The organism is Pseudemcibacter aquimaris (genome assembly GCF_028869115.1).
In the GTDB taxonomy this organism is placed as follows: Bacteria; Pseudomonadota; Alphaproteobacteria; order Sphingomonadales; family Emcibacteraceae; genus Pseudemcibacter; species Pseudemcibacter aquimaris.
In genome coordinates this window covers 518,751-576,421 of the sequence record NZ_CP079800.1, presented here as the reverse complement: position 1 = coordinate 576,421, position 57,671 = coordinate 518,751, and the positions used below count along the sequence as shown (strand labels likewise).

The 57,671-nt window shown below is 42.4% G+C and carries 51 protein-coding genes and 1 tRNA gene (2 of these 52 cut by a window edge); 23 read left to right on the top strand and 29 right to left on the bottom strand.

The features are described from left to right. Positions 1-617 carry the 5' portion of an amidohydrolase family protein gene (locus tag KW060_RS02700; protein ID WP_249036914.1) on the bottom strand. It extends 634 nt beyond the left edge of the window, so 617 of the gene's 1,251 nt are visible here — the first part of the coding sequence; its start codon is at positions 615-617; the stop codon falls past the left edge of the window. A gap of 90 nt (positions 618-707) precedes the next feature. On the opposite strand from KW060_RS02700, the gene ygfZ reads away from it, so the two are divergent. Beyond that, positions 708-1,502 carry a CAF17-like 4Fe-4S cluster assembly/insertion protein YgfZ gene (gene ygfZ, locus KW060_RS02695; protein ID WP_249036915.1) on the top strand — a complete coding sequence of 265 codons (795 nt, stop codon included), beginning with the start codon at positions 708-710 and terminating at the stop codon, positions 1,500-1,502. Next, the gene (locus tag KW060_RS02690; RefSeq protein WP_249036916.1) at positions 1,495-2,061 is read left to right on the top strand and encodes a DNA-3-methyladenine glycosylase I; all 567 of its coding nucleotides are present in this window, start codon (positions 1,495-1,497) and stop codon (positions 2,059-2,061) included. The genes ygfZ and KW060_RS02690 overlap by 8 nt, the downstream gene beginning before the upstream one ends. Positions 2,062-2,209: 148 nt before the next feature. Here KW060_RS02690 and rodA read toward each other — a convergent pair whose 3' ends face one another. From rodA to argE, 7 genes are all read right to left on the bottom strand, one after another. Further along, a complete protein-coding gene (rodA, locus tag KW060_RS02685) occupies positions 2,210-3,352 on the bottom strand; it encodes a rod shape-determining protein RodA (protein WP_420833169.1) in 1,143 nt (380 codons plus the stop codon). A gap of 5 nt (positions 3,353-3,357) precedes the next feature. Then, a complete protein-coding gene (gene mrdA, locus KW060_RS02680; protein WP_249036918.1) occupies positions 3,358-5,217 on the bottom strand; it encodes a penicillin-binding protein 2 in 1,860 nt (619 codons plus the stop codon). Beyond that, complete coding sequence (mreD, locus tag KW060_RS02675) at positions 5,218-5,724, bottom strand: rod shape-determining protein MreD (protein WP_249036919.1); 507 nt, start codon at positions 5,722-5,724, stop codon at positions 5,218-5,220. Next, the gene (gene mreC / locus KW060_RS02670) at positions 5,724-6,590 is read right to left on the bottom strand and encodes a rod shape-determining protein MreC (RefSeq protein ID WP_249036920.1); all 867 of its coding nucleotides are present in this window, start codon (positions 6,588-6,590) and stop codon (positions 5,724-5,726) included. The genes mreD and mreC overlap by 1 nt, the downstream gene beginning before the upstream one ends. Before the next feature lie 38 nt (positions 6,591-6,628). After that, positions 6,629-7,666 (bottom strand): rod shape-determining protein, encoded by a 1,038-nt coding sequence (locus KW060_RS02665; RefSeq protein WP_249036921.1) that lies wholly within the window; start codon positions 7,664-7,666, stop codon positions 6,629-6,631. Between the two features lie 215 nt (positions 7,667-7,881). Beyond that, positions 7,882-9,426 carry a 2-isopropylmalate synthase gene (locus tag KW060_RS02660; RefSeq protein ID WP_249036922.1) on the bottom strand — a complete coding sequence of 515 codons (1,545 nt, stop codon included), beginning with the start codon at positions 9,424-9,426 and terminating at the stop codon, positions 7,882-7,884. 327 nt (positions 9,427-9,753) lie between these two features. Continuing rightward, on the bottom strand, positions 9,754-10,914 hold the full coding sequence (gene argE / locus KW060_RS02655) for an acetylornithine deacetylase (protein ID WP_249036923.1): 1,161 nt from the start codon (positions 10,912-10,914) through the stop codon (positions 9,754-9,756). A gap of 131 nt (positions 10,915-11,045) precedes the next feature. Between argE and KW060_RS02650 the strand changes: the two genes are divergently transcribed. Continuing rightward, positions 11,046-12,812, top strand: a complete 1,767-nt coding sequence (locus KW060_RS02650; RefSeq protein WP_249036924.1) for an LVIVD repeat-containing protein — start codon at positions 11,046-11,048, stop codon at positions 12,810-12,812. 21 nt (positions 12,813-12,833) lie between these two features. Here KW060_RS02650 and KW060_RS02645 read toward each other — a convergent pair whose 3' ends face one another. The 7 genes from KW060_RS02645 to KW060_RS02615 form a co-directional block, all read right to left on the bottom strand. After that, on the bottom strand, positions 12,834-13,913 hold the full coding sequence (locus tag KW060_RS02645; RefSeq protein ID WP_249036925.1) for a M48 family metallopeptidase: 1,080 nt from the start codon (positions 13,911-13,913) through the stop codon (positions 12,834-12,836). Positions 13,914-13,916: 3 nt separating this feature from the next. Continuing rightward, the gene (locus tag KW060_RS02640; RefSeq protein ID WP_249036926.1) at positions 13,917-14,966 is read right to left on the bottom strand and encodes a YjgN family protein; all 1,050 of its coding nucleotides are present in this window, start codon (positions 14,964-14,966) and stop codon (positions 13,917-13,919) included. 77 nt (positions 14,967-15,043) lie between these two features. Continuing rightward, positions 15,044-16,492 carry a TrkH family potassium uptake protein gene (locus KW060_RS02635; protein WP_249036927.1) on the bottom strand — a complete coding sequence of 483 codons (1,449 nt, stop codon included), beginning with the start codon at positions 16,490-16,492 and terminating at the stop codon, positions 15,044-15,046. A gap of 21 nt (positions 16,493-16,513) precedes the next feature. After that, positions 16,514-17,104 (bottom strand): GTP cyclohydrolase I FolE, encoded by a 591-nt coding sequence (gene folE / locus KW060_RS02630; protein WP_249036928.1) that lies wholly within the window; start codon positions 17,102-17,104, stop codon positions 16,514-16,516. Positions 17,105-17,131: 27 nt separating this feature from the next. Further along, on the bottom strand, positions 17,132-17,539 hold the full coding sequence (apaG, locus tag KW060_RS02625) for a Co2+/Mg2+ efflux protein ApaG (protein WP_249036929.1): 408 nt from the start codon (positions 17,537-17,539) through the stop codon (positions 17,132-17,134). Positions 17,540-17,548: 9 nt separating this feature from the next. Further along, positions 17,549-18,769 carry an O-succinylhomoserine sulfhydrylase gene (gene metZ, locus KW060_RS02620; protein ID WP_249036930.1) on the bottom strand — a complete coding sequence of 407 codons (1,221 nt, stop codon included), beginning with the start codon at positions 18,767-18,769 and terminating at the stop codon, positions 17,549-17,551. Positions 18,770-18,822: 53 nt separating this feature from the next. Further along, positions 18,823-19,761 carry a radical SAM protein gene (locus KW060_RS02615; RefSeq protein ID WP_249036931.1) on the bottom strand — a complete coding sequence of 313 codons (939 nt, stop codon included), beginning with the start codon at positions 19,759-19,761 and terminating at the stop codon, positions 18,823-18,825. 109 nt (positions 19,762-19,870) lie between these two features. Here KW060_RS02615 and KW060_RS02610 point away from each other — a divergent pair, with 109 nt between their 5' ends. The 5 genes from KW060_RS02610 to KW060_RS02590 all read left to right on the top strand — a co-directional run bounded on the left by KW060_RS02610 (position 19,871) and on the right by KW060_RS02590 (position 25,500). Beyond that, positions 19,871-21,238, top strand: coding sequence for a DUF3179 domain-containing protein (locus KW060_RS02610; RefSeq protein WP_249036932.1), 1,368 nt, complete (start codon positions 19,871-19,873; stop codon positions 21,236-21,238). A gap of 74 nt (positions 21,239-21,312) precedes the next feature. After that, on the top strand, positions 21,313-22,674 hold the full coding sequence (gene nhaD / locus KW060_RS02605) for a sodium:proton antiporter NhaD (protein ID WP_249036933.1): 1,362 nt from the start codon (positions 21,313-21,315) through the stop codon (positions 22,672-22,674). 127 nt (positions 22,675-22,801) lie between these two features. Then, entirely contained in the window at positions 22,802-23,800 is a 999-nt protein-coding gene (locus tag KW060_RS02600) for a cysteine synthase A (protein WP_249036934.1), read from the top strand. A gap of 13 nt (positions 23,801-23,813) precedes the next feature. Next, positions 23,814-24,470 carry a serine O-acetyltransferase gene (gene cysE / locus KW060_RS02595; protein ID WP_249036935.1) on the top strand — a complete coding sequence of 219 codons (657 nt, stop codon included), beginning with the start codon at positions 23,814-23,816 and terminating at the stop codon, positions 24,468-24,470. Positions 24,471-24,549: 79 nt separating this feature from the next. Continuing rightward, complete coding sequence (locus KW060_RS02590; protein WP_249036936.1) at positions 24,550-25,500, top strand: aminotransferase class I/II-fold pyridoxal phosphate-dependent enzyme; 951 nt, start codon at positions 24,550-24,552, stop codon at positions 25,498-25,500. On the opposite strand, the gene KW060_RS02585 is transcribed toward KW060_RS02590, so the two are convergent. Then, positions 25,497-26,588, bottom strand: coding sequence for a tetratricopeptide repeat protein (locus tag KW060_RS02585; protein ID WP_249036937.1), 1,092 nt, complete (start codon positions 26,586-26,588; stop codon positions 25,497-25,499). The two genes, KW060_RS02590 and KW060_RS02585, sit on opposite strands and share 4 nt — an antisense overlap. A 135-nt stretch (positions 26,589-26,723) precedes the next feature. Here KW060_RS02585 and KW060_RS02580 point away from each other — a divergent pair, with 135 nt between their 5' ends. Next, a complete protein-coding gene (locus tag KW060_RS02580) occupies positions 26,724-28,013 on the top strand; it encodes a M24 family metallopeptidase (RefSeq protein WP_249036938.1) in 1,290 nt (429 codons plus the stop codon). Positions 28,014-28,128: 115 nt separating this feature from the next. On the opposite strand, the gene KW060_RS02575 is transcribed toward KW060_RS02580, so the two are convergent. The 3 genes from KW060_RS02575 to KW060_RS02565 are packed head-to-tail and all read right to left on the bottom strand — an operon-like array spanning position 28,129 to position 31,300. Continuing rightward, positions 28,129-28,785: a GntR family transcriptional regulator gene (locus KW060_RS02575; protein ID WP_249036939.1), complete on the bottom strand. Its 657-nt coding sequence runs from the start codon at positions 28,783-28,785 to the stop codon at positions 28,129-28,131. 50 nt (positions 28,786-28,835) lie between these two features. Then, positions 28,836-30,275, bottom strand: coding sequence for an aldehyde dehydrogenase family protein (locus tag KW060_RS02570; RefSeq protein WP_249036940.1), 1,440 nt, complete (start codon positions 30,273-30,275; stop codon positions 28,836-28,838). A 23-nt stretch (positions 30,276-30,298) separates the two neighbouring features. After that, the gene (locus tag KW060_RS02565; RefSeq protein ID WP_249036941.1) at positions 30,299-31,300 is read right to left on the bottom strand and encodes a 4-hydroxyproline epimerase; all 1,002 of its coding nucleotides are present in this window, start codon (positions 31,298-31,300) and stop codon (positions 30,299-30,301) included. Positions 31,301-31,523: 223 nt separating this feature from the next. Here KW060_RS02565 and KW060_RS02560 point away from each other — a divergent pair, with 223 nt between their 5' ends. From KW060_RS02560 to KW060_RS02550, 3 genes are read left to right on the top strand one after another with little or no spacing between them, the layout of a single operon-like run. Then, complete coding sequence (locus KW060_RS02560; RefSeq protein WP_338050560.1) at positions 31,524-32,795, top strand: NAD(P)/FAD-dependent oxidoreductase; 1,272 nt, start codon at positions 31,524-31,526, stop codon at positions 32,793-32,795. Between the two features lie 15 nt (positions 32,796-32,810). Further along, positions 32,811-34,199, top strand: coding sequence for a sodium-dependent transporter (locus KW060_RS02555; RefSeq protein WP_249036943.1), 1,389 nt, complete (start codon positions 32,811-32,813; stop codon positions 34,197-34,199). Positions 34,200-34,209: 10 nt separating this feature from the next. Next, a complete protein-coding gene (locus KW060_RS02550; RefSeq protein WP_249036944.1) occupies positions 34,210-35,904 on the top strand; it encodes an amidohydrolase in 1,695 nt (564 codons plus the stop codon). A 68-nt stretch (positions 35,905-35,972) separates the two neighbouring features. On the opposite strand, the gene KW060_RS02545 is transcribed toward KW060_RS02550, so the two are convergent. Next, positions 35,973-36,734 (bottom strand): IclR family transcriptional regulator, encoded by a 762-nt coding sequence (locus tag KW060_RS02545; RefSeq protein WP_249036945.1) that lies wholly within the window; start codon positions 36,732-36,734, stop codon positions 35,973-35,975. A gap of 110 nt (positions 36,735-36,844) precedes the next feature. Here KW060_RS02545 and KW060_RS02540 point away from each other — a divergent pair, with 110 nt between their 5' ends. The 9 genes from KW060_RS02540 (at position 36,845) to KW060_RS02500 (ending at position 45,785) form a co-directional block, all read left to right on the top strand. Further along, positions 36,845-37,372, top strand: a complete 528-nt coding sequence (locus KW060_RS02540) for a 2,4'-dihydroxyacetophenone dioxygenase family protein (protein ID WP_249036946.1) — start codon at positions 36,845-36,847, stop codon at positions 37,370-37,372. A 2-nt stretch (positions 37,373-37,374) separates the two neighbouring features. Then, on the top strand, positions 37,375-38,106 hold the full coding sequence (locus tag KW060_RS02535; protein ID WP_420833145.1) for an SDR family NAD(P)-dependent oxidoreductase: 732 nt from the start codon (positions 37,375-37,377) through the stop codon (positions 38,104-38,106). Further along, positions 38,106-39,290 carry a pyridoxal phosphate-dependent aminotransferase gene (locus KW060_RS02530; protein ID WP_249036948.1) on the top strand — a complete coding sequence of 395 codons (1,185 nt, stop codon included), beginning with the start codon at positions 38,106-38,108 and terminating at the stop codon, positions 39,288-39,290. The genes KW060_RS02535 and KW060_RS02530 overlap by 1 nt, the downstream gene beginning before the upstream one ends. Before the next feature lie 52 nt (positions 39,291-39,342). Beyond that, positions 39,343-39,987 carry a TetR family transcriptional regulator C-terminal domain-containing protein gene (locus tag KW060_RS02525; protein ID WP_249036949.1) on the top strand — a complete coding sequence of 215 codons (645 nt, stop codon included), beginning with the start codon at positions 39,343-39,345 and terminating at the stop codon, positions 39,985-39,987. Positions 39,988-40,147: 160 nt separating this feature from the next. Then, the gene (locus KW060_RS02520; protein WP_249036950.1) at positions 40,148-41,299 is read left to right on the top strand and encodes a trans-sulfuration enzyme family protein; all 1,152 of its coding nucleotides are present in this window, start codon (positions 40,148-40,150) and stop codon (positions 41,297-41,299) included. 8 nt (positions 41,300-41,307) lie between these two features. Beyond that, on the top strand, positions 41,308-42,675 hold the full coding sequence (locus KW060_RS02515) for a sodium-dependent transporter (RefSeq protein ID WP_249036951.1): 1,368 nt from the start codon (positions 41,308-41,310) through the stop codon (positions 42,673-42,675). A gap of 30 nt (positions 42,676-42,705) precedes the next feature. Then, positions 42,706-43,332, top strand: a complete 627-nt coding sequence (gene upp, locus KW060_RS02510; protein ID WP_338050548.1) for a uracil phosphoribosyltransferase — start codon at positions 42,706-42,708, stop codon at positions 43,330-43,332. Positions 43,333-43,335: 3 nt separating this feature from the next. After that, positions 43,336-44,364, top strand: coding sequence for a helix-turn-helix domain-containing protein (locus KW060_RS02505; protein ID WP_249036952.1), 1,029 nt, complete (start codon positions 43,336-43,338; stop codon positions 44,362-44,364). Between the two features lie 62 nt (positions 44,365-44,426). Continuing rightward, positions 44,427-45,785 (top strand): amidohydrolase family protein, encoded by a 1,359-nt coding sequence (locus KW060_RS02500; protein ID WP_249036953.1) that lies wholly within the window; start codon positions 44,427-44,429, stop codon positions 45,783-45,785. Positions 45,786-45,832: 47 nt separating this feature from the next. On the opposite strand, the gene KW060_RS02495 is transcribed toward KW060_RS02500, so the two are convergent. Beyond that, positions 45,833-45,907, bottom strand: a tRNA-Val gene (locus KW060_RS02495). Between the two features lie 131 nt (positions 45,908-46,038). Here KW060_RS02495 and KW060_RS02490 point away from each other — a divergent pair. Together KW060_RS02490 and KW060_RS02485 are read left to right on the top strand one after the other, a co-directional pair. Continuing rightward, a complete protein-coding gene (locus KW060_RS02490; RefSeq protein WP_249036954.1) occupies positions 46,039-46,629 on the top strand; it encodes a DUF4136 domain-containing protein in 591 nt (196 codons plus the stop codon). A 23-nt stretch (positions 46,630-46,652) separates the two neighbouring features. Then, positions 46,653-47,285, top strand: a complete 633-nt coding sequence (locus tag KW060_RS02485; RefSeq protein WP_249036955.1) for a nitroreductase family protein — start codon at positions 46,653-46,655, stop codon at positions 47,283-47,285. Between the two features lie 9 nt (positions 47,286-47,294). On the opposite strand, the gene KW060_RS02480 is transcribed toward KW060_RS02485, so the two are convergent. The 8 genes from KW060_RS02480 to KW060_RS02445 all read right to left on the bottom strand — a co-directional run. Next, on the bottom strand, positions 47,295-47,744 hold the full coding sequence (locus tag KW060_RS02480) for a PAS domain-containing protein (protein WP_249036956.1): 450 nt from the start codon (positions 47,742-47,744) through the stop codon (positions 47,295-47,297). 92 nt (positions 47,745-47,836) lie between these two features. Next, on the bottom strand, positions 47,837-49,426 hold the full coding sequence (locus KW060_RS02475) for a peptide chain release factor 3 (protein ID WP_249036957.1): 1,590 nt from the start codon (positions 49,424-49,426) through the stop codon (positions 47,837-47,839). 86 nt (positions 49,427-49,512) lie between these two features. Continuing rightward, positions 49,513-49,890 (bottom strand): hypothetical protein, encoded by a 378-nt coding sequence (locus KW060_RS02470; RefSeq protein ID WP_249036958.1) that lies wholly within the window; start codon positions 49,888-49,890, stop codon positions 49,513-49,515. Between the two features lie 489 nt (positions 49,891-50,379). Continuing rightward, positions 50,380-53,040, bottom strand: coding sequence for a pyruvate, phosphate dikinase (gene ppdK / locus KW060_RS02465; RefSeq protein ID WP_249036959.1), 2,661 nt, complete (start codon positions 53,038-53,040; stop codon positions 50,380-50,382). Between the two features lie 7 nt (positions 53,041-53,047). Then, positions 53,048-55,120, bottom strand: a complete 2,073-nt coding sequence (glyS, locus tag KW060_RS02460) for a glycine--tRNA ligase subunit beta (RefSeq protein WP_249036960.1) — start codon at positions 55,118-55,120, stop codon at positions 53,048-53,050. Beyond that, a complete protein-coding gene (locus KW060_RS02455; RefSeq protein WP_249036961.1) occupies positions 55,120-56,001 on the bottom strand; it encodes a glycine--tRNA ligase subunit alpha in 882 nt (293 codons plus the stop codon). Before KW060_RS02455 ends, glyS begins: the two co-directional genes overlap by 1 nt. Positions 56,002-56,170: 169 nt before the next feature. Beyond that, positions 56,171-57,025, bottom strand: coding sequence for a S49 family peptidase (locus tag KW060_RS02450; RefSeq protein ID WP_249036962.1), 855 nt, complete (start codon positions 57,023-57,025; stop codon positions 56,171-56,173). 12 nt (positions 57,026-57,037) lie between these two features. Further along, positions 57,038-57,671: the 3' portion of a tRNA1(Val) (adenine(37)-N6)-methyltransferase gene (locus tag KW060_RS02445; protein WP_249036963.1), read on the bottom strand. Its footprint extends 104 nt past the window's final position; the window shows 634 of its 738 coding nt (coding positions 105-738); its start codon lies off the right edge, out of view; its stop codon occupies positions 57,038-57,040.

Sequence of the window (57,671 nt, the reverse complement as noted above, 5' to 3'; positions counted from 1 at the left end):
TCAGAACCAACATGCGTCAAATGAACCGGCTGCCCTGCCCCACGCGCTATTGCTAAAATACGGCGCGTTGCTTCTGTTTGAACCTTTTCGTTATGCCAGTCATTATGACTGGCAATTTCACCCGGCTTAATTTTTGATTTTGATTTTTCCAGTTCATCGTGATCTTCCGCATGAATAGTAACTCGGCGTTTTGCATTGGAAAGTAATTCATGCAGCGATTTATCATCACTAAGACCGTCTACCATCGAAACAGATAATCCCGCTATCCCATCATCCAATTCCATATCAATAGCAGCATCAACATTATCTGTAGTCACATTAATGTATTTGGCATGATCAATGGATAATCCATCAGTGCCCCCATGGATAAGAGCTGACGTCACGCCACCACGGATGGCTGCACGGCATTCATTTTCCGGTGTTTCACCCATTGAAAGATCGGTGTCAATTACACCTGGCAGAATATGCAATCCTCCCGCATCATGTACGGCTTTACTGTTAATGCCGGATAAATCCCCCATAGCCACGATGATACCATCACGGATTGCGATGTCTTTACGCTCTATCCCCATATGGGAAACGACGGTCCCGCCTTTTATAATTACATCAATAGTCACTTTTTCTTACCAGTTCGAACTTTAAAAAATTGTTCTCTAACATATATTAATGTTAGTGTATCGCAATAATAATTAAACAATACGGGTATTATGAAAGAAACTCTAAAAGACCGCGGCATCATCACGCTCGCCGGACCAGATCGCCACGCATTACTACGTGGCATCATCACAAATTCAGTAAAACCACTTATCGCTGGCGAGGCTATTTATGCCGCGCTTTTAACACCACAGGGAAAATTTCTTCATGATTTTTTCCTGATTGAAAAAGAGGGCGTTATTTATCTGGATTGTGAACTGGAAGGATTGCCGAAACTATTTCAAAAATTACTGATGTACCGATTAAGATCAAACGTTGAAATCATCGACCGAAGCGCGGATTTGAATGTATTAGCAACATCAGAAAAATCAGTTAACGATATTTGCTTTCAAGACCCAAGAAACCCTGAAATGGGGTATCGATCCATTGGTGAAGAAGCAGCAAATGAAACGAATGAATATCATTCCCGCCGCATTGCCCTTGGTATTCCAGAAGGCACAAATGATTTCATCACCGACAAAAGTACGATCTTAGAAGGACATTTCGAAGCACTAAATGGCGTCGATTTTGATAAAGGGTGTTATGTCGGGCAAGAGGTTATCGCGCGCATGAAATATCGCGGTAAAATTAAAAAATTAATGTATCCAGTTAAATTATCTGGCCCAGCACCAGAGTTCGGCACAGAAATCACAGATGAAAATGGCAATAAAATTGGTGATATAAGATCAAATTCAGGTGACACCGCCATTGCGCTGTTTCGGATAGACAAGATGGAAATGGATAAGCCATATCAATGCGGTGACATAACCGTCACACCATATAAACCAGATTGGATGGATAATGAATGAAATAGTCAGATGTGACTGGTGCGGAGATGATCCGATATATACGGCCTATCACGATGAAGAATGGGGTGTGCCCGTCTATGACAGCCGTGATTTATGGGAAAAACTGATACTGGACGGCTTTCAAGCGGGTCTTTCATGGATCACCATTTTAAAAAGACGTGATGGTTTCATCCGTGCGTTTGATGGTTTTGATCCTGAAAAAATCGCAAAATACGACGACGATGATATTGAACGATTAATGAATGATACGGGCATCATCCGGAATCGTATGAAGATTGTCGCGACCATCAAAAACGCGAAAAGTTATCTTGAGATTGAAAAAGAACGTGAAGGTGCATTTTCTGAATTTATCTGGAGCTTTACGGGCGGTGAAGTCAAGAAAAACAACTTTAAATCCATGAGCGACGTGCCCACCGAAAGTGAAGAATCACGCGCCATGAGCAAAGAACTTAAAAAACGGGGATTCGGATTTTGCGGCCCGACCATTTGTTATGCATTTATGCAAGCGGTTGGTATCATTAATGATCACCTTGTCACTTGCCACAGGTATGATAAATAAATACCCCCAATAAGGAAACAGGCCGAGCCCTTGGGGGGGAAGCTCAGCCTGTTTATCTAGAAGAGCATGTTGCTCAGTAGATATATATTATATACACCTTTAAAAAATATTACGCAACCCTTTTTTTCATTTTTCGTAAAAAAAATTTTTAAGCGAACGCCCCACCCCGTGGGATGGTGGTTTCTTTATGGATGGCTGCGCTTAAAATTAATCCAAAACCAACAAGCAATGTCAGCATGGCAGAACCACCATATGACACGAGCGGAAGCGGTACACCAACCACCGGAAGCAAGCCCATCACCATGGCGATATTAATAAACATATAAAGGAAGAATGTAATCACCATACCAAGGACCAAAAGTCGCCCAAATTGGCTTTTCACACTCATACTGATGATCATCGCGTAACCAATCAACACGATATAAAGCCCAAGCAGACTTAACCCACCAATTAGTCCCAACTCTTCTGCAATCACAGTAAAGATAAAATCGGTTTGTTTTTCTGGTAAAAAATTAAGCTGGCTTTGGGTGCCTTGCATAAACCCTTTACCGTCAACACCACCAGAACCAAGGGCAATTTTTGACTGAATAATATGATACCCTGCCCCGAGTGGATCCTGTTCCGGATTTAAGAATGTTCTGACCCGTTGTTTTTGATATTCCTTAAGAAACTGCCATGCACCATATGCTGCGGGGAACATCGCCAGAAAACTAACGACAAACAGCCACATACGAACACCCGCAGCAAATAGAATTGCAACACCACCCATGATAATCAAAAGCGTGGTGCCAAGGTCAGGTTGTCTTAAAACAAGCACCGCAGGCAAAACAATTAATATAATCGGTTTAATCAGGCTTTTTAACTGCACGGTTTCATCATCGGTTAAACAATGGAAATACCGCGCCAAGGCCATAACAAGAGCAATTTTCATAAATTCCGATGGTTGCAGGTTCATAAACCCAAGACTGATCCAACGCTGCGCCCCCATGCCCATTTCACCCATGACATCCACCACCACAAGCATGGCAAGCGCCGCCGCATATAACGGGTAAGCAAGAAACATCCAGAACCGTATATCAATCACAGCAACACCAAGCATTAACACAAGGCCGCCACCAAACCTGATCGCTTGATTTTTTGCCCACGGTTCCATACTGCCACCTGCGACAGAATAAAGCATGGCACAACCAAGGCCCGCAATCGCACAAATAATTAAAACAATAAACCAATTAAGCTCAGCAAATTTTTGCCTAAGGCCTATACGTTTATTACTTCCTATGCGTGCTGACATTGCCATTATACGGGTTGTCCTGACATACTTGGTTGCTGATTAGTTTGTTGATTGCGTTCAATGTCGCGGTCAATAACATACTCCAGAATATCGCGCGCCACGGGCGCGGCAAAACCACCACCACCACCATGTTCCAATAGCACGGAAACTGCATATTTTGGATTTTCTGTTGGGCCATACGCGACAAATAAGCCATGATCCCGTTTAGCCCATTCAAGGTCTTCGTTATCAATTACGCCTGCAGCGCGTTCTGCGGCGGAAATACCCCTTACCTGCGTCGTGCCCGATTTACCACCCAGTTTATAATCTTTATTTCTTAACCTATAGCGGAAACCTGTACCCCGCTGGTGGTAATAAACATCTTCCATACCCTTTAAGACAACATCAAGATGGTCTGGATTAATCCCCATATCTTCTGGAACGGTGTTGTTATTCTCATCAAAATAAATTTTCGGATAAACCATCTTGCCACCATTGGCGAGACGTGACGTCATGACGGCAAGCTGAAGAGCGGTGGTTGAAACATACCCTTGCCCGATGCCCACATTGATGGTATCGCCACCTTGCCAACGTTCACCGACCATACCGAATTTCCAACTGCCGTTGGGGTTGATCCCTCTTGCTTCTGACATAATGCCGATGTTAAAACGTTCTCCAATACCGAAACGCGCGGCCATTGCATGAATTTTATCGATGCCAAGTTCACGCGCTAATCGATAAAAATAAACGTCACAACTTTGCGCAAGTGCTTGCACCAAATTGATATCTCCATGGCCATTTTTATTCCAGCAATGGAATACCCGATCCCCAAATGGATAACGGTAACCGCAATATTTCGTATCTTCTGCTGTGATAATACCGTCCTCAAGTCCGGCAAGTGCCACAATCATTTTAAATGTGGAACCCGGTGAATATTGGCCACTGACCGGTTTATTCACGAGCGGTTTACGAATATCATTTCTAAGCGCATCCCATTTAACCTGACTGATACCACCATTAAAATCATTTGGATCAAACGAAGGGTTAGACACAATCGCATGAATTTCACCAGTATGAATATCCATCACCACAGCGCCGGCAGTATCATCTTTTAACCGTTCCGCAATAAAGCTTTGCATTTCCAGATCAAGTGTTAGACGCGCCTGATTGCCGGGCTCAGGATCTTGTCTTTCCAGTTCACGGATCACACGGCCAAGTACATTAACCTCTACCTGGCTGTTTCCTGCGCCACCACGCAACCTGTCATCAAGAACCCTTTCAATACCGTTTTTGCCGATTTTAAAATCCGGTAACTCCAATAACGGGTCACTATCATTTTGTAATTCTTGTTCATTGACGGCGCCGACATATCCGATGATATGTGCACCAAGTTCCCGTTGAGGATAAAATCTTGTCGTTCCCATATCCGGTTGAATACCCGGCAAGTCCGGCATATTCACATTCATTTTGGAAAATGTTTCCCAATCCAGATTATTAGCCACATTAATCGGAAGGAAGGATCGCTGTTTTTTCGATGCCCTGATTATGCGTTCATTATCACGTTCAGAAATTGGAATATAGGCACCAATAGCATCCAGTGTTTCCTGTAACCCTTCTGTTTCTTCAGGGATCACATTGATGCGGTAATCGGTCGTGCTGGTCGCAAAAGGGTTTCCGTAACGATCAACAATGTCCCCTCGTGTTGGCGCAAGCAAGCGAACGCTAATTCGGTTTTCTTCCGCGAGCAGTTCATATTTACTGCGGCTTGTAACTTGCAAATAATACATCCGTCCGACAAGCGCAGACGAAAGCAACATCATGCCCGCACTAACCAATGTCGCGCGGCGTGTGTACATTTTCATCTTATTTTTGTCAGACGATTTCATTTATTTTAGTAGTTTCCTTACCTGTCCAAGTAACCATGTGATGATCGGGTAAAAAGCAACCGTCATTAATGCCTGTCCAATTAATCCCCAATATTCCATCATGGATCTGAAATAAATTGATGCAATTCCCCAGGACGCAGCTGCAAATCCAGCAACCAGCATCACAAACACCAACCAGTTGAAAATAAAATCCCGTTCAAGAAACCTCGGCCCCTGTATAAAGATCACTTGCTGAACAATAACGAGCAGCAATGGCATCATACCAAACGGACTGCCCATCAAGATGTCTTGAATAAGTCCAAGCAAAAACACACACCATGTGGGCATTAGCTCCGCTCTAAAAACGCTCCAGTAATAGACACCAATCAATGTTAAAAACGGCATTATATCACTAAAAAGTGCCAATTTATAGGGCAGCACCATAAAAAGAATCAGAATAAAAATCGAAAGGAAAGGTATGATACCTTTAAGACCAATTGATTTTTCAGAGGGGGACGCAATATTCATTATTGTTGTTCCTCATTTTCTGATGGTGGAGAATCTTCAACCTCTTGTGATGGTGTATTAAGGGTTGGGAATGACGCAATTTCATATTCAATAACGCTGACATAATTAAGTCTGTCGAGATTAATGGAAGGCTTAATGATAATTTCACCAAGTTCTGTAATTTCGCTAACCAAACCCACCGGAATATCTGGCGGGAATACCCCACCCATTCCAGATGTTAAAATGACATCACCGACACGGGCCGTTTCTTCTGGCGGCATAAATTCAATACGTTGCAGGGCAGTATTATTTCCAGCGAGAATAACATTAACGCCCGTTTCAGCAAATTTCACGGGAATACGGCTGTTGATATCATTAAGCAGCAAAACCCGCGCGGAATTGGATGCCACATTAATAATCCGGCCGATCACACCTTCTTCATTAACGACAGCATGCCCTTTTGCAACACCATCGTTTGTACCGCTATTGATCAGCATACTTTTAAAAAACGGGCTATTGCTATCTGATACAATACGGGACGCGGTGATGGTTGTTACGGTACCGTCCTTGATATTCAACAAATTCTTAAGTCGCAGATTATCAATTTCAAGTTCGGTTGATGCTGCAAGTTGACGTTTTAATTCTGCGTTTTCTTCACGCAAAAATTCATTATCCGAATAAACCGTCGCCACATCCCGAACCCATTCGGAAAAACCAAATGTGGTTTCACGGGGAAAATCCACCACCTGAATTGCGGGAATAATCGCGTTAAAAATCTGCGCGCGTGTCTGTTCAATAAGCGCGTTTTGACCACGCCCGATTATCAGCAAGGCAAGCGAAGCAACGATAAAGAAGAAGGCGATATATTTCTGACCTAACTTCTTCATTTATTTGCCGGCTCCCTCCCTTAACAAATGAATTGAAATTAATATGAATCGCTAAGTACGTGCTTGAGAATCTCATCTTCAAGCGAACGACCAGTACCAAGTGCCACACATGTTAGCGGCTCTTCCGCGATAATCACTGAAAGACCAGTTGCTTTTCTTAGAACCTTATCAAGATCACGAAGAAGCGCACCACCACCCGTCAGCACAATACCTTTATCAACGATATCTGCTGCCAGTTCCGGTGGTGTTTGCTCAAGTGCGAATTTTACGCCCTCGATAATGGCGCTGATTGGTTCTGCGAGCGCTTCTGAAATTTGCAGTTGATCAATCACGATTTCTTTTGGAACACCGTTCATCAAATCGCGGCCTTTAATCTGCATGGTTTGACCAACCCCGTCTTCTGGTGCGGCAGCTGTACCGATATCTTTTTTGATGCGTTCTGAACTGCTCTCACCGATAAGCAGATTATGATTACGGCGGATATAAGCGATAATCGCTTCGTCCATTTTATCGCCACCAACACGAACCGATGATGAATAGACGATACCACCAAGTGACAGAACCGCAACTTCGGATGTACCACCACCAATGTCAACAATCATTGATCCTGTTGGTTCCGTTACCGGAAGCCCAGCACCAATCGCGGCGGCCATTGGTTCCTCGATCAAAAATACGCGTCTTGCACCCGCTTCTAGGGCACTGTCGCGGATCGCTTTTCTTTCTACAGGTGTTGAACCGGATGGCACACAAATCACGATTTGCGGGCTGGCCATCATGCTTCTGTTATGAACCTTGCGGATGAAGTCTTTAATCATTGCTTCGGCAACTTCGAAATCGGCGATCACACCATCACGAAGCGGACGAATGGCTTCGATATCACCCGGCGTACGGCCAAGCATCATTTTCGCAGCTTCACCAACCGCGAGCACCTCTTTAACGCCACCTAATGTCTTAAGTGCGACAACAGATGGTTCATTCAGTACGATACCGCGACCTTTTACATATACGAGTGTATTCGCTGTTCCCAAATCGATTGCCATATCCGATGAAAACATGCCGAGAATTTTTTCAAACATTCAATTTTTGCCCTTATCCGCTCATGCGCGGTTCATAATATTTTTATGGTTTCTGCAACCCTATAATATGTTTGTATTAACATACGAATCTGATTGCAAATTATTTATCAGAATTTGATCAATAAAGATAATATATATGGGCTTTTGAGGGGGATTATTGGCGATTTTAGGGCAATTCACAAAAAAACATGAATTGCCCTATAAAAATGTCTATTTTAAACGGCCATTTCTTCTGGCTTACCCTTCTCGCGTTTCACAAGAAGTTTATTGATTGCGTTTAAATATGCCTTGGCCGATGCAACCAATGTGTCGGTATGTGCTGCGTGACCGTTCACCGTTCTTCCATCATCGGAAAGACGCACCGTAACTTCTGCCTGTGCATCGGTTCCTTTGGTCACAGCATGCACTTGATAAAGTTCCAAATCTGGCTCACCTTCAATCAATGAACTTAAGGCAAGAAATGCCGCGTCCACTGGTCCGTTTCCTTCGCTATGAACTTCTTTCACGGAACCATCGGCAACGATTTCAAAAGTAGCACTATTAGGAACACCATGATCGCAGACAAATTTCCATGATGTGATCTGCATTCCATCATTATCACGCATGCCGTCATCAACGATTGCAATGATATCTTCGTCATAGACAACCTTTTTCGCGTCGGCCAAATCCTTAAACTGCTGGAACGCACTTAAAAATTCGTTGTTGCCTAATTCGTACCCTAGTTCTTTCAATTTTTCACTGAAGGCATGACGACCGGAATGCTTACCCATCACCAATGTTGATTTACCAAGCCCAACAGATTCAGGGGTCATAATTTCATAGGTTTCTGCATTCTTAAGCATACCGTCCTGATGGATGCCACTTTCATGGGCAAATGCGTTGGCCCCAACGATTGCTTTATTATGTTGGACATTCAAGCCGGTCACAGATGACACCAAATGCGATGTTTTGGTGATATTTTCTGTAACGATCCCTGTCGTATAAGGAAGCATGTCATGACGAGTTCTAAAGGCCATGGCGATTTCTTCTAATGCTGCATTACCTGCACGTTCACCAATTCCGTTAACGGTACATTCGATCTGACGCGCGCCACCCTCAACCGCGGCGATTGAGTTCGCAACCGCAAGACCCAAATCATTATGGCAATGTGTTGAGAAAATCGCCTTATCTGAATTTGGCACATTTTCAATGATCTTGCGCATCATTTCCGTATATTCTACGGGTGTTGTGTATCCGACTGTGTCCGGCACATTAATCGTCGTTGCGCCAGCTTTAATCGCCGTTTCAATAGATTTATATAAATAATCTTCTTCGGTACGTGTTCCGTCTTCGCATGACCATTCAACATCATCACAAAGATTTCTTGCGTATGAAACGCTTTCCGCGATTTTTTCCAATACCTTTTCTGGTGACATATTCAATTTATGTTCCATATGAAGCGGGCTTGTAGAAATGAATGTATGAATACGTGGGCGCTTTGCCCCCCTCAACGCTTCCCATGCACGGTCGATATCTTTCGTCGATGCACGTGCAAGCGAACATACGGTTGTTTCTTTTAAAAGTGCGGAAATTTGTGAAACTGCTTGGAAATCACCATTGGATGCGATGGCAAAACCAGCCTCGATTACATCAACGCCAAGTTCTTCCAATGCTTCAGCGACACGTAATTTTTCATTTAACGTCATAGAACAACCTGGTGATTGTTCCCCGTCTCTTAAGGTCGTATCAAAAATGATAACCCTGTTCTTATCTCTGCTCATTGACTTTAAGTCCTTCTAATTCAATTAAAATATTTTATCATATTTCCGGACAATACAAATATAAAAATATAAGGAATTCCGGCGTTTTGGATTTTCTCCCCTAAACGCTCGCTAATAATCTAGCTTTTAATGGTTAAGCGCTCAGGGGCGAGTAAGTCGACCCAAACCGAGGAGTAGAAGTGAACCAAGCAGAAGTGACGCAGAAGAAGGTAGCTTCTTCGCGCTTAAGAATGCATTTATGTTTAAAATACGTTCGATCATTTTTTCTGCCTTGTTCAATGATTTGCCCGTTTTACAATTAAAATTTTGATTTGTGAACCGGAAATTTTATTTTTTTATAATTTCAAAAAGACGGTCCAAAAATTTATCGCATGCTTCCAATTCTGAAATAGCGACAAATTCATTGGCTTTATGAGCTTGTAAAATACTGCCCGGCCCGCACACAACTGCTGGCACACCACCCTTTTGATGGAAAATACCGGCTTCTGTACCATATGAGACAACATGGGTCGAATTTTGTTCCGCTAAATGCTTAACGAGCGTTTCTGCATCCGATCCTGTTTCCGGGAAAAGACACGGTACCTTCGCCAGATAATCGGTTTTTACATCCCCATATTCATCTGATTTTTCACAGATTTTAGGCAAAATCACCGTATCAATGTATTCCTGATAACGGTTAAAAATTTCATCCTCATCCGTTCCGGGTATGGGGCGATAATCCCATTCAATTTCACAATAGTTCGGTGTGATGTTCTGTACATGGCCGCCAGTCATGCGTCCCACGTGGATAGTGGCATATGGTGGATCAAACCCTTCTATTTCGGGTTCTCTTCCCCGCATTTCTTCTTGTAATTTATCTAGAAACACAACAATTTCCGCTGCATAACTGACGGCGTTGACACCACGGTCTGTGCTGGAATGATTTTCAAGGCCGTAAACTTTGGTTAGTAAATGTCTAATGCCTTTGTGGCTATTGACCACTTTCATTTCTGTTGGTTCACCCACGATACAGGCACGCGGTTTCACCGCCATTTCATTTACAACGTCCACCAAACTATGAACACCAGTGCATCCTGTTTCCTCATCATATGAAAAGGCAAGATGGATGGGTTCTTTTAATTCAGCAGCCGCGAAATCCGGCACTTTCGCAAGAACACAGGCAATGAACCCCTTCATATCACAGGTGCCACGACCATAATATTTATCATCCATCCCGATCATTTCAAATGGATCTGTTTGCCAGTCCTGCCCTATAACCGGCACCACGTCCGTATGTCCGGAAAGCATTATGCCTGCCACATCTTTTGGCCCAATGACCGCAAGCAAATTTGCTTTCTTTTCAACCTTGTCATGGATAATCTGGGCCTCAATTCCATATTCCGCAAGATAGTCCCTGACATATTCAATCAGTTCCATATTTGATTCTGAACTGACCGTATTAAACGAAATAAGCTTGGATAAAATTTCCCCGGAAGTAAGACGAGACATCAATAGACCTATAATTTTTTTATTATATCAACACCTTAAAACAATATATATTTGAGTATAGTTTGCAGTTGCAGCCATTATTAACCTTGGCTAACCTGTTCGTAGATTAATACGATCTTCAGGAGATAACAATGCAATTAAACTCTTTTAAGTTTTTATCCGGTGTCGCAATGGGCTGCTTGCTTATGTCATGCGCGAGTGAAAACACCGCTATGACAGAAGAAAATACTGAAGATCACTCACCAGCAGTCGCCATGGATATTCCCGATCCTTATGTACGTGGTTCAGATGCACTTTCCCCTGACAGAACACCGCCCCATCCATCCAAGGATAGCTACGGTATGGACCCAGAAACGGGAATTTTCAAGCATCCCGCTGCAACACCGGAACAACACGACAGTCAGGATTTCGAAGGAAAACTGGATTATTGGGATGCCAATGATTACGCCCATAATATGAAGGTGGAGGCATATTACCCCATCACCGTTGAACCATTCCACACATGGCAGAATATTGTCGACTTTGACGGTCGCAGATATATGTATCAATATGTAAGACGTGATTTAAAAATATTCGATATCACTAACCCTAAAGATATCAAAGTGCTGCTGACACGTGGTGCAGAGTGGGGACCACATGGCCCGGCAAACGAAGAAACCAACCCATATCCGGAAGATGAAATGTTTGGCGCCGCCACCATACAATGGAGCGAGGCCCAAAATGCTTATGTCATGGTACAAGCATATGAAATTCGCAGGTTCGGATTACTTTCTGATAAAAGAACCCAACCAAAAAATGTTGAAGCCATTCGTAAATCACCCCATTTAAAAGGATTTAAAGTTTATCGTATGGATGGCCCGATGCCGGATGACTGGACACTACTTGCGGAACGAACAACCGATCTTACCAATCCTGATGCACCAATTGGTAATCAACAAGGTTCAGGTGTGCGCGATATCCCGCAATGGACGGGTGGTAAATACATGTTCGTTGCTGCAGCACCAGATGATAATCATGCGTTGACGGAATATCCAAATGATCTTTATTCCGCAGGATATCAGGCATGGGATATGTCCAATCCCGCTGACCCTAAATTCGTTGGTTCGATTTCCATGCCAGGACAAATTCTCGGTAATCCGGAAGATGAAGCAATCTTTGCCGCAAATCCACGTGCCGGTAACCGCACTAGCTGGTTTGGTGCACGTATGTCACTGTTTATTCCGACACCTGTTGATGAAGGAGGAAAGTACGGCTTTGCCGCGATGGGTGGACTTGGGTTTTATGTGGTTGATATTTCTGATCCAGCCAATATGAATATCATCAGCCACCTTGATTTCCCGCCGAGCGTTGCCGGAACAGAGGGTGATTATATCGATATTAGTCAATATCATTCAAGCGGCCTGATTTATTATTCCGGGTACCCGTTAAATGAAGATTGCTGGGAACCATACAAGGATGTTTATATTCTTGATGTAAACGATCCTGAAAACCCAAAGAATATTGGTGTCCTTCCGCGTCCTACTGCACCAGAAGATGCACCATACACTGATTATTGCCAACGCGGTGGAAGCTTTGGTCCTAAACGAACTGGGTATTACCATCAACCGGGCGTATCACGCGAAGGGATCTTGCCGTTTAATTTTTATAACGCCGGCCTTCAGGTATTTGATGCGACCGATCCCAAAAACCCAGAAATCGCCGCCTATTTTGTCCCACGTTTTGATGAAGAAAAAGTACCGGGTTTCGCCATGGGCAACTTAAGCCACAGCGTTTATGTGGAATATGATAGAAATCTATTCTGGTTATTTGTTAATCACGGAATTTATTTGCTTTCAAGCCCACTGCTTGGTGAACCAAGTTTCGACATGCCTGAAAAAGCATGGCCACCTAGATCTTGATCTAAAAACAAATGGCGGTCTTTATTCCTCAACTGCTGAACAGATATTGACTAAAGACTGCCATTCAGTTTCCGAAAGAAGCGTTTTAGATATTAAAGATTTCTCGTATGTTTCTATGTGATTATTGAAAAGATCAATTCTTTCCTCAGTTAAGGGATGAGTAGAAAAAATATCTGCGATTTCTGCAACAATGTTATCTTCTTTTTTTTCCTCATTTCTCTTAAAGAAATCCAAAATTCCGCTTGCTGTTATTTCATTGTTTCTGAGTATGTCCAATGCCATTTCATCCGCATCCCTTTCAAGGTCACGACTATAGGTCAAGCTCAGTCCTATGATCGCGATGCTCGCCGCATCACCCCCTAAAAATGATCCAATAATGCTAAAGCCCATTACGTTTACTAGGCCCTGCATAGGGTGTTGATAATATACATGGCCAATTTCATGACTTAAGACACCGGCCACTTCTTCCGGACTTTCTGCTTGTTGCAATAAACCATTGAAAATAATAATGCGACCACCTGGCGCGGTCATTGCGTTTACCAGCGGATTATCAACCACTTCAACCCTAAGCGGGTAAGGTAGATCATCAACTTCCAAGGAATTAATTACTTTACCAAGGGCTACATCACCTGCAGGATTATGGCAAGTATCTGATGTATATTGCTGGTATAATGCATCAACAACCAAATCACCCGCTTTTTCCGCCCATGTATCCGGTACTGTCGCAACAATAGCTCTGTTCAGGTACGGATAACCCAAATAAAAAACAAATGCCAAACAGCAAATGGCCGCCGCTGAGACAATCTGCCAGCGAACAAAATGCCAATTATTATCGCCCGTTAAATGCTTGGAAACTCTGTTTAAGTAATCTCTTTTATTAAGATCTTTTTCACCCTCAAACAGGATGGTTAAAGACGGATCTTTTTGATTTTTATGGCGGTAAGTCAGTTGATTTTGATCTTTTTTCTGGGAAATTAGCTTGAGCAAGCCATATTCCCAAACTTCCCCTGTAGGCAGCTCAAATCCATTGGGTAGCAAAACCACCTCAATGGATTGAGCTAACGCTGTATTACCGTCATAAAATAAAGCTTTTAATTTCACGATTTACCCAATATCGAACGCTTCAACGAGCCCTTCACCAAATTCTGGCCCTTGTTCAGGTGATTGTGAAATATTGCTAAAATCGATCTGACCGTGAATTGATAATTCTTCACAGAACAATCTTACCCATCTTTGCATGACAAAAGGCGCGCCTAACCCCAATGTGAAGATTAAAATCAAAGTATTTTTAAGTGAAAACAGGATGTATTTCATAACATCCATTTCAAAGTTTAACTTTGCACCTTCAAATGTAACGCTGCTAATCAGCGTATTATACATGGCCGTTTGAAACCATGCCAAAACAACGCTCATAGCAACAAAAATGATTAAATATCCGGTTATAATCATAGGAATATTTTGACTAACAAATGCATCCACCAACATTGATCCAATGCCGCCAACGATTACGATCATAGCAACATATGTCATGAGCCACACTTTAAACAAAGGCTTTGATTTAGCGTCAGATTTGAATGATCCGCTGCCAAATCGTTTATTATCAAACATAAAGTTCCACATTTTACAGATTGCATATGGTGCAATTAATCCCAATGTAAGGAAATACAAAATAGCGTATTTGATAGACAGCCAGCCATAAGCCATGCTTCCTGGTGTTTGCGCCCCTCTAATGCCGCGCCAATATGTACGTGACATGCGATAAACTTGTGCACGGTATATGGCGACACCAATCATGAATATGAAAAATGGATAAAGCACAATAGGAAGAAAAGGCGCTATAGTCGGATACGCTGCTGATACGTAACCAAACAATATTGTAAATGGAATAACAAATAAAAAGAATACAATCACTGCGCCTAAAAACAATTCGCCACCAGTGCCCGTATAAATGAATATTTCATCATCCAATTTTGTTTTGTTCCAATAATATTTCCTTAAATTTGTTTTGGCCCAAAACCTGTAAATTCCAAAAGTGATGATTGTGAAAAATAAGTTTTTCAAAACAATCGGCATTAATTCGGACGTAGATCCTGAATAATTAATTTTGTGAATGTTTTCCGCAGTTTGATTGTTGTCTATAGGATTGTCTGACATAAGTCCCCCCTCTCATTAAATAAACCGTCGTCAGCTTAACCACTATTTTTTTAGTTGTCAGTAAAAAAATATTCTACTTAACGTTGCCAAAACTTAGGTGAGAATAATACCAGTACTGCAAATAATTCCAGCCTGCCAAGCAGCATGCCGAAAGTCAGCAGCCATTTTGATATATCCGGTAATTCCTGAAATGTGCCGGATGGGCCGATGATAGGGCCAAGTGCCGGGCCGACATTCGCCATTGCCGTGCCAGCGCCGGATACGGCCGTGACAAAATCAAGTCCCGTTAATGAAAGCGCAAAGGCCAAGAACATAAAACAAATCACAAATAAAAACAGATATGACATCACGGAACCAGTAACGCTTTCATCAATGGCGCCGCCATTATAACGAGGAATAAAAATACCGTTTGGGCGCAGCAATTTTTTAAAATGAGCCGCTGTCATGGATACAAGCACTTGAAAACGGAAAATTTTAATACCGCATGATGTTGATCCCGCACACCCTCCGATAAACATAATGAAAAAGAAAACCATAACCGGAAGCGCACCCCACATCGTGTAATCCGTGGTCGCATACCCAGTTCCAGTCAAAATCGAAACGATGTTAAATGTTGTGTATCTCAAGGCTTCTTCAAAATCATATACGCCCTGTGACCAATTCCATAATACAACAAGGCTAATTAACAAAAAAGTTAAAGCAAGAAACCACCGCACCTGAGAATCATGGAAAAAGCCGTCCTTTTGCCCACGGAGCAATCGCAAATACAAAAGAAACGGAAGGCTTCCGACGATCATGAAAATGGTCACTGTATAATCTATAACCGCACTGTCGAAATGACCAATTGATCCGTCAGATGTGGAAAAGCCACCCGTGGCGATGGTTGTAAATGAATGATTGATCGCCTCAAACGGGGTCATACCGACGATCCAGAATGTCACGGCGCAAATCACAGTAAGACCGATATAAAGCAGCGATAACGCTGATGCCAGCTGTGTTGCCCGCGGCAATAATTTATCAGATACATCAAAGCTTTCTATTTTAAAGAGCTGCATACCGCCGATTTGCAGGATCGGCAAAATCGCAACCGCCATCACGATAATTCCAACACCACCAAACCATTGCAGCATACTACGCCATAAAAGAATGCCCGGCGGCGCCGTATCAAGTCCTGTGATCACCGTTGATCCGGTTGTTGAAATGCCTGACATGGCCTCGAAATAAGCATCGGTATAACTTAATGATAATTCTGAAAATACGAACGGTAGTGCGCCGGCCGCCGGCATCAATATCCATGACACAAACGTAAGAATGAATGCCTGCTGCACTGAAAATTCGTCATATTCCCCACGGTTCCCTAGATAAAGACTGCTACCGGAAAAAAGAACCACACCGGAAATAAGGGCGAATACCTCCCAATCGGGGTTGGATACAAAAAGGTCGACGGCAACAGGAAACAACATCCCGATACCAATAATGATAAGGAATATTCCCGAAACCATCCATATGGGTCGAAAATCAACCAATTCCCTCGCCCCTTGTTTTGTTTATCCCCTTAAGGATTCAATTGGCCCAACCACGGCCAAAAATTCGCGTCTTGTTTTTTCATCCTTGCGAAATGCACCAGCCATACGGCTTGTGACCATGGATACACCATGTTTGTGGACACCACGTGTGCTCATGCATTCATGTGTCGCCTGAATAACGACACCAACACCATATGGTTCAAGTATGTCTTGAATACAATCTGCGATTTCCGCCGTCATTTTTTCCTGAACCTGAAGTCTTTTTGCATATGTTTCCACAACGCGCGCAAGCTTACTGATGCCAACTACTTTATCTTTCGGAAGATAACCAACATGAGCCTTACCAATAATCGGTGCCATATGATGTTCACAGTGTGATTCAAACGGAATATCACGTAAAACCACCATTTCATCATATCCGCTTACTTCTTCAAAAGTACGTGATAGATATTCATGCGGGTCTTCTGTATAGCCCTTATAAAATTCATCATATGATTTAACCACGCGCTTTGGTGTTTCAAGTAACCCTTCACGCATCGGGTCTTCGCCTGCGTATCTAAGTAATGTTCTTACTGCTTCTTCAGCTTCTTCGCGGCTTGGTTTATCAGTCATTCTTCTTCCTTTATGCAACGCTTTGGCTTAATGCAAACGTCTTGATGATGTTGGCATATCCAATGAAAACGCTGGAATTTCAACATCAAAATATGTGCCGTCACCTGCCTGCATTTTATAGCTTCCCACCATAAAACCTGATGGTGTTCTCAGCGGCGCGCCACTTGTATATTCATATGCCTCACCGGGTTCAAGCACGGGCTGCTCACCAACAACGCCTTCGCCCTCGACTTCTTGTGTCATACCATTTCCATCGGTAATGATCCAGTGGCGACGTCTTAATTGCACGGTATCAGGTCCGTGATTTTCAATCTGAACCTGATATCCCCATACATAACGCCCCTCATCCGGTTCAGATTCCTGATCCAGATAAAATGGTTCTACTGACACACCAATATCATTGGTAATGGATTTATATGTTTTTTTATCGTCCATATGACTTTCTTATACCTTTAGACCTGCTGCATGTGCTGCTTTTGCGAAATCTTCGAGCAAGTCATCTGGATGTTCAAGCCCAACAGAAAGCCTTAACATGCCTTCAGTAATACCCATGCCAAGTCGTGCTTCTTCCTCGACCGATTTGTGGGTCGTGCTCGCCGGATGGGTCATTAAACTTTTTGCATCACCAATATTATTGGAAATATCCGTTACTTCTAACGCGTTTAAAAACTTAAAAGCTTGCTCGCGTCCTTCCGGCATAAATACAGTTACGACCGTACCACCAGCGCTCATTTGTTTCTCAACCAGATCACGTTGTTTGAAATCCGCAAACCCCGGATAATTAACCGTTTCAAAACAACCCAGATCACGCAAACCATGCGCAACCTTGCTTGCATTTTCGCACATACGATCAATACGCAGATCCATTGTTTCCATACCCTTAAGCATGACCCATGCATTAAAGGGGCTAAGGTTTGGACCAGTATGGCGGATAAGCGGCAAAATATTTTCTTCCAAAATTTCTTCTGATGTCAAAATACAACCACCAAGGCAGCGCCCTTGACCATCAATATGTTTTGTTGATGAATATATTACGATGTCCGCACCCATTTGGATCGGTTTTTGTAGTAGCGGCGTTGCAAAAACATTATCCACCACCACAAGCGCGCCATTTTCATGGGCAACGTTACAAACAAATTCAATATCCACAACATCAAGTGTCGGGTTCGCTGGCGATTCTAAAAATACCGCTGTGGTGTTTGGCTTAAACGCATTTTTCCATGCTTCGTTATCATCACCATCCACAAGCGTGCAACTAACCCCAAAGTTCGCGAGGATATTTTCGATGAACACGCGGCATGATCCAAATAGCGTCTTACTTGAAACCACATGATCGCCCGCTTTCACGATCGAAAGCATCGCTTGCGTCATTGCGGCCATACCGGTCGCGGTTGAACGGGCCGCTTCTGCCCCTTCGATCAGGGCCATTTTATCTTCAAACATCGCACATGTCGGGTTACGTAGGCGCGAATATGTGTATCCGTCTTGCTCACCTTCGAAACGGGCGGCCGCATCCTCGGCACAGTCATAAGCATATCCGGATGTCATGAACATGCTTTCACTTGTTTCGCCGATTTCACTTCTGTATGTACCGCCGCGAACAAGCTTCGTTTGAAGCCGCCATTTATCCGTAATTTCCTTATTTTTTCCTGTGTCTTTTTTCATCTTCTTTAGCCTTAAATTGTCAAAATGCGGCATTCATAAATCCGCAAGACACGTTAATTACTACAAGATGCCCCACCAAGTACACAAAAAGTTGAGCAATGCGGGTGATTTAACGACACTTTATCCCTCATATCGCCAAGTTTTTCACCCATATTGAACTCACTATCGTATGGAAGCAACGTACAAGCCATAATCGCAGGCGTCTTGGCCCCTTTATGTTTTACAACCATTCTGGACGTTGCACACATCATCGAAGATGGGGATATACCAAGAATATCCCAACAAGCGCTGGTGATTTCGGTGACATCTTCCTTTTCATTCATTTCCGGGAATAAAATTAACGAATGCGGGTTGGATGCATCGATTTTTATATCATTTTCATCAAAAAACGTCTGATAACCACTCCGTAAATCATTTTCATCTTCATGGGTGAATGTACGGCCCGCCACATGAATATCAAACCCATTATCACTTAACCACTTCAATCCCAGCAACATCGGATCCCAGCTGCGCTCGCCGCGCTCGTCCTGATGTTTTTCTTTCGTGTAATGATCAGTTGAAACACGGATTGATAGTTTGTCACCATATTGCTCATTCAATCTAAGGAGAGCATCCGTGTGCCGCATCATCGGCTTCATGGCATTGGTCAGTACCAGCAGATTAAAACCATATTCAAGCGCGCTTTCCATAATCGGAATAATATCCGGGTTCATGAAAGGCTCACCACCGGTAAGACCAATTTCAGCGGTCGGGATATTTTGATCCTTTATTTCATCAAGATAGGAAAGAACCTCATCATGGCTGATGTAAACGAGCGCGTCATTTGTAGGGGACGATTCAATATAACAGTTCACGCAAGTCAGATTACAAAGCGTACCTGTGTTAAACCACAATGTTTCCAGCTTTTTTAAACCAACGTGTGCACGCGGACTACCGTCTTTGGTGAATTCCGGATCACAAAATTTACCCTGTATACTATTTAATTTATCCATGAATTCAGCATACTGACTTCTACATTAAACGTCACGACTTTAATCGTCACGATAATGTGATGCTTTTTTGATTTGCTTTTTTTATGTAAAAACCAAACTATTACAATCAATGATTAGGTTATTAAAACATATCGTATTTTGGCTTGCTCTATCGGCGATGACCGTTTCCCATGCGCAGCGCACGTCACTGACCATTGATGATCTTGATGATGAACAATTGGTATCGGTAATTATTTTCATCGAAGATGAAAAATTAATGGATACAGCGATCAAACGCATTGATCAAAACTGGAAACAGGAATTCATTCCCATGATGCTTGAAAATTTCATGTTTTCACAGTCCAGATACATGCGCACCAAAATCATGAATTTATTACAGGAAAAAACAGAACAGAAGTTTCGTAATAATGTAAACGATTGGTATCACTGGCTTTGGAACGAGCCGACATATGCCAATGAAACATATGATGATTTCAAAGCATTTCTTTATAAAAACATTGATCCCAGATTTGAAAAATATTTCAGTGGACGCGGGGAAACATCCACCATCAGACTTGATGAAATTCGTTGGGGCGGCGTTCAGCAGGATGGCATCCCACCATTAAGAAATCCTGACATGGTTGGCGCGGATGAAGCCACATACATGCAAGACGACAATATCGTGTTTGGCATTGAAAATAATGGTGATGCACGCGCCTATCCCAAAAGAATTCTCGCATGGCACGAAATGTTCGTGGACGAAATCGGCGGTGAAAAAATATCCGGCGTTTATTGCACTCTTTGCGGCACGGTCATCCCTTATAAATCCGGTGATTATAATCTAGGTACCAGCGGATTTTTATATAGATCCAATAAATTGATGTATGACCGCCGCACCCAATCGCTTTGGAATACTTTTATGGGTGAACCCGTACTTGGCCCATTGGTTGGACAGGGTATTCGCCTTGAATATGTTGGTGTTGTCACCACCACTTGGGGCGAATGGAAAAAACGTCACCCAGATACAAAGGTCCTATCACTGGATACAGGATACACACGTGATTATGATGAGGGTGAAGCCTATAAAGATTACTTCGACACAGATGAATTGATGTTCAGCACACCGTTTAGTGATGACCGGCTTAAGAACAAACAGGAAATTCTGGCATTACGTTTTCCCGCGAGCCCTGATGAACAATTGGCCATTGATACAGAATTTCTAAATACCCATCCTGTATTTATGGGGAAAATTGGCCTTCAGAATTTTGTTGTACTAACCGACAGTTCCGGCGCCAACCGTGTTTATGATAGTGCGGGCTTAATCTTTACTGACTATGATCAGGATATTACCGTCACAGACAGAAATGGTGAAACATGGTCCATCACGGAAGACATGATGACATCAAGTTCTGGAAAAACACTTGAACGTCTTCCGGCACACCGTGCATTTTGGTTTGGATGGCAGGCTGCCTTCCCAGAAACGAAATTGATTAAATAGCACCCGAACCACAACCTATACAATTACTTGTCAACATGTGATACAATCATAATAACATTCGAAAGGATATTATTATGGATTCAACCATCATGGATCTTACATCACATTGGGTTGGTATTACCGCCATTGTAATTTTTGTTCTGTCTTATTCTCTGGTGATTGCAGAGGAATATTTACATCTTAAAAAATCAATTCCAGTCATTTTTGGCGCTGGTCTTATTTGGTTGATTGTGGCTGTCCAATATGTTGGTGATCCTAATCATCAAACGGAAGAGGCAATAAAGCATTTACTTATTGAATTTGGTGAACTTTTCTTATTCTTACTTGCGGCAATGACATATGTAAATGCCATGAACGAACGCGGAGTTTTCGATAGCTTACGCGTTTGGCTCGTACACCATAAATTCAGTTATCGTCAACTTTTCTGGGTAACGGGTGTGATGAGCTTCTTTCTATCCCCAATCATTGATAATTTGACCACGGCTCTTGTGATGTGTGCGGTGATTATGGCAGTTGGCCGTGATAATAATAATTTTATTGCCATTGGATTTGTGAATATCGTAATTGCAGCCAATGCTGGGGGCGCTTTTAGTCCATTTGGTGACATTACCACCCTGATGGTATGGCAAACAGGTGTGGTGGACTTCTGGACATTCTTTAATTTATTCCTACCGAGTGTCGTGAACTATATCATTCCAGCTTTCTTTATGTCACTTGCCGTCAGTAAAGAGGTCCCCGCCGTCGAAGAAGAGGAAGAAGTCGTTATGCTTAGAGGCGCACGCCGTATCATGCTTCTTTTCGGTCTTACTATCGTCACAGCGGTCAGCTTCCATAGTTTCCTTCATATTCCACCATTCCTCGGTATGATGGTGGGTCTCGCGTATCTAAAGGCATTTGGCCATTATTTACGTATCACCCATCAAGATTTTATCGCAAACAGCCCCGGCGAAGATATGGGTGTCGGCGAAATCGGTGACACCCGTAAATTTGATAGTTTTCGCGAAATTGCGCGTGCAGAGTGGGATACGCTTCTCTTTTTCTTTGGTGTGATTATGTGTGTTGGCGGCCTTGGATTTATCGGTTACCTGGCGCTTGCATCCAACCTGATGTATGTGGAAATGGGACCTACTTTTGCCAATATTATGGTCGGCATTTTATCAGCGATTGTAGATAACATCCCTGTAATGGTAGCCGTATTACAGATGGACCTAACCATGGATATCCAACAATGGTTGCTTGTAACCTTAACGGCCGGCGTTGGCGGCAGCATGCTTTCCATTGGCTCCGCTGCCGGAATTGCCCTTATGGGACAGTCACAAGGAAAATACACTTTCTTTGGTCATCTGAAATGGACACCTGTTATTGCCATTGGATACGCCGCAAGTATTTGGGTTCATATGATGATCAGCGACCGTTTTATTGGGGTGATGCCGTAAAACTGCCTATCCCTTACTCACTGTGGCTTTACGGGTAATATTTCCTTGTCTTTAAAACAAGATAATGTTGCTTGAAAACTGTTCATTCTGCATCATATTAATACATATTTTTATAAGGCAAATTAATATGTACATTCGTGATGGATTTATCGGTGCAATTGGCAACACCCCTCTTATTAAACTGAAAAAAGCATCAGAGGAAACAGGCTGCACCATTTTAGGAAAAGCAGAATTCCTAAACCCCGGTGGGTCCGTAAAAGATAGAGCCGCGCTCAATATTATCCTGCAAGCAGAAGAAGATGGCTTAATTAGACCAGGCGGCACCATCGTTGAAGGCACGGCTGGCAATACCGGCATTGGCCTTGCGCTTGTCGGTAATGCACTTGGCTATAAAACGGTTATCGTGATGCCGGAAACCCAATCGCAGGAAAAGAAAGACGCGATCAAACTTGCGGGTGCTGAATTAAAACTTGTGCCGGCAAAACCATATAAGGACCCGGCCAATTACATTCATTTTTCCGGTAGATTAGCCGTTGAAATTGGCAACAAAGAACCAAATGGTGCATTTTGGGCAAATCAATTTGATAATGTTGCCAATAGAGAGGCTCACATCACATCAACTGGCCCGGAAATTTGGCAACAAACCGATGGCAAGATTGACGCTTTTACCTGCGCGGTGGGAAGCGGTGGATCAATTGGCGGTATATCGCTTGCCTTAAAGGAATTTAATCCGGATGTTAAAATCGCTCTCGCCGATCCGATGGGTGCCGCGCTTTATCATTATTATAAACGTGGCTCATTAAAAGCTGAGGGAACATCAATTACGGAAGGGATCGGACAAGGGCGCATAACAGCAAACCTTGAAAATATTGAAATTGATGAAGCGTATCAAATCCCTGATGAAGAAGCATTACATGTCTTATTTGACCTGATTAAATATGAAGGATTATGCCTTGGTGGCTCTTCCGGCATTAATGTGGCTGCGGCGATCAGATTGGCCAAAGAAATGGGCCCCGGCCATACAATCGTAACGTTGCTTTGTGATGGTGGTGCGCGCTATCAAAGCAAACTTTATAACCCTGCGTTTTTAAAGGAAAAAGGCCTGCCTTCTCCCGACTGGTTATAAGAAAGGAAATAGAATGATTGGAAAAATAAATCGTTATATATCCATGGTTTTGGACCGTGATCCTGCGGCAAAATCAGCATTGGATGTGGTTCTTTCTTATCCGGGTGTTCATGCGCTTATGTTTTACCGCACTGCACATTTCATTTGGAACCTACGCCTTTATACACTGGCGCGTTTCATTTCCCATCTTGGCCGTTTTTTTAGCGGGATTGAAATACATCCTGCCGCCAAGATAGGAAAATTTCTTTTCATTGATCACGGCATGGGTGTGGTCATTGGTGAAACTGCCGTTATCGGCGACAATGTCACCCTTTATCAAGGGGTGACGCTAGGCGGTATGTCGCTTAAGGATGAAAAAAGACACCCGACGATTAAAGATAATGTGATCGTTGGCGCGGGCGCAAAAATTCTGGGCCCAATTACAATTGGCGAAAATGTTCGCGTGGGATCAAATGCTGTCGTTATTAATTCAGTTGATGCTGGAAATACTGTGGTCGGTATTCCGGCAAAAGCGATTAAGAAAAATAAAGCATCAGATGCATTTTGTGCTTATGGGTTATCGCTCGATGACATTCCGCCGGAACTTGCAAAATCGCTTGAAAATATTTCCGATGAAGTTTGCGATATTTCATCCAGGCTTAAAAAGCTGGAAAAAGATAACGCAGCTTAAGGATTTTCAATCCTTGCAATAATCATCCCTCATTGATAAATTGTATAAAATATACAAAATTTAATCATAGGGGTACATTATGAGAAATTCATCAAGACGTGGTTTCATGAAAACAGCGGGCATGACAGCATTGCTGTCATCAATGGGAACACATAAAGCATTTTCCCAAGGAACCTCTAACAAACAAAGTACATCAAGACATAACTTTGATGAACACTTTAACCGCATTGGTCATAACAGTGACAAGTGGGACCTGATTATCCAGCAATATGGTAGGGAAAAAATTAAAGCATCCATGGGCGTTGCCGATATGGATTTTCGCCAATTTTCAGAAGTTAACAGCGCCTTACGAGAGCGCACAAAATATGAAAACTATGGCTATGAAATGGTGCCAGATAGTTATTACCAGTCTATCATCAACTGGAACGAACAACGTTATGGCCAAAGTATAAAAAAAGAATGGATTAAAAACTCAGCAACATTGCTGCCAAGCATTACGGCATCACTGGTCGGTTTAAATCCGCATAAAGGAAAAGTCATTATCCAAACCCCAACCTATAGCGGATTTTGGGGTGCGATCAAACGCGCGGGAATGACAAGGGTTGAAGTTCCGCTTAAACAAAATAACGGTAAATTTTCAATGGACCTTGCGGCGGTTGAACGCGCGTTTGATGACGATACAAAATGTCTAATCATTTGTAATCCGAACAACCCAACCGGCACCGCCTGGAGCGCGGATGAACTAAAAGCGTTGGGCGATCTTTGTATAAAACATGGCGTTACGGTACTTTCTGACGAAATTCATTGTGATTTCATAAGAAAGGATAAGAAATTTACGCCCTATTCATCCCTTGGTGAAAAATATGCAAACACAAGCATCACATACCGTTCATCCAGTAAGACATTCAGCCAATCAAGCCTTTGTGTCGCGCATTTCTTCACACAAAACGAAGACCTTATGCGCGCAACTATGAAAACCCACAGAACAGCTTGTAACACATATGGGTTGCTCGCTTGTGAAGTCGCCTAACCATGCAGGTAGAAAAGAGACGGATCAAGTTCGATGCCTTTTTCTTTGGCCTTTATCGCTTTTTCAGTAAAGCCTGCCGTCGAATAACCATCCGCAAGGCTGTCATACGCATTAGCAGACGGGTTTAAATCAACGGATTTCTGATAATGGGAAATAGCCTTGTCATGCATTCCCATATGGCTATAAGCATAGCCAATATTGTTATGGGCGCGGGCATTATTTTCATCAACATTAAGCACGATATTATAATATTTTACGGCATTTTCCATTTCGCTCATGCCATAAAACATGCCAGCCGTGGTCATATATGTTGAAAGTTCATATGGTCTAAAGCGTTCAATTTGAAGCATTAAATCACGATATACCGGATAATTACCGGCCGCCGATGCATCTGCTGCTTTTGCTTCAAGCATTTGTAGTTCATTTAACTGATCGCCACTCGCCAACAGTTCATCAATTAGCGCTCTTCTTTCTTCGTAAATACCAAAACCGCTATAGATACCGGCCGCTTCATATTTTGCTCTATTGAAATTAGGATCAATTTCAATGGCTTTTAATAGTTCATCCAGTCTGCGCTGGTCATCATCATCATCGTTATGCTTCATTGATGCATTATAATGAAGAAAAGCATCCCAGTTTTTAGTGAAATAATATTTTCCGCGTGCAGGTGACGATGGAAGCTGATTAAGAACAGCAGTCGTCAATTTTTTTATGCCACCATTTAATAAATCATGGCCATTTGTGATGATCACATTTTTTGTGACTGTCTTACCGCCCGAATCGATATTGAGAATCAGTTCATTATTATCACCACCACGAAATTCACCGGACACAATAACATCTGGTTTTTTGTCACCATCTTTAAAGAATGCATTGAAATCCTGTTCACTGATAAACGGTACTTTTGACGCATAACGCAAATCATTCAACAGTAAAAATGAAATCATATCAGACGTAATTTCATTCTGATTTTTCGCAGTTTCCCCTGATTTAAGCGGGATAAACACCCCTAATGGCTGATCAATGTTTTGTGCGGATGCCTGAAAAACAAAAAGCAAACTCACGATTAAAAATATAATTTTTTTCACTTTAATTATCCCGTTTCTTTATAATGACTTTTCCCGTTTGAAATTCTTTAAAATGGGTGATTGCCACATATAATGTTATATAATATATTGTATACAAAATTTATAAATAATCAATTCAGCAAATAAGGAAGAAGTATGAAAAACGACAGAAGAAGCTTTTTAAAAATGTCGACAGCAGCGGGTGCAGGATTAGCACTTTCTGCGACATCTGGTTTGGTTGCACCTGCCTCTGCAAAGGTAAAGGTAAATGCCACTCCAATAGACAAGCTTCAAAATATGATGGGTGGGGTTGAGCCTATTACATTACAAGAACGCATGAACCGTATTGAAAAGGCAAAGCGCCTGATGCGTGAAAACAATATCGACGCGATTTACCTTGAAGGTTCAAGCAACCTTGAATATTTCACAGGTGTGACTTGGGGACGCAGCGAGCGTATGATGGCTGCCATCATCCCGCAAAAAGGTGAAGTAAAATATATCTGTCCAATGTTTGAAGCCGACCGTCTTCGTGAAAAAATCATTTTCGGTGATGATGTTCGTGGCTGGGAAGAACACGAAAGCCCATATAAACATGTTGCACAAATGTTTAAAGACATGGGCATCAACAATGGCACAATCGGTATTGGCGAAAGAACAAGATTCTTCTTATTTGACGGTATCCGTAAAGAAGCACCTCACCTAACATTCGTAAGTGCTGATCCTGTTACAATTCCATGTCGTCTTTATAAATCAAAGCATGAACTAGCGCTTTTACAAAAAGCGAACGACATCACAATCGAAGCTTATAAAACAAGTGTTTCAATGATTGAAGCAGGCATGACTGCACCAGACATTCGTGATATCACACGTGCTGCCCACGCCAAAATGGGGGTTTATGGTACAATTTATGCTCAAGTTGGCATCGTATCATCATCACCGCATGGTCTTCTTGTTGAGCCAGAAGTAGAAGACGGCATTATCGTTCTTATGGATGGTGGCTGTACTGTTCATGGTTATGAATCAGACATCAGTCGTACATTCGTTCACGGTACCCATACAGATGAACAAAAACGAGTTTGGGATCTGGAAAGAAAAGCACAACAAGCCGGTTTCGAAGCAGCACAACTGGGTGCCCCGCTTGAAAATGTTGATATTGCAGCAAGAAAAGTAATCACGGATGCTGGTTATGGCCCTGAATATAAAACACCAGGTCTTCCGCACCGTACCGGTCACGGTATTGGTCTTGACGGTCACGAATGGGGTAATGCTGTGCTTGGCAACAAAACACCACTTGCACCAGGCATGTGTTTCAGTATTGAACCAATGATTGCAATTCCGGGTAAGTTCGGCGTTCGTCTGGAAGATGTATGTTACATGACCGAAGACGGCCCACGTTGGTTCACGCAACCAAGTGTCGCCATCGACGACCCATTTGGTAATAACTAAGAATTTTTAGAGATAACAATAAAAAAATTTAAAAAATTCTACCTCCATAGAAATAACTAAGCCAAAGTTACTTAAAAATAACTTTGGCTTTTTTCGTGATTAAAAAAATAAAAAATTAAGAAAGATGCGGCTTAATCTGCTCGAACGTCGCATTGATATGTTGCTTAAGTAATAAACACGCTCCGTCTACATCACCTTTACGGCATAGCTCGATCAATTCATTATGTTCTTCATGGGCACGTTCAGGTGCGCCCTCTTCGAGCAACTGCTGTCTGATGTAACGGTCCGTATTACTATGAAGCATTTGTAGAATTTTAATGGTATTTGGCTGATCAGCAGGCTTATAAAATTGATAATGGAAATCCCAATTAAGCTTGGTCCAATTATCAATATTTTCACCTGAGATAACCATTTTGTCGAATTTCTTCAGCGCAACTTCTGCCTGATCCAAATCATCATCACTCATTTTTGGAACCGCTTGCTTCATCAAATCGCACTCAATCAGAATACGTAGATTAAAAAGCTCGGCCGCTTCTTTTTGAGAAAGCGACCTAACGACGCCCCCCTTATGAGCAACGATCTCAATCAGCCCTTCCGCTTCAAGACGAAGCAAAGCTTCCCTAAGCGGGATACGGCTAACCCCAAGTTCATTGGCAAGTGAATCTTGACGAAGCTGGAAACCAGCTTCGTATTCATTAGATATTATTCGTTTTTTAAGTTCCTGAAAAACATTATCAACAACAGTATTTCGTCGAAAAGGTGAAAAAGACAAATATCGACCCTTTAGTAGTTTAAAAATATAAAAAAGAATATATTAAACTATTATTGCGCCCAAATATAGCTTGTTTTTACAATTGTATAAAATTCTTTAGCATAACTACCTTGTTCACGGTTCCCGTAGCTTGATCCTTTGCGTCCACCAAATGGTACGTGATAATCAACACCAGCTGTTGGCAGGTTCACCATAACCATACCCGCTTTTGCTCTTCGTTTAAAATCACGGCTATATTTCAATGACTTAGTACAAATACCAGATGAAAGGCCAAATTCAGTATCATTTGCAACTTTCAGTGCTTCTTCGTAATCTTTTACCTTAATCACACTGGCAACTGGCCCGAATACCTCTTCCTTATTAATTGTCATTTCAGGTGTCGTATCGATGAATAAAGCAGGTTTCATATAATAACCTTCTTTACCACAGTCAGCTTTAGTACCGCCACAAACAAGCTTCGCACCTTCTTTAAGAGCGATCTCAACATAGTTCATATCAATATTAAATTGTGCTTCATCAACAACTGGGCCGATTTGTGTATTTGCATCACGGGCATCGCCCACTCTAAGCGCTTCTGTTTCAGCGGAAATTTTCTCGATAAAGCGATCATAAATACCTTCTGTAACAATAATACGGCTTGATGCAGTACAGCGCTGACCTGTTGAATAAAATGCACCCTGAACCGCACAATTAACCGCCGTATCAAGATCAGCGTCATCCAGAACAACAAGTGGATTTTTACCACCCATCTCAAGTTGGATTTTACCGCCACGAGCAACAACCTTGTTACGGATCATTTCACCAGTGCCAACGGAACCTGTGAAGCTTACCGCGCCAACTTTTTCAGAAGCCACGATTTCTTCACCAACAACACGGCCGGAACCCATTACAAGGTTTACAGTACCGTCTGGAAGGCCAGCTCTTGAAATAATTTCTGTAAGCGCCCATGCAGAACCAGAAACCAGTTCCGCTGGTTTAATCACGACACTATTACCATAGGCAATTGCAGGTGCGATTTTCCATGCTGGAATTGCAATCGGGAAATTCCAAGGTGTGATCAAGCCAATAACACCAACAGGTTCACGTGTAATTTCAACGTCAACTTCCGGTCTTACAGAATCAACAAGCTCTCCGGTAAGGCGTAGTGCTTCACCGGCGAAAAATTTGAAAATTTGTCCCGCGCGCATTACTTCACCCGTTGCTTCCGGTTGCGTCTTGCCTTCTTCACGGGCAAGTAACTCACCGAGCTCCGCTGCTCTTTCAAAAATTTCAGTTGCGATTTTATCTAATGCATTAAAACGGTCTTGCGGTGTTGAAGCGCCCCAAACTTCAGATGCTTTTTCCGCCGCATCGATTGCTTCATGCGCTTGTTCTTTTGATGCGGATGCATATAGACCAATGACATCAGAAAGATCTGATGGGTTGATGTTTTCCACATATTTATCAGCTGCTACCCATTGACCGCCAATATAGTTATCAAATTTATCCACTGTATTATCCTATTATTCTATAATTATTTAACTGTAAAACCTTCTGCGTATGGATCGCGGTCATCAACAAAAATTGTGTTGATGCCTGTTACACGCGCCCAGCCACGAATGCTTGGTTTGATGGCATCAAAATCGCCAACTTTCGTTTTGCTTTCAACACGACCAACAAATTGACTGCCAATAATGCTTTCATGAATAAATTCATCACCCACATCAAGTTTACCTTTAGCAGCAAGTTGCGCCATACGTGCACTTGTTCCCGTACCGCAAGGCGATCTATCAATAGCGTTTTCACCGTAAAACACGGCGTTTCTAGCATGCGATTCTTCCTTAAGTTTTGGCCCTGACCATAAGATATGTGATACGCCATTCACTGTTTCATCATCTGGATGAACAGGGTTAATGATCTCGTTCAAACGGTCACGTAACACTGGTGAATAACGCAAAATATTTTCAACGTTATAATCATTTACACCGTCATAATTCTTTTGTGGGTCAACAATTGCGTAATAATTGCCACCATATGAAATATCGACAACTAATTCACCAAGTTCAGGACATTCAACAACGATGTCGGTTGCCGCCAAGTAGCTTGCAACATTATGAATACGCACCCATTCAATAAATTCGCCGTTTCTTTGGTATTCGACTTTGACAAGACCAGCTGGCACTTCAAGAACCAATTCACCTTCGTTTTTCGGCGTTACAATTCCGCGTTCAAGGATCGCTGTCACAGTACCGATGGTGCCGTGTCCACACATTGGAAGACACCCTGTTGTTTCAATAAATAGAACGCCTGTATCACTATTTTCATCCACTGGATCATATAGAATTGTACCTGACATCATGTCATGGCCGCGTGGCTCAAACATCAGGCTTTTTCTGATCCAATCGTGGTTATTAAGAAAATCCTGTCTTTTATCGCTCATTGTATGGCCGTTTAATTCCGGCCCCCCTTCGATAACTACACGAACAGGGTTTCCACAGGTGTGTCCATCAACACATTTAAATGTATGTGATTTCATTTATTATCAATTATCCTTTATACTTTGCATAATTATTATTAATATTCGTCCCAGAAATAATAATTATTCACCATGGTCACAAACGCTGATTGTGTCTTAATTTCGTTATTCAATCACAACAATTGTACACAGCCAGAATGTCTGTTGAATCATAAATTGTTTTATCGTATATTTTATACAATAAGTCAAAAAACAATTTTAAAATTAAAATTATTTCTTATTTATCAACACATTAAGAGTAAATAGTAAATTGGTTAATAAAAATACTAAAGACTGTGTCGTAATAGGTGCTGGCGTCATTGGCGTTGTTACTGCATTCCAACTTTTAAAAAGCGGAAAAAAAGTAACGCTGATCGACAAAGGCGAGCCAGCCATGGAATGTTCATATGGCAATTGCGCACTTTTCGCAACAGATGAAATTTTCCCGACACCAAGTCTTTCTATCATACCCAAAATTCCGGGTATGCTTTTTAATTCGGAAAGCCCTTTGGTCATTAAGCCAGATTATATGCTTTCCTTTATCCCATGGGGACTAAGGTTTCTATGGGCGTGTCGGCCATCAAAAAATAAATCAGGTGTCGAAGCCCTTAAAAACTTAAATAAAAATGCGCTTGCCGATTGGCAAGATGTGATGAAATCCGCGAACGCTGATCGGTTCTTAAGGCAAAATGGCAATCTTCACGTCTTTAAAACGGCGCGCGGTCATGAAGAAGGTAAAGAATTACTTGAAAGCCTGAATACACATGATATTCGTGCCCGTATGGTAAACGCACAAGAATTAAAGGAAATGGTTCCTGATATTTCCGATGATCAACACGGCGCGGTTCAGTTTCTGGATACCGGTCACAGCATTGAGCCACACGGACTTGTCCGTGCAGTATTTGATCAATTTATCGCTGATGGCGGTACATTCATAAAAGAGCAAGTACACACATTAAAGAAAACCGAAACTGGCGTTGACATTTCATACGGTGAAAACACTCTTCACGCAGAAAAACTGGTCATTGCCGCAGGATATAAAAGTGCCGAATTAACGGCGCAGCTTGGCTATAAAGTGCCACTCACAGCAGAGCGCGGTTATCATTTGATGTTGCCGAAACACAAAAACCTTGAATATGCGCTAACCCATCATGAACGCCATTTTGTGATTACACCACTTGAGAATGGATTAAGACTAGCCGGAACCGCAGAATTTGCAAAAAACAGCGAAAATCCGACAATGGATCGCGCCAGAATGCTGACCAAATTCGCAACCGAATTATTACCAGATCTTTCATCAGAGATTGAAAGTGAATGGATGGGGTGTCGTCCGACATTGCCTGATTACTTGCCGGTCATTGACCAAAAAGAGAATGTCTTCTTTGCATTTGGTCATAGTCACCTTGGGCTAACTCAGGCAGCGTCAACTGCAAATATAATCCGCGACATGGTCGCAAATAAAGAAACAGAAACAATTAAAACAAACAATAGATCATTTTCAATTGATCGTTTTTAAAAAGGGAAAATCATTATGGCTGGACCAGCACCACAAGCACAGGAAACTTGGTCATCACAACTAACCTTCCTTATGGCATCCGTTGGATTTGCCGTCGGGCTTGGCAACATATGGCGCTTTCCGTACGTCACTGGGGAAAATGGCGGTAGCGCCTTTATCATCGTATATTTGTTATGCGCATTTATCATCGGCGTTCCGCTTGTGATGGCAGAATGGTCAATTGGTCGTCGCAGCCGTAATTCTGCATCAGCGCCTAGCTGCATTAGCGATGTTGCATCACAAGGAAATGTGTCCAACAAATGGTCCGTAATTGGTGACATTGCGGTACTTGCCGTATTTATGTTGATGCTTACTTACACAGTGGTAGCAAGCTGGACATTCGATTATTTCATTCGCGCCGTTTCCGGTAGTTTCAATGAAATTACAGCGGCTGGATCAACATCAATGTTTCAGGATCTTATGGCAAGCCCGGGCAGACTGATGTTCTGGCATGCGGTTGTTGTCGTCATTACTGTTGCCGTTAATTCAAAAGGGATCACAGCCGGTATTGAAAAAGCGGTTAATGTTCTTATCCCGTCACTATTCATTTGTATCCTACTGATGGTGGTTTATTCGTTCTTTGTTGGCGATATCGCATCAACATTCGATTTCTTACTAACACCTGATTTCAGCAAAATTAACGCGTCAACAATCCTGCTTGCAATTGGTCAGGCATTCTTTTCCATCGGTATTGCCATGGCCGTGATGATCACTTACGGATCGTACCTTACTAAGGATACATCAATTCCACAAAATGCCTTTATCGTTGTAAGTGCCGACACTTTTGTTGCGTTAATCGCTGGTTTCGCGATCTTCCCAATCGTGTTTAGTTATGGCTTACAAATTAATTCAGGACCGGGTCTTGTGTTTGAAACATTACCACTCGCATTCGGCGGTCTTCCGGGTGGTCAGGTTTTTGGCGCTATTTTCTTTATGTTATTGATTGCGGCAGCACTGACATCTTGTATCAGTAACTTTGCCCCGGTTAATGCATGGTGCGCAGAAAAATTTAAAATGTCACATACAAAGGCCGCGATTGTTTCCGGTATTGTCATGTGGGTCTTTGGCCTTGTTGCGCTTGCCTCTCTTAATATTCTTGAAGATGTAAGACCACTTGGATTTATCGAAAAATTCGCTGATATGACCATTTTCAACATTATTGATTATTTCGCCGCCAATATTCTATTCCCATTTGGCGCGCTTCTGACATCAATATTTATTGGCTGGATATTGCCACCACACATCATTCAGGAAGAAATTGGTCTTTCGAAAGACAGTAAAGGATATAAACTCTGGATTAACTTAATGCGTTACTTTATACCTGTTGCGATTTCTATAATCTTTTATATGAGTGCAACAGGTTAAGGGAGTAACCATGCAAAAGTTAACAATCTTATTGATCACCATGATGATGGTGATCACCGGCTGTAGTAACAACAGCGAAAATGCCGCACAACCACAACAGGACCCTGCAAGCATGGTTCTTATGGGCGGGAACGTCATCACTGTTGACGATCAATTTTCGCTTAAAACAGCCGTTGCCATTCAAGGCAAAAGAATCATCGCCGTCGGAAGTGACGAAGACATTAAAGCCTATATCGGTTCAGACACGAATGTGATTGATCTTGCAGGTAAAACAGTTCTTCCAGGTCTGATTGACGTACATGGTCATATTCATTCATATGGCCGACTATTACAAAACTTGGATCTGAATAATACCAAAAGCTATGCTGAAATTATTGCCATGGTGAAAGCCAAGGCAGAAACACTTGAGCCTGGCGAATGGATTATCGGCCAAGGTTGGGACCAAAATAATTGGGACGAAAAAATCTTCCCAACACAGGAACCATTAAGTGCTGTTTCACCGAATAACCCGGTTATTCTTAACAGAACAGATGGTCATGCGATCCTTGCAAATAAAAACGCAATGGACATTGCTGGTATCACCAACGACACACCAGACCCAGACGGCGGAAAAATCATCCGAAACGAAGCTGGCGAAGCAACAGGTGTTTTCGTTGACCTTGCGGAAGAGTTAATCAGACAATATGAGCCTGTAACAGACAAAAACATCGCTGATAGATTAACAGTTACGGCGGATAAAGCGTTAAGCGTTGGCTTAACCATGGTTCACGATCTTGGTACATCACCAGCTGAGCTTAAAGTATTTAAAGCAATGGCAGAAAATGGTGAATTTGACATGCGCGTAAATGTCATGTTCGATAACCCTGCGGAAGAAATCGATTACAGAGCGTTTTTCAAAGAAAACAAGATTGAAAATATTGACGATCACATGCTTATGGCTAAAGGCATTAAACTTTATCGTGACGGTGCACTAGGATCACGTGGTGCGTTATTAACTGAACCATATCACGATGATACCCATAACTATGGTATCGAGGTTGCAACCCAAGAAGAAGTTTATGAAATTTCAAAAGCAGCCATTGATACAGGCATTCAAATTGTAACCCACGCTATTGGTGACGAAGCCGTTTCAACAACACTTAATTCTTATGAAAAAGCGTTCAATGAAACAGGTAAGCAAGATCACCGTTTCCGCATGGAACATGCACAAATCATCCATGAAGAAGACGTAAACCGCTTTGTTGAATTAGGTGTTATTCCGGGTGTTCAACCGGGTTCTGTGATTACAGACATGGACTGGACAGAAACACGTATTGGTCCAGAGCGTATCAAACGTGCTTATTTGTTCCGTGATTTCCTTAATACTGGAACGCCGCTGATCTTTAGTTCTGATTTCCCAACAGAATCAATCAACCCGTTTGAAGGAATGTACCGCGCCGTAACACGTATGCACGAAGACGGCACACCGGCAAACGGCTGGAACATTGAACAAGCTGTAACCATCGAAGAAGCGATCAAAGCGCACACAATCTGGGCTGCTTATTCAAGTTTTGATGAAGATATCTTAGGATCAATCGAAACGGGCAAATATGCCGACCTTATCGTTATTGATCGTGATGTGTTGAGCATCGAATCAACAGATCTTAAGAATGTTCAGGTTGAATACACCATCGTTGGTGGCGACATTAAATATTCGAAAAACTAATCAAGTCTAATTATTGAACTGGCGGCTTTTTAAGTCGCCAGTTTTACCCCCCCCTCTCAAATACAATATTAACACGGTGGCAATCTTAAACTGATCTCTTGGCATACCTTTGCAAGAGGCGCTGTATAAATATGATGATCTGGTTTCAATCTATATAAAGGGATACTAACGCTGATGGCGGCGACAGGTTTACCAGCAGAATTTAAAATTGCTTCCCCGTAACATGCAACGCCCTCTTCATTTTCTTCGCGTTCCATGACGTATCCAGCTTGCCTTAATGTATCCAGCTGTTTTTCCAACTGTTCACGGGACGTCACACTATGACTTGTAATTGGTGGATATGAGATTTCCCATAAGACCTTCTCTCTTTCATCATTATCCATTGCCATTAAATAAGCTTTACCAACTGACGAAGAATGAAATGGAACACGCGCCCCAATGGTGGATGTCATTTTAACAGACTCTCTACTTTCCACTTTTTCAATATAGGTCAGTTCATTACCACTTCTGATCGCTAAGTGAACAGTTTCACCAGTTTGATCACGAAGCTTATCCAAAAATGGCCGCGCTGCCTGCCTGATGTCATTCCCTTGCCAAACTTTTGATGCCAGATTAAGAAGCCCCAAACTCAATTGCCATCCCCCACTTACCGTCTGCTCTATTAACTGTTCAGCTTCAAGAGCCGCAATGAACCGGTATACCGTCGGCCTTGGCATTGCGACACTTTCAACTAGCTCTGGAACCGATAAAGGCTTACCCGCATCCGCGATTGCCTTTAACACAGCCATATTCTTTGAAAATGATGCTGCGCCCTTGACTGATTTACTCATTATTTTTCCCGATTATTTACTGTGTTGACTTAATTCAAGAGAATCAAATATTATCATAATATGAATATAATGTCTATAATATGGACAATTAATTATTTGGAGTTTTCAATATGCCGTTAGTAAATGAAGATAAAAACCCGCAAATCCCATACCAATTCCCAATGCCAAAGGAAGCGGCACCGGAAATCGTTGTGCCACATGCCATTCCGAATGATGAACGCATTTGGGTACCACAGGGCGAAAAGGTAAGCTTTCGCCCATTATGCCTAAACGTCAGTAATGGTTACTGGATGAATTTATTGCGGGTTAGAAAATCCGGTGTTCTAAGTCGCCACCGCCACCCTAACCCTGTACATGGGTATGTGATTAAAGGGCGCTGGCATTATTTGGAACATGACTGGGTCGCTGAAGAAGGTGGTTATGTATATGAACCACCAGGTGAAACACACACCTTGGTCGTTCCAGATGATGTAGAAGAAATGATCACATTGTTTCAGGTAAATGGCACCATGAATTATGTTGACCCATATGGAAAACATCTTGGGTATGAGGACGTATTCACAAAAATTGATATGTGCCGCAAACATTACGAAGAAGTCGGCCTTGGCGCCAATTATGTTGACCAATTCATAAGGTAATAATGATGTCTGTTTCTTATAATTATGAAGGTAAAATTGCCGTTGTAACAGGCGGCAGCGCCGGTATTGGGGAAGCAATAAAAAACCACCTTATCCGCGCAGGTGCAACTGTTGTGGTGTGGGATTTAAATACGAAAGAAAACCCTGATGATGCGGAATATTTGCAAGTCGACGTGACGGACAGAATAAATGTACTAACCGCCACACAGTCGGTCATAGATAAACATGGCCGCATCGACATGCTGATCAATTCAGCGGGTTATGCGGGGCCAACTATGCCGGTTGATCAATATGATCCTGACGAATGGAAAAGAATTATTGATATTAATCTGGTAGGCGTCTTTGAAACTTGCAGAAATGTTTTAAAGCATATGCGGAACTCTGAATATGGACGCATCGTTAACATCAGCTCTCTTGCCGGAAAAGAAGGCACGCCAAATGCATCGGCCTATAGCGCCGCCAAGGCAGGCGTCATCGCCTTAACCAAATCAATGGGCAAAGAATTCGCGGATTACGACATACGAATAAATTCAGTGGCACCAGCGGCCGTAAAAACCGCGATCCTAGAACAGATGTCACCGGAACATGTGCAAACCATGATCAATAAAAGCCCCCAGCAAAGATTGGGAACAGTTGATGAAGTGGCCGAGATAGTGATGTGGCTATGTTCAGACGAATGTAGTTTTAACAGCGGCGCGGTTTTTGATCTTTCTGGCGGAAGGGCAACTTACTAATGACTAAAGAATTTAAAGCTATCGATGGCCTAGAAAGTAAAGGTCTACGGCTAAATGGATCAGCCACACGGGAACTAGCAAACGCCACAATGGGGCGCGATAATATTATCCCGCTGTGGTTTGGGGAACCTGATGTTTCCACCCCCGATTTTATTTGTAAAGCGGCGGCGGGATCACTTGAACACGGCGAGACATTTTATTCCGAAGGACTAGGTAAACCATTTTTAAGAGAGGCAATCGCCAAATATCAATCCGGACTTTTCAAAAATACAATTGGAACGGACCGCATTGCCGTCACGTTATCCGGTGGCAATGCTTTAAATTTGGCATTTCAGCTTATCCTGAATGATGGTGATAAGGTCGTGACCACCATTCCCGCCTTCCCCAATTTGCTTGCAATCCCGTCCTTACAAAGCGCGGCGGTTGAAGCAGTACATCTTGAATACGGTGAAAATGGCTGGAAACTGGATATTGATAAATTTCTTGCAGCTGCGCGCGGTGCAAAGGTGGTTCTGTTAAACAGTCCGGGCAACCCTACAGGGTGGACCTTAAGCCGTGAGGAACAGCAAACTATCTTACAAGAATTTCGTAAAACCGGAACATGGCTGATTTCTGACGAGGTTTATAACCGAATTTATTATAACGGCCTCGCTGCGCCATCATTCCTTGAAATCGCGGAACCTGAAGATAGGGTGATCGCTGTGAATAGTTTTTCAAAAACTTGGGCAATGACTGGATGGCGCATTGGTTGGTTAACATTGCCACCGTCACTTATTCCCACAGTGGAAAAATTGATGGAATATTCTGTTGCCTGCGCGCCCGTCTTTATTCAACGCGCTGCAAAAGTCGCACTTGAGCAAGGCGAGGATTTCATCAAAACATCAAAAAACAGATATAATGCAGGATTAGATGTGGTTGAAGATCGACTTTCCAGACATCAAAACATATCGTTCAAACGGCCGGAAGCTGCCTTTTATGCTTACTTTCAAATTGATGGCGTAAAAAATAATATGGAAATGGCAAGATATATTATTGATGAAACCGGTGTCGGCCTTGCCCCAGGCGTTGCATTTGACCCAAGTGCAAAAGACTGGTTCAGATTATGTTTTGCTCAAAGTGAAGAACGCCTTCATCAAGCATTTGATAGGCTCGACCCCTTTATAAGAAAAATAGTAGATAAATAACAAAAAGCGTCTTAGTATTTTCAAAAATATATTTGGTATTTAAGAAAATCGAATGACGGCTAAAGAAAAAAATGGGGTTGCGCGCAAGCAACGTGTGCGCAACCGTAATCAACGAAAAATCATTACCGCTGCGGAAAAAATATTCTCGGAAAAAGGATATATCGCCGCAACCGTACAAGAAATTGCGGACCTCGTTGATATACCAAAAGCCAACATCCATTACTATTACCCAACCAAAAAAGATTTGTATCTTTCGGTCATTAAAAATTTACGCGACATTTGGAAAAGCGACATTGGTATCCTGATGAATGAAGATGACGCGAAGACGGCCTTAAGCGGATATGTCAGAAGTTTGCTGGATATTTCATTTGAAAATCCCCGTGCCTATAAAATCTGGAGCTGGGAAATGATGTTCGGCGCAAAAAATCTTTCCAAAGAAATTAAACAAAGCATGATCAAGCGCCATAGCCAAGAGACGGAACTTATCCAAAAATGGATTGATACAGGACAAATCATTCCAATTGAGCCGCAAAACCTGCTTTTTTTCTTATGGGGTGTGACAAGACATTTTTCCGACTTAAGAGATCAGATCAAAATATTGAATAACAATAAATATTTAAGCAAAGAACAACGTGAAAAAGTATACCGTGACGCTGAAAATATGGTCGTAAGAGGCGTTATTATAGAAAACCGTTAATAACCTAATCATCTCTGTCCTTCCCCATTTTTATAATATTAAATATCCACTAAAGGTTTATTGCATTCTTTTAAAAACTTGACTACTTAGTCAGAAAATTTATAAGATGATTCCGCTTAATAAGTCGCAGTTAATAATTTGAGATAAGGAGTAACCGGACATGAACAAACAAACGAATTGGAGTTTCGATACCAACGCAATTCGCGCAGGCGAACACCGTGACCCTGTAACCGGTGCTCACAATACGCCTATATATCAAACGGCTACTTTCTCATTTGAAACATCAGAAGAACTCGCTGATGCCTTTATCAATTACGGTAAGCCCGATTGTCCTGACCTTTACACCCGGGAAAGCAATCCAACCATAAGTATGCTGCAGGACAAAATGTCGGTCTTACAAAAAACCGAGGCAAGCCTTGCAATGGCTTCCGGCATGGCCGCCGTCGCCGCGTCAATCAGGTTATGCGCCAAAGCGGGTGACCATGTCATTGTTACAGACAAAATCTTTGTCGTAAGCAGAAGCTTCTTTCAAGAAGAATGCCCGGCAATGGGGATCGAGGTAACATTCGTTGATATGCTCGATTTGGAAAGCGTTAAAAATGCCATTAAACCAAATACAAAAGCATTATTCGTTGAAACGATTACAAACCCCGAAATGTTTGTTGTTGACCTTGCCGCCCTAAAAAAGATAGCGACCAGTTATGATTTATCACTGATTGTCGATAACACCTACCTAAGCCCATATTTGCTACAACCCGTTGATTTCGGCGCCGATCTCATCCTCGATTCAGCGACAAAATATCTTAGCGGGCATGGTGATGCTGTTGGCGGCATTCTATGTGGCTCTGAGAAGTTGATTTCCAGGGCACGTTCATCCATGTCATCCTTTGGTCAGTGTATTAGCCCGTTTAATGCTTGGCTCATCTTACGTGGTATTCGTACATTACCGCTTAGGATGCAAAGACATACGAAGAACGCAATGGCGCTAGCCAAGATGCTAAAAAACCATGAAAAGATAGAATGGGTTCGCTATGCTGGAACACCAGACAGCAATCAAGTTGCACTGATGGAAAAGCAATTCCCGAAAGGGTGCGGCGGTATGCTTTCTTTTAATATTAAAGGCGATCCGGATAATCTTCATAAATTTATGAATGCGTTGACTATGGTTGATCAAGCAACCAGCCTTGGTGATGTTTACACATTGGCTGCTGCAAGAGTAAACTACGGCCTTATAAGAGTTTCAGTCGGATGCGAAGATGAGGAAGACATCCTTGCTGATTTCGCACAAGCACTCGAAACAATCGAAATATAAGGGATAATATGGCTACGAATAATAAACATGAACAATGGTCTTCAAAAGCCACATTCCTATTCGCCACCGTAGGCGCAGCTGTTGGCCTTGGAAACTTATGGCGTTTCCCCTTTGTTGCCGGTGAAAATGGTGGTGGTGCATTTGTTCTTGTTTATTTGTTTTTTGTGGCTTTATTTGGCATTCCGTTACTTGTATCCGAACTCGGCATTGGCAGGCGCGGGCAAAAAAATCCGATTAATTCAATGCAGTCAATCAGCAAACATGAAAATGCCAACAATGGCTGGAGCATCGTTGGTTGGTTAAGCGTCGGCATTCCGCTTATCAGTTTAAGTTTTTACAGTGTGGTCGGCGGTTGGGCCTTGTATTATATTCTTGAAGCCGGAATGAATAGTTTTGATGCCATCGAGGGCATCAAATCAAAAGAAAATTTTGATAGTTTTGTCGCGTCCCCAACACAACTTTTTATAGCCCACACCATTTTTACCGGACTGGCGGTTTTGGTCGTCGGTCGCGGCATTAAAAACGGCATTGAACGGATTGTAAAAATCATGATGCCTGCTTTATTTATACTATTGGTAATTATGGTCATAAATTCAGTACTGACAGCAGACATCAGTGCCGGATTGAAGTTTTTATTCACGCCTGATTTTTCTAAAATCACACCTGCCGTAATTACCATGGCGATGGGACAGGCTTTTCTTTCTGTGGGTATTGGTGTGGGGGCCATGATGACATATGGATCATACATGCCTAAGAAATTCTCACTTACAACATCTGCAGCAACAATTGCCATATCAGACACACTGGTTGCCATCCTCGCTGGCGTTGCCATTTTCCCAATTGTGTTTGAATATGGGCTTGACCCAAGCGGCGGACCGGAATTGATATTCGTAACCTTGCCTGTTGCGTTCGGTCAGATGCCGCTTGGGTATTTGCTGGGATTATTGTTTTTTATTCTTCTTTTTTGCGCTGCATTTTCCACCGCTGTTGGCATGTTGGAACCAACGGTGGCGTGGCTATCAGATCGTGGATTTAGCCGCCCGCTTATGGCCCTTATTGCCGGTGGATCAACATGGCTTCTTGGGATCGTTTTCGTATTATCATATAATATCTGGGCAGATGTTCGGCTATTTCCAAACACACCAATATTGAAGGAAAAGAACCTTCTTGAATTAACCGATTTTATCATTACTAATTTATTTATTCCGCTAAATGCACTGTTAATCGCGCTCTTTGTAGGATGGATCATGGCGCGGAAATCTATGGTGAATGAAATTGATTTGGGGGACGGACTTGTTTTTAAAATATGGCATTTTGCTATTCGCTACATCATTCCTGTAGCAATTATAATTATTTTCGTTACTAATTTTCAGTAACGCAATTCAAATTGAATGGATAATAAAATCATGGAAGCTCAATTAATTGACCACCCACTTATTCTGCATAAACTAACTTTGATGCGTAAAAAAGACACGCCCCCTGCACTATTTCGAGGACTGCTTAAAGAAATAAGTGTTCTTATGGGGTACGAAGTCACCAGAGATCTTGAGCTTAAAAACATTGATATTGAAACACCCGTATCCAAAACAACGGGTTCAAAACTAAGTGGTCGCAAAATGTGCATTTTCTCGATCTTAAGAGCAGGCGAAGGGCTTGCACAAGGGCTTCTTGATCTTATCCCCACCGCTAAAGTAGGGCATGTTGGCCTATATCGTGATCCGAATGATTTACATGCGGTTGAATATTACTTTAAAGCACCGCCCCATTTAAATGAACGCTTTAATTTGGTAGTCGACCCTATGCTCGCAACCGCCAATTCTGCAATCACTGCCCTTGATAGAATTAAGCGTGCTGGCGCCAAAAACATCACCTTTCTTTGCCTACTCGCCGCGCCAGAAGGAATTAAGGCATTAAACGATGCGCATCCTGATGTAAAAATTTATACCGCAGCAATTGATGAAAAACTAAATGAAAAAAGCTATATCGTACCGGGCCTTGGGGACGCAGGTGACCGTATTTTCGGAACCATATAAACCATGATTTATTCCCTAAATTATGTGAACCTTATTCAAGCAGGCATGATTACAACAGGGATTATGGGTGCCATTTTATTATGGTTATCAAAACCAAATGAATTCCGCGGTATTGCACTTACATTTGCAATGATCGCAATAGCATCATTAATCAATATATTAGAAGAAACCGGATTAACTCGAGATTATTATTTAATCAGCCCGATTTTTATAATGTTATTTGGTCCGGCCATTTTTCTATCCGTAAAATTAATCATTGATAAAAAAATTGAACAAAAAGCTTATTGGCATTTTTTTCCCGCACTTCCGCTTTTAATGATGACATCATATACGTCTACGGTAATAGCAATAGGAACGTTGTGGCGGTTGGCATACGCCTTCCTTACCGTTTGGACCTTAATTAATTACAAAAAAGAATTGGATGAACAACGTTCAGATTCAGATGATCATTCATTAAACTGGCTGGTCTGGATTTTGGTAATTACGGCATTATTTAATTTCATCGATCTTGTTCGGTTAAATACTCAACATCTTTTGCCTTATGCCCTCAATGTAATCGGACAAGCTGTGAATAATGCTATTTGGTTAATCATATCAATGATCATTATTATCAAGCTTCAACTTCAGCAATCTACGCCTGTCATTGAAGACCTCTTTAAACCAAAAGAAGAAAAGAACACTTCAGAAGCAGACGATTATCAAACTCTTTTTACTGAACTCGACCATTTGGTTCAAAAAAACAATTGGTTTTTAGAGCCAAGAATTTCGCTTAGTGACATAAGTCATAAAACAGGTTTAAACATACGTGACATTTCAAGAGCAATTAACCTTGTGACTAAAAAGTCTTACAATGAATATATCAATCAATACCGCGTAGATTTTGTGTGTCAGAAAATCAAAGACAACCCTAATCAATCCATACTTGATATCGCATTTGAAGCAGGGTTTAGTTCAAAAGCATCATTTAATAAAGTTTTTAAAGAACTTACTGGTACTACCCCATCTCAATACAAATCAAGTCTATTATCATGATATGAGACGACAGTAATACCCATTCCCATTATCACCAAGGCATTCAAAGCAAGGAGTGAATAATGAGAATAATTACAGTGTTTTTTATCGTGCTTACTTTTGTCATCAATGTGCAGGCGCAAAATGTTCAACACCAATCCAGTTACATTTTAAAGAATGTAAACATCATTGACGTTGAAAACAAAACAATCTTACCCGCCAAATCATTACTGATAAATAAGGGTAAAATCGAACAAATAATTGATACCCCGTCACCACAAAATTATCCGGATCATGACGTGATTGATGGCCAAAATGGATATGTCACACCCGGCTTGATCGACATGCATGTTCATATGTATGAAAGAGCCGCATACCTTATGACGTTAAGCCATGGGATAACACACGTTCGTATTATGAATGGCGTTCCCAAACAATTAGAATGGCGTGATAATGTTAATGCCGGAACAATGATCGGCAGCAGTTCCACAGTCAGCAGCCCGATTATATCAGCAGCCGAAGGGGCAATCCTTCAACACGGAATTAACAGTGCTGATGAAGCCCGAAAGGCCATCAGAAAATATCATGCGATGGGTTATGACCTGATCAAAGCTTATGGCGGTCTTGATGAAAAGGTAATATCCGCATTAATTGAAGAAGGACAAAAAATTGGCATGCCCATTGCCAAGCATGGCCCACATATTGCTGGCAAAGTTAACCCAGCACAACTATCCACTTTTCAATCATTAGAGCACGCAGAAGATATTTATCAAGGACCACTGAATTATGAATTTGATAGTGAAAAATTACCTGAAATTATTGCGGCTTTAAAAGCGGCAAATGTACCCATCACGCCAACATTGAATATCTTTCATCAACTTACAAAACTTAGTCAGGATAAAGAAAAGCATTTAGAAAAAACACATGAACATTATACGTCCGATCTTATTGCGCTTGAGGCATCAAAAAATCAAATCAAACGCTGGATTGAGGCATCAGATGAAATGGTGACCCATAATCTTAAAACAATGGATTTTTTAAAATATATAACCCAAGAACTTCATAAACAAAATATACCCTTACTCGTTGGATCTGATTCCGGTGTGCTGCTATCCCCGCATGGAATTGCCACACACAATGAAATGAGCCTGTTATTACAATCCGGCTTAACCCCATATGATGTTTTAAAGACGGCAACAATCAATGCTGCAAAAACCCTTAAAATGGATGAACGTATCGGTAAAATTGAAGATGGTTTTAATGCTGATTTAATCTACACAATTCAAAACCCAATTCAAAACATCAACGTTCTTAAAAACCCAGAAGCCGTGATGAAAAATGGAAATTGGTATTCAAGAGAAACACTTGAAACCATGCGTGAAGAAGCAATCGCTAATAGAAGTTTATGGGAAGAAATCAGAGTCTTATTTAATGCACTATAACGTGAAGAAATCAATAAACTACATATAGCAATATGAAGGAGAATGAATGGTGGGCGGTACTAGGTTCGAACTAGTGACCCCTACGATGTCAACGTAGTGCTCTACCACTGAGCTAACCGCCCCAAAGAGATTTAGGTTTTATAACTATTTTTATAAAAGAAGCAAGCATTAAGATATTTCAAATACGATTATTTATTCATGGAAGATTAATCCTTCCTTTGATATCCTCTCTTAAAAATAAGGAAAGAATGTCATGATCCGATTGAAACAGATTTCAGTATTCTTAATCGCAATTACGCTTGCCGCCTGTTCATCAAGCATAAAAAGTGATGTTACCCGTTTTCATCAATTGCCTGCCCCTAATGGAGAGACAATCGAAGTCATCGCCATGGATCCAAACCAGCAACAATCTATTGAATTCGCAAATTACGCTGGCATGATTGGTAGCCAACTTGGAAAATACGGATACCGTCCAGCTCAGAACAGTGCATCACAATATATCGCTGAAATCAGTTATGAAATCCATCCTATGGGCGGCGTTGTAGAGGGAAGGTCACCTGTTTCCGTTGGCATGGGCGTTGGTAGCGGCAGCCGCAGCGGCACATCCGTTGGCTTTGGCATTTCAACCGGTCTTGGTTCATCCAGGAGCGAAGAAAAATACCTAAGCCGTCTGCATATGAACATTGTCGACTTAAGCAGTGGAAACAGAATTTACGAAGGACATGTGGAAAATGTTTCAGAAAGCCCATCACTTGCACAAGTCATGCCTTTTCTGGTAAATGCCTTATTTGAAGGTTTCCCAGGTGAAAGTGGAACTTCAAACACAGTGACTGTGAAACCATAACTTAAGAATATTAAGAGTACCCAATGAATAAAAGCGCTATCAATAGTGATCGTTTGCCTGCGTCAAACCCATGTGAAGAGATGTTATCAATTTTATTACGTCGCCGATCATTAACCGTAAAAGATATGACCGAACCTGGCCCATCGGATAATGAAATAGCAACCATTCTGACCGCAGGATCAAGAGTACCGGACCACAAGAAATTGGTACCATGGCGCTTCCTTACGATACAAGGAGGCGCACGAGCCGATCTTGGAAAAACATTGCGCACAGTTTTCCATAAAAACAATCCTGTTGCGGATGAAGAACTTCTAAATTTCGAAGAAAACAGATTGATGCGCGCCCCATTGGTCATTGCTGTCATATCAACAGCCACTGAAGACAATCCGAAAAATGTACCTGAATGGGAACAAATCCTGACAGCAGGTGCCGTTTGTCAGAATATATTACTCGCTGCCAATGCTCTTGGTTACGCAGGGCAGTGGTTAACCGAGTGGTACGCTTTCGACGAGGATATTCTTAATGAACTTGGCCTTACTCAAGAAGAAAGAATAGCAGGTTTCATATATATCGGAAGCGCAACCAAAGACCCGGCCGAACGTGGCCGCCCGGATGTTGCCGCAATCACGCAAAATTGGTCAGCCACGAACAAATAATTTGAAAAATCAATAAAAGTGATGCACGAGCACGATCATATCCACGTCGTTATCGTTGCTTGATAACGGCATGGCGATTGTTGAGGCTTCAACATGATCCTTATTTAAATATTCAAGTGATTTGATATTGAAATAGGGCTTCTTGTTTTCTACAAGCCAATCATACCTTGTTGCCGCATCCACAGCGGCTGGTATAGTGCCTAATTCTTTTCCGGTATGTTCACCAAATATTTCTGCGCAAATGGTTCCCATAAGCCGCACGGTATATTGACCATCACTTAATTCCACCAAAATGATATAAGGAAGAACACTCACCACATCACCCGGATTAATATCCGCGCGTGAAGGCATACTGCGATCACCTTTTAAGGCTTTCCAGTATTCAAAGAATTTAATCTGTTGATTGGATGTGAAATCGCTTTCGGAAAAATCCGAACAAAATTTAACTACTTTACTCATTACTATACTTACTCAATACTCATCATCCCCCAAGGGTTGACTTAAGTCCGTATTATAAATCGCAAGAAATTAACAAAATATTTACGATTAGATCAAATTGTTTGTTCTTTGGTTTTTAAGAAGCGAATATCCGGATTTTCTTCTATCGCTTTATCAAGTCGCCACGAATTTCGTGCTAAAAATACAGGTGAACCATTATGATCTTCAGCCATATTAGCCTTATTAGCATCGACAAATTTCTTTAGCTTAAATTGATCATCCGATTCGACCCATTGCGCCGTATATAGCGATGTCGTTTCAAAACGGCACGGAACGTCATATTCGGTTCTGATACGGTCTGCCATCACTTCGAATTGCAGCATACCAACTACACCCACATACCATTCGGCACCGATAGTCGGTTTAAACACGCGGGCTGCCCCCTCTTCCGCTAGCTGAATAAGTGCACGGGAAAGGTGTTTTGCTTTCATTGGATCTTCTGCACGCACCGTTTGGATATGTTCCGGTGCGAAGCTTGGAATACCGGTGAATTTTAATTCTTCACCTTCTGAAAGACTATCACCAATGCGTAAGTTGCCATGGTTTGGAATACCGATAATATCGCCCGGCCATGCTTCCTCGGCCAGTTCACGGTCCTGTGCTAGGAAAAGTACCGGATTATGCAGATTAACCGTCTTGCCGCTTCTGACGTGTTTAAGCTTCATTCCCCGCTTAAACTTGCCAGAAACCATTCTGAAAAACGCAATACGGTCACGGTGTTTTGGATCCATGTTGGCTTGAATTTTAAATACAAAACCGCTCATTTTTGTTTCATGGGCATCAACATCGCGGCTCTGGGTGCCATATGTGCCTGGTGTCGGTGCATGTTCAGTAAGACCGTCCAGCAATTCCCGCACGCCAAATGTGTTAATCGCACTACCAAAGAAAACTGGCGTCAATGTCCCTTCCTGATAAGCCTTAGCATCAAATTCAGGGCACAGTTCACGAACCATCTCCACATCTTCACGAAGTTTCTCAACCAAATCAGCAGGCAGTAATTCATTTAATTTCGGATCATCCACCCCTTCGCAGACGGTTCCTTCATCAGGCAGATCGCCTTTTGATCGTTCGATCAGGATCAACCTGTCATTGATAAGGTCATAACACCCTTTAAAATCGCGTCCCATACCGATTGGCCATGTGGCCGGCGCAACGTCAAGCGCCAATGTATCAGCAAGATTATCAAGAAGCTCAAACGGGTCCAGTGCTTCGCGGTCCATTTTGTTAAAGAATGAAATAACAGGCATATCACGCAGGCGACATACTTCGAAAAGCTTCTTTGTCTGGCCCTCAACACCCTTCGCACTATCCAGAACCATCACGGCGCTATCCACCGCCGTTAACACCCGGTACGTATCTTCAGAAAAATCCTCATGCCCAGGTGTATCAAGCAGGTTGAACATACGTCCTTCATATTCAAATGACATCACAGACGACGCCACAGAAATTCCGCGTTCTTGCTCGACCTTCATCCAGTCGGAACGAGCACGTCTGCGGTCACCGCGCGCTTTTACCTCACCCGCCATTTGGATCGCACCACCGAAAAGAAGTAGCTTCTCTGTCAGTGTGGTTTTACCGGCATCAGGGTGGGCAATAATCGCAAATGTCTTGCGTCTGTTTACCTCTGTCTCAAGTTGGGACATTCATTTTCTCTAAATATAAAAAAAGCTCTTAAACTCGCCGGAATTTAAGAGCTTCGCTGATTAATGTACAGCTTTATTTTTTTGAATTAGTTAAGACCAAATTGGGTAAGAGCATCCGCAGCATCTTCGCGGCCATTTTTAAGCGCTTCTGTTAACCAGATTTTCGCACGGCGTAAATCTTTATCAACGCCTTCACCATATGCATATAAAAGACCAGTGATCAACTGTGCATCCTTAAAACCAAGGTTTGCAAGCGGCGTACAAATTGAAAATGCCATTTCAAATTCAGATTGCGCAAAAGCCTGAAGACAACGGTTTTCTTTGTTCTCATAATATGCGAGATCAAATTTTTGCTGGTCTTCAAATGTTGGAATGCTTGCATGTAAAGATGCATTGGCAGAAGTTATCATTGTGATCATTAAAGCTAAAATACTGATACCTGATGTGATAGCTTTCTTAAACATACTCTCTAATCCCTTAAATACTTCGTATTTTAAATAGCGTTAACTATTTGTTAATATTTTGTTAACGACATATTAACTAATCGATAACAGTTTGCAAGGGCTATTTGCAACGGGCGTGCCAATTTCATGAAACAATTGTGAAATTATCTAAACAAGACAACACCACCATTATAAGTTATTGATTTTTAAGAGTTTATCACAACCTTCGCGTTAACCATATTAATTAACAACTATCAAAAAGATGTGATATCTGACCAGTTCTTGCTGAAGTGGGCAATATTGCGCTAAGATGAATCGAAGAAAACGGCAAATATTGTAGGGGACGAAATGAGTAAATTTCACAGAAACAAAAAGAAGAAATCATCAGGCCAAAAAGACAAAAGACTGCTTATTACCATGGCTATGGCAGGCCTGCTCATTATCATTATTCTGGCCGCCGTGTCTTGAATTAAAAAAGGCACCCTTTTCAAGGTGCCTTTTTTAATCAAATTATTTTCTTAAAACCGCTTGCGCCGCGGCAAGTCTTGCGATTGGAACGCGGTACGGTGAACAGGACACATAATCAAGTCCGTTTCTATGGCAGAACTCTACGGATGCAGGGTCACCACCATGTTCACCACAAATACCGACCTTAAGATCGTTTCGTGTGTTGCGTCCACGTTCAACACCGATTTTAACCAGTTCACCAACACCGTCCTGATCAAGGCTTACAAACGGGTCCTGATCATAAATGTCGGCTTTTAGATAATCATCAAGGAAACGCGCGCTGTCATCACGGCTGATACCGTATGTTGTTTGCGTCAGGTCATTTGTACCAAAGCTGAAAAATTCAGCGTGATTTGCGATCTCACCCGCTTGAAGTGCCGCACGTGGCAGTTCAATCATGGTGCCAACCATATATTCAAGCTTTTCACCAGAGGCCTCGATAATCTCATCAGCCGTTTTAATGATTAGCTCTTTAAGTATTTCAAGCTCTTTTGCGGAACCAACAAGTGGCACCATAATTTCAGGAATAACCGCTTCGCCAAGTGTTTTTGAAACTTCAAGCGCCGCTTCAATAATGGCGCGTGCCTGCATTTCATAAATTTCCGGGAATGAAATACCAAGACGACAACCACGATGACCAAGCATCGGGTTGAATTCATGAAGCTCTTCTGCGCGGCGCTTTAAGAACGCCATATCAACGCCCATGGCGTTTGCCACATCAACAAAATCTTCTTCTTTATGTGGAAGAAATTCATGTAGTGGCGGATCAAGTAGACGAACCGTTACAGGTAGGCCTTTCATGATCGTGAATAGCTCAACAAAATCACTACGTTGATCTGGTAAAAGTTTATCAAGGGCAGCACGGCGCCCCTCTTCATCAGATGACATGATCATTTGACGTACGTTAATGATACGTGTCGCATCAAAGAACATATGTTCAGTACGGCAAAGGCCAATACCTTCTGCGCCAAATTCGCGTGCTGCTGATGCATCAAGTGGTGTTTCGGCATTGGTGCGTACTTTAAGTTCACGTTTATCATCGGCCCATGCCATCAATTCACCGAAATGACCGCCAAGTTCCGGCTTGATGGTGGCAACCTTGCCCGCCATAACTTCACCGTTACCGCCGTCAATGGTGATGATATCGTGGTTGTTAATCACACGACCATCAACCGTGATTGTTTGTTCAGCCATATTAATATGAAGTGATCCTGCACCAGATACACATGGGCGCCCCATACCCCGGGCAACCACCGCCGCATGTGATGTCATGCCACCACGGCTCGTTAAGATACCACGCGCCGCATGCATTCCATGAATATCTTCTGGACTTGTTTCAATACGAACAAGGATTACATCTTCACCGTTTTTAGAAAGAATTTCTGCTTCGTCCGCTGTAAAGACAACCTTACCGCTGGCGGCACCTGGTGACGCCGGAAGACCTTTTGTCAACACATCACGCGCTGCATCAGGATCAAGTGTCGGATGAAGTAATTGATCAAGCGCACCCGGATCAACACGAAGAAGCGCTTCATCCTTGCTGATGATATCATCATGTACCATTTCAACGGCAATTTTAAGCGCGGCTGGTGCCGTGCGTTTACCGCTACGGGTTTGAAGGATCCATAGTTTTTGTTTTTGAACCGTAAATTCAATGTCCTGCATATCACGGTAATGGGCTTCAAGTTTTTGGAAAACATCAGCAAGCTGGCCATATACTTCCGGCATGCTTTCTTCCATGGATGGCATGTCTGAACCTGCAGCAATTCGTGATGCTTTCGTTAGGTTTTGCGGTGTGCGGATACCCGCCACCACATCTTCGCCCTGCGCGTTAATCAGATATTCACCGTAATAAGTATTTTCACCAGTGGACGGGTCACGGGTAAAGGCAACACCCGTTGCACAATCATCACCCATATTACCAAACACCATTGACTGGACATTCACCGCAGTGCCCCATGTATGCGGAATATTGTGAAGACGGCGATAAACAAACGCGCGTTCAATCATCCATGAACCAAACACCGCATCAATCGCGCCCCAAAGCTGTTCGTTTACATCTTGCGGGAATGGGCGGCCAAGCTCATCTTCTGCCTTTGCTTTAAAGGCAGCGGACAACTCTTTCCAATCTTCGGCTTCAAGTTCTGTATCAAGGGTAAATCCGTTTTCTTCTTTATGAATTTCAAGAAGTTCTTCGAACAGATAATGATCAACACCAAGAACCACATCAGAATACATTTGAATGAAACGGCGGTAACTGTCATACGCGAAACGTTCATCACCACTTTGTTTCGCGAGCGCCTTAACCGTCACATCATTAAGACCAAGGTTAAGAACAGTATCCATCATGCCCGGCATGGAAACACGTGCACCGGAACGCACAGAAACAAGCAGCGGGTTTTCTTCGTCACCGAATTTCGCGCCTACTGTTTCTTCGATTACTTTAATCGATGCAGCGACCTGATCAGCAAGATCGGCGGGATATGTATTATCGTTATCATAATACGAGGTACAGACTTCGGTTGTAATCGTAAATCCAGGTGGAACAGGAAGACCAAGATTTGACATTTCTGCCAAGTTTGCACCTTTACCACCGAGCAGATTTTTCATTGAGGCTTCACCCTCAGCAGAGCCATCACCGAAATTATAAACCCATTTAGTCATTTTCAACTTAACCTTCTATTTTTGAAAAATCGATCACATCATTCATAGTTGATCTGATGTGTGATAATAATTTAAGTCTATTTTCCCGCTCTATTTTGTTGTCACTGTTTACCGTAACTTTATCGAAGAATGCATCAATTGGACCACGCAGCTTAGAAAGATGCGTCATTGCCATTTCAAACTCTTCTTTTTCTAATGCTTTTGCAGCATCATTTGCAACGTTACACAAGGTTACATTCAGCTCTTTTTCCTGTTCAAGGGTCAGAGCTGTTTCATCAACCTCGCCGTCATAACTTGTGTTATCTTTTTCTTCTTCGGCCTTAAGAATATTTGCCGCACGCTTAAACCCGGCAAGCAGGTTTTCACCATCATCTGTTTTGATGAAGTTCATAAGCGCGTTTGCCTTTGCCATCATGCAGACGAAATCCCAATTAAATTCTGCACCAATAACATCATGTCGAATGTTGCGATCTTTCGCATAAACCTTAAGACGGTCCCAGAAGAATGATTTAAGGTCAATTCTTATGGTCGTGTTATGAAGAAATTCTTGATTTCTTTCGTTAAGCTGATGACTATAAAGCGTAGCCGCTTTCATAATTGCATCTTCAAGATTAATGCGAACATTATTTTCAATCACCAGACGAATGATACCAAGTGCCGCACGGCGAAGTGCGAATGGATCTTTTGATCCGGTTGGTTTTTCATCGATGCCGAAGAACCCAACAAGCGTATCAATCTTTTCTGCCATTGCTACCGCAATACTCACTGGCGCTGATGGACAATTATCCGATGGGCCCTTTGGTGAATAATGATCAGCGATTGCGTCTGCGACTTCTGCATCTTGTCCTTCTGCGACCGCGAAATATTTACCCATTAATCCTTGCAGTTCCGGACATTCATCAACCATACCTGTAACAAGGTCTGATTTTGAAAGCATGGCAGCGACTGATGCCTTATCCGCATCCGCGTTAATGCGGCCCGCGATGAAACCTGATAGCGCCTCAAGACGCTTCACACGGTCACCAACAGTACCAAGTTTCGCATGGAACACAATTTCATCAAGTGCTGGCAAGTGATCTTCTAATTTAGTTTTTAAATCATTATCCCAGAAAAATTTCGTGTCAGAAAGACGCGCACGCAGCACACGTTCATTACCATCAATAATTTTTGCACCATTATCATCCGTTTTCATATTGGATACAAAAATGAACTTATTGGTTAATTTGCCGCCTTTACCATTCACAGAAAAATATTTCTGATGGGTACGCATGGCCGATGTCAGTGCCTCAGCTGGCATATCCAGAAATTCTTCATCAAAAGAACCCATCATCACAACCGGATATTCGGCGAGGCCTGCGACCTCTCCTAATAGTGCTTTATCTTCTACAAGTTCAAGTCCGGCGTTTGATGCCAGTGCCTGTGCTTCGTCATCGATATTGCCGATACGTTCGCAGCGATCTAGAACCACATAAGCGTTCTTTAGTGCATCTGAATATTCAGCAAAGTTAGAAATTTCAAATTCCGCTGGTGCCATAAAACGATGACCGCGAGTTTTGTTTCCTGACTGAATACCGTCAATTTCAAAATCAACAACCGCGCCATCATGCAAACACAGAATACTGTGCATTGGACGCACCCATCGCAGCGATCCGGCGCCCCAGCGCTGTGATTTTGGCCATGGGAAATTACGGATGATTTCCGGCATAAATTCTGAAACGACGTCCTTCGCAGGGCGACCTTTCTGATTAATCACCGCGTAAAGGAACGTTCCTTTTTTATCTTCACGTTCTTCAAGGTCTTTGCGCGTAACACCCGCACCACGAAGGAACCCTTCAATGGCCTTTTCCGGCGCGTCGGCACGTGGGCCGCGGCGTTCTTCGGAAACATCCGGCTGTTCGGTTGCAAGATCAGCAATTATAAGAACCAGTCTACGTGCAGTCACAAATGATTTAACACCATCAAATGCAAGCTTGGCGTCTTTCAGTTTGTCCGTTACTAACTTTTCTAAATCCGCGGCTGCCTTTTGCTGCATACGTGCTGGAATTTCTTCAGAAAAAATTTCAAGTAAAAATTCAGCCATTATTCTGCCTCCCCTAATGATTTGAGGTAAGCTTCACAACATGCTTTCGCAAGCGCACGAACACGGCCGATATAAGCCTGGCGTTCCGTCACACTGATCACGCCACGAGCATCAAGCAGGTTAAATGTGTGCGATGCCTTAATACATTGATCATAAGCTGGTAATGGGTAAACACCCCTTTCAAGGATTGCTTTACATTCTGCTTCCGCATCCGCGAAATGCTGGAACAGCGTATCTGTGTTTGCCATTTCAAAGTTATAGGCGGAAAATTCCTGTTCATTTTGCAGGAATACTTCACCGTACTTTACGCCTTCTGAATTCCATTTTAGATCATAAACATTATCGATGCCTTGAATATACATGGCAAGACGCTCTAGTCCGTAAGTAAGCTCACCCATCACAGGTTTACAGTCAAAGCCACCAACTTGCTGGAAATAGGTGAACTGACTGACTTCCATGCCGTCACACCAAACTTCCCAACCTAGTCCCCAGGCGCCAAGGGTTGGACTTTCCCAGTCATCTTCAACGAAGCGAATGTCATGCTGACTGCTGTCGATCCCAAGAACAGCAAGACTTTCCAGGTATAATTCCTGAATATTCTGTGGTGATGGTTTCAGTACCGTTTGGAACTGATAATAATGTTGTAATCTGTTCGGGTTTTTACCGTAGCGACCATCGGTCGGACGGCGGCAAGGCTGCACATAGGCGGCTTTCCATGGCTTACTGCCAAGTGAGCGTAATGTGGTCGCAGGATGGAATGTTCCGGCGCCGACTTCCATGTCATAAGGTTGAAGAATTAAGCACCCCTGATCTGCCCAGTAATGCTGTAGTTTCAAAATTAAATTCTGAAAGCTGTTATCATCTTTGTTTACGCCGCTCATGAGGCTGCCTTTTCCCGTAAAAAATATCGAAAAACTGCGGCAAAACTACCCATCCGAACCCGATTGGTCAAGGACAGAAATTAATATTCATCCATTCTTTTTGAAAGTGAATGATTAGAAGGGGTTTTATCCGCTTAAATCGCTTAAAATTCAATAGATTACACGTAAACTACAGTCCGAATCGACCCCATTCGCTTCTGGTTTCCAAAGTCTTGATCACTTCGTCAGCGATTGATGCTTTATCGGCACGCATTCCAAGCATGCCTTTCAACATACCTTTTTCTTCTTTTATGCGCTTGAATTTAACATCATCACCAAGCTTGTCTTTCATAATGGCGCGCATATCACCAACACCGTCAATCAGACCCAGTTTAAGGGCCTCGTCACCATTCCAAACCTGACCGGAAAAGATTGTTTTTTGCGTACCTTTTAAGCGATCTCCGCGGGCGTCCTTCACAAAATTCTTAAAGAAATCATGGACTTCCTTCAGTAGCCGTTCCATCAGCTTCACATCTTTTTCCACTTCCGGCTTGAACGGGTCAAGGATCGATTTGCTTTCACCGGCCGTATAAACGCGGCGTTCGATGCCTAATTTTTCAAGTGCGGCCGGATAGCCAAATCCAGCATTAATTACACCGATACTACCGACAATTGATGCTTGGCTTGCGTAAATTTCTTCTGCCGCAAGGGATAACATATACCCACCGGATGCGGCCACATCCTCGGCAAAGGCATATACCGGTATTTCTTTTTCTTCGGATAATTCACGAATGCGTTTCACAATAAGTTCCGATTGAACCGGTGATCCGCCTGGTGAATTAATGGCCAGTGCCACCGCCTTTACATTATAAACGTCAAATGCCTGAACGATTTTTTCTTCAAGGTTACCAAGATTAATCGCTTTGCTGAAACGACCTGATGATCCAATCACCCCTTCTAACGGCAATACGGCAACCACCGGCGCAGGGTTAGCGAGCGATTCAACAGGTAATTTTGAAATCAGATTTCTAATTGCTTTTTTCATTTATAATCTTCTTTATTTTTCAATATCTAAAAAATGGGCGTGCCTTAAAATATTTTCGGCCTCATTAGTATAGTCGCCATTTGATTTATGCACGATCATCCCCGATTTCAAGGATAAAAGTCCTTTTGCATCCTTTTGCGCGCGAATTATGACCCTATTCGCGTCCTGTCCCGACTTTGAATAAAAAGGATAGATAATCATGCCACCACATTTTTGGTTTAATATTTCAATGATATCATCCATTTTGTCGGCACGGTGAACAAGGGTGATGTAACCTCTTGGTCTTACCATTCTAACGCAGCGTTCGATCCATAATTTTAAGCTATCCATACCGCCACCATGGGCCATTGCTTTGGTTACATATGGCGATTCCGTTACCGTACCCTTATCATAATAAGGCGGGTTACTGACCACATGATGGTAACTGTTTGGCTCAAGCACATCGTCGCCAAAAACATCACCTTGAAAATATTCAACATTTTCTGCGTTCTTTCTGGCAAGCTCAATAAGGTCTTCCTGATATTCCAAACCGTGCATGGTAATATCAGCTCGATTTTCCAAGCGCGCAGAAAGGCAGGATAGAATTGCACCCGTTCCCGCACCAATATCCAATATTTTTTCGCCGCTTTTTACCGTAACAGACGCC

What these genes read in the sequence shown, in the direction of transcription:
- ygfZ (WP_249036915.1), top strand. Translation starts at nt 708, where the DNA reads ATGAAAGAAACTCTAAAAGACCGCGGCATCATCACGCTCGCCGGACCA.
- KW060_RS02690 (WP_249036916.1), top strand. Translation starts at nt 1,495, where the DNA reads ATGAATGAAATAGTCAGATGTGACTGGTGCGGAGATGATCCGATATAT.
- rodA (WP_420833169.1), bottom strand. Translation starts at nt 3,352, where the DNA reads ATGTCAGCACGCATAGGAAGTAATAAACGTATAGGCCTTAGGCAAAAA.
- mrdA (WP_249036918.1), bottom strand. Translation starts at nt 5,217, where the DNA reads ATGAAATCGTCTGACAAAAATAAGATGAAAATGTACACACGCCGCGCG.
- mreD (WP_249036919.1), bottom strand. Translation starts at nt 5,724, where the DNA reads ATGAATATTGCGTCCCCCTCTGAAAAATCAATTGGTCTTAAAGGTATC.
- mreC (WP_249036920.1), bottom strand. Translation starts at nt 6,590, where the DNA reads ATGAAGAAGTTAGGTCAGAAATATATCGCCTTCTTCTTTATCGTTGCT.
- KW060_RS02665 (WP_249036921.1), bottom strand. Translation starts at nt 7,666, where the DNA reads ATGTTTGAAAAAATTCTCGGCATGTTTTCATCGGATATGGCAATCGAT.
- KW060_RS02660 (WP_249036922.1), bottom strand. Translation starts at nt 9,426, where the DNA reads ATGAGCAGAGATAAGAACAGGGTTATCATTTTTGATACGACCTTAAGA.
- argE (WP_249036923.1), bottom strand. Translation starts at nt 10,914, where the DNA reads ATGTCTCGTCTTACTTCCGGGGAAATTTTATCCAAGCTTATTTCGTTT.
- KW060_RS02650 (WP_249036924.1), top strand. Translation starts at nt 11,046, where the DNA reads ATGCAATTAAACTCTTTTAAGTTTTTATCCGGTGTCGCAATGGGCTGC.
- KW060_RS02640 (WP_249036926.1), bottom strand. Translation starts at nt 14,966, where the DNA reads ATGTCAGACAATCCTATAGACAACAATCAAACTGCGGAAAACATTCAC.
- folE (WP_249036928.1), bottom strand. Translation starts at nt 17,104, where the DNA reads ATGACTGATAAACCAAGCCGCGAAGAAGCTGAAGAAGCAGTAAGAACA.
- apaG (WP_249036929.1), bottom strand. Translation starts at nt 17,539, where the DNA reads ATGGACGATAAAAAAACATATAAATCCATTACCAATGATATTGGTGTG.
- metZ (WP_249036930.1), bottom strand. Translation starts at nt 18,769, where the DNA reads ATGAAAAAAGACACAGGAAAAAATAAGGAAATTACGGATAAATGGCGG.
- KW060_RS02615 (WP_249036931.1), bottom strand. Translation starts at nt 19,761, where the DNA reads ATGGATAAATTAAATAGTATACAGGGTAAATTTTGTGATCCGGAATTC.
- KW060_RS02610 (WP_249036932.1), top strand. Translation starts at nt 19,871, where the DNA reads ATGATTAGGTTATTAAAACATATCGTATTTTGGCTTGCTCTATCGGCG.
- nhaD (WP_249036933.1), top strand. Translation starts at nt 21,313, where the DNA reads ATGGATTCAACCATCATGGATCTTACATCACATTGGGTTGGTATTACC.
- KW060_RS02600 (WP_249036934.1), top strand. Translation starts at nt 22,802, where the DNA reads ATGTACATTCGTGATGGATTTATCGGTGCAATTGGCAACACCCCTCTT.
- cysE (WP_249036935.1), top strand. Translation starts at nt 23,814, where the DNA reads ATGATTGGAAAAATAAATCGTTATATATCCATGGTTTTGGACCGTGAT.
- KW060_RS02590 (WP_249036936.1), top strand. Translation starts at nt 24,550, where the DNA reads ATGAGAAATTCATCAAGACGTGGTTTCATGAAAACAGCGGGCATGACA.
- KW060_RS02580 (WP_249036938.1), top strand. Translation starts at nt 26,724, where the DNA reads ATGAAAAACGACAGAAGAAGCTTTTTAAAAATGTCGACAGCAGCGGGT.
- KW060_RS02565 (WP_249036941.1), bottom strand. Translation starts at nt 31,300, where the DNA reads ATGAAATCACATACATTTAAATGTGTTGATGGACACACCTGTGGAAAC.
- KW060_RS02555 (WP_249036943.1), top strand. Translation starts at nt 32,811, where the DNA reads ATGGCTGGACCAGCACCACAAGCACAGGAAACTTGGTCATCACAACTA.
- KW060_RS02550 (WP_249036944.1), top strand. Translation starts at nt 34,210, where the DNA reads ATGCAAAAGTTAACAATCTTATTGATCACCATGATGATGGTGATCACC.
- KW060_RS02545 (WP_249036945.1), bottom strand. Translation starts at nt 36,734, where the DNA reads ATGAGTAAATCAGTCAAGGGCGCAGCATCATTTTCAAAGAATATGGCT.
- KW060_RS02540 (WP_249036946.1), top strand. Translation starts at nt 36,845, where the DNA reads ATGCCGTTAGTAAATGAAGATAAAAACCCGCAAATCCCATACCAATTC.
- KW060_RS02535 (WP_420833145.1), top strand. Translation starts at nt 37,375, where the DNA reads ATGATGTCTGTTTCTTATAATTATGAAGGTAAAATTGCCGTTGTAACA.
- KW060_RS02530 (WP_249036948.1), top strand. Translation starts at nt 38,106, where the DNA reads ATGACTAAAGAATTTAAAGCTATCGATGGCCTAGAAAGTAAAGGTCTA.
- KW060_RS02525 (WP_249036949.1), top strand. Translation starts at nt 39,343, where the DNA reads ATGACGGCTAAAGAAAAAAATGGGGTTGCGCGCAAGCAACGTGTGCGC.
- KW060_RS02520 (WP_249036950.1), top strand. Translation starts at nt 40,148, where the DNA reads ATGAACAAACAAACGAATTGGAGTTTCGATACCAACGCAATTCGCGCA.
- KW060_RS02515 (WP_249036951.1), top strand. Translation starts at nt 41,308, where the DNA reads ATGGCTACGAATAATAAACATGAACAATGGTCTTCAAAAGCCACATTC.
- upp (WP_338050548.1), top strand. Translation starts at nt 42,706, where the DNA reads ATGGAAGCTCAATTAATTGACCACCCACTTATTCTGCATAAACTAACT.
- KW060_RS02505 (WP_249036952.1), top strand. Translation starts at nt 43,336, where the DNA reads ATGATTTATTCCCTAAATTATGTGAACCTTATTCAAGCAGGCATGATT.
- KW060_RS02500 (WP_249036953.1), top strand. Translation starts at nt 44,427, where the DNA reads ATGAGAATAATTACAGTGTTTTTTATCGTGCTTACTTTTGTCATCAAT.
- KW060_RS02490 (WP_249036954.1), top strand. Translation starts at nt 46,039, where the DNA reads ATGATCCGATTGAAACAGATTTCAGTATTCTTAATCGCAATTACGCTT.
- KW060_RS02485 (WP_249036955.1), top strand. Translation starts at nt 46,653, where the DNA reads ATGAATAAAAGCGCTATCAATAGTGATCGTTTGCCTGCGTCAAACCCA.
- KW060_RS02480 (WP_249036956.1), bottom strand. Translation starts at nt 47,744, where the DNA reads ATGAGTAAAGTAGTTAAATTTTGTTCGGATTTTTCCGAAAGCGATTTC.
- KW060_RS02475 (WP_249036957.1), bottom strand. Translation starts at nt 49,426, where the DNA reads ATGTCCCAACTTGAGACAGAGGTAAACAGACGCAAGACATTTGCGATT.
- KW060_RS02470 (WP_249036958.1), bottom strand. Translation starts at nt 49,890, where the DNA reads ATGTTTAAGAAAGCTATCACATCAGGTATCAGTATTTTAGCTTTAATG.
- ppdK (WP_249036959.1), bottom strand. Translation starts at nt 53,040, where the DNA reads ATGACTAAATGGGTTTATAATTTCGGTGATGGCTCTGCTGAGGGTGAA.
- glyS (WP_249036960.1), bottom strand. Translation starts at nt 55,120, where the DNA reads ATGGCTGAATTTTTACTTGAAATTTTTTCTGAAGAAATTCCAGCACGT.
- KW060_RS02455 (WP_249036961.1), bottom strand. Translation starts at nt 56,001, where the DNA reads ATGAGCGGCGTAAACAAAGATGATAACAGCTTTCAGAATTTAATTTTG.
- KW060_RS02450 (WP_249036962.1), bottom strand. Translation starts at nt 57,025, where the DNA reads ATGAAAAAAGCAATTAGAAATCTGATTTCAAAATTACCTGTTGAATCG.